The 57,671-nt window shown below is 27.4% G+C and carries 53 protein-coding genes, 1 tRNA gene and 1 pseudogene (2 of these 55 cut by a window edge); 30 read left to right on the top strand and 25 right to left on the bottom strand.

What is annotated here, in order from left to right; genetic code table 11:
- Positions 1–419, bottom strand: partial view of a homoserine O-acetyltransferase MetA gene (metA, locus tag ACQY5W_RS03155; RefSeq protein WP_428023490.1) — the beginning only. It extends 490 nt beyond the left edge of the window; 419 of the gene's 909 nt are visible here — the first part of the coding sequence; it begins with the start codon at positions 417–419; its stop codon lies beyond the left edge, outside the window.
- Positions 420–570: 151 nt separating this feature from the next.
- Here metA and ACQY5W_RS03160 point away from each other — a divergent pair, with 151 nt between their 5' ends.
- On the top strand, positions 571–1,344 hold the full coding sequence (locus ACQY5W_RS03160; protein WP_428023491.1) for a hypothetical protein: 774 nt from the start codon (positions 571–573) through the stop codon (positions 1,342–1,344).
- Between the two features lie 2 nt (positions 1,345–1,346).
- On the opposite strand, the gene ACQY5W_RS03165 is transcribed toward ACQY5W_RS03160, so the two are convergent.
- The 4 genes from ACQY5W_RS03165 to ACQY5W_RS03180 form a co-directional block, all read right to left on the bottom strand.
- On the bottom strand, positions 1,347–4,436 hold the full coding sequence (locus tag ACQY5W_RS03165) for an efflux RND transporter permease subunit (RefSeq protein ID WP_428023492.1): 3,090 nt from the start codon (positions 4,434–4,436) through the stop codon (positions 1,347–1,349).
- A gap of 83 nt (positions 4,437–4,519) precedes the next feature.
- On the bottom strand, positions 4,520–6,745 hold the full coding sequence (locus ACQY5W_RS03170; protein ID WP_428023493.1) for a bifunctional diguanylate cyclase/phosphodiesterase: 2,226 nt from the start codon (positions 6,743–6,745) through the stop codon (positions 4,520–4,522).
- 11 nt (positions 6,746–6,756) lie between these two features.
- Positions 6,757–7,401 carry a transglutaminase-like cysteine peptidase gene (locus tag ACQY5W_RS03175; protein ID WP_428023494.1) on the bottom strand — a complete coding sequence of 215 codons (645 nt, stop codon included), beginning with the start codon at positions 7,399–7,401 and terminating at the stop codon, positions 6,757–6,759.
- Positions 7,398–8,717, bottom strand: a complete 1,320-nt coding sequence (locus tag ACQY5W_RS03180) for an MFS transporter (protein ID WP_428023495.1) — start codon at positions 8,715–8,717, stop codon at positions 7,398–7,400. The genes ACQY5W_RS03175 and ACQY5W_RS03180 overlap by 4 nt, the downstream gene beginning before the upstream one ends.
- A 77-nt stretch (positions 8,718–8,794) precedes the next feature.
- Here ACQY5W_RS03180 and rdgB point away from each other — a divergent pair, with 77 nt between their 5' ends.
- The gene (gene rdgB, locus ACQY5W_RS03185; RefSeq protein WP_428023496.1) at positions 8,795–9,388 is read left to right on the top strand and encodes an RdgB/HAM1 family non-canonical purine NTP pyrophosphatase; all 594 of its coding nucleotides are present in this window, start codon (positions 8,795–8,797) and stop codon (positions 9,386–9,388) included.
- Positions 9,389–9,401: 13 nt separating this feature from the next.
- Here the strand turns inward: rdgB and ACQY5W_RS03190 are convergent, their stop codons facing one another.
- The 5 genes from ACQY5W_RS03190 to ACQY5W_RS03210 form a co-directional block, all read right to left on the bottom strand.
- Positions 9,402–10,022, bottom strand: coding sequence for a MarC family protein (locus ACQY5W_RS03190; RefSeq protein WP_428023497.1), 621 nt, complete (start codon positions 10,020–10,022; stop codon positions 9,402–9,404).
- 72 nt (positions 10,023–10,094) lie between these two features.
- The gene (locus tag ACQY5W_RS03195; RefSeq protein WP_428023498.1) at positions 10,095–10,460 is read right to left on the bottom strand and encodes a hypothetical protein; all 366 of its coding nucleotides are present in this window, start codon (positions 10,458–10,460) and stop codon (positions 10,095–10,097) included.
- Positions 10,457–10,834 carry a prepilin-type N-terminal cleavage/methylation domain-containing protein gene (locus ACQY5W_RS03200; RefSeq protein ID WP_428023499.1) on the bottom strand — a complete coding sequence of 126 codons (378 nt, stop codon included), beginning with the start codon at positions 10,832–10,834 and terminating at the stop codon, positions 10,457–10,459. Before ACQY5W_RS03200 ends, ACQY5W_RS03195 begins: the two co-directional genes overlap by 4 nt.
- Complete coding sequence (locus tag ACQY5W_RS03205; RefSeq protein WP_428023500.1) at positions 10,791–11,084, bottom strand: hypothetical protein; 294 nt, start codon at positions 11,082–11,084, stop codon at positions 10,791–10,793. Before ACQY5W_RS03205 ends, ACQY5W_RS03200 begins: the two co-directional genes overlap by 44 nt.
- The gene (locus ACQY5W_RS03210) at positions 11,065–11,832 is read right to left on the bottom strand and encodes a pyrroline-5-carboxylate reductase (protein ID WP_428023501.1); all 768 of its coding nucleotides are present in this window, start codon (positions 11,830–11,832) and stop codon (positions 11,065–11,067) included. Before ACQY5W_RS03210 ends, ACQY5W_RS03205 begins: the two co-directional genes overlap by 20 nt.
- A gap of 91 nt (positions 11,833–11,923) precedes the next feature.
- Here ACQY5W_RS03210 and bamD point away from each other — a divergent pair, with 91 nt between their 5' ends.
- From bamD to ACQY5W_RS03255, 9 genes and pseudogenes are all read left to right on the top strand, one after another.
- On the top strand, positions 11,924–12,592 hold the full coding sequence (gene bamD, locus ACQY5W_RS03215) for an outer membrane protein assembly factor BamD (RefSeq protein WP_428023502.1): 669 nt from the start codon (positions 11,924–11,926) through the stop codon (positions 12,590–12,592).
- A gap of 29 nt (positions 12,593–12,621) precedes the next feature.
- Entirely contained in the window at positions 12,622–15,039 is a 2,418-nt protein-coding gene (gene lon / locus ACQY5W_RS03220) for an endopeptidase La (RefSeq protein WP_428023503.1), read from the top strand.
- A gap of 4 nt (positions 15,040–15,043) precedes the next feature.
- Complete coding sequence (locus ACQY5W_RS03225; protein WP_428023504.1) at positions 15,044–15,625, top strand: hypothetical protein; 582 nt, start codon at positions 15,044–15,046, stop codon at positions 15,623–15,625.
- Positions 15,615–16,145, top strand: a complete 531-nt coding sequence (locus ACQY5W_RS03230; protein ID WP_428023505.1) for a rhomboid family intramembrane serine protease — start codon at positions 15,615–15,617, stop codon at positions 16,143–16,145. The genes ACQY5W_RS03225 and ACQY5W_RS03230 overlap by 11 nt, the downstream gene beginning before the upstream one ends.
- 266 nt (positions 16,146–16,411) lie before the next feature.
- Positions 16,412–17,677 (top strand): DNA polymerase IV, encoded by a 1,266-nt coding sequence (locus ACQY5W_RS03235; protein ID WP_428023506.1) that lies wholly within the window; start codon positions 16,412–16,414, stop codon positions 17,675–17,677.
- Between the two features lie 739 nt (positions 17,678–18,416).
- Positions 18,417–19,163 (top strand): annotated as a pseudogene (locus tag ACQY5W_RS03240) (methyl-accepting chemotaxis protein); the annotation flags it as partial.
- A gap of 11 nt (positions 19,164–19,174) precedes the next feature.
- Positions 19,175–19,573, top strand: a complete 399-nt coding sequence (locus tag ACQY5W_RS03245) for a PAS domain-containing protein (RefSeq protein ID WP_428023507.1) — start codon at positions 19,175–19,177, stop codon at positions 19,571–19,573.
- Positions 19,574–19,621: 48 nt separating this feature from the next.
- Positions 19,622–20,023, top strand: coding sequence for an ester cyclase (locus tag ACQY5W_RS03250; protein WP_428023508.1), 402 nt, complete (start codon positions 19,622–19,624; stop codon positions 20,021–20,023).
- Positions 20,023–20,799, top strand: coding sequence for a CorA family divalent cation transporter (locus ACQY5W_RS03255; protein ID WP_428023509.1), 777 nt, complete (start codon positions 20,023–20,025; stop codon positions 20,797–20,799). Before ACQY5W_RS03250 ends, ACQY5W_RS03255 begins: the two co-directional genes overlap by 1 nt.
- Before the next feature lie 3 nt (positions 20,800–20,802).
- On the opposite strand, the gene ACQY5W_RS03260 is transcribed toward ACQY5W_RS03255, so the two are convergent.
- From ACQY5W_RS03260 to ACQY5W_RS03285, 6 genes are all read right to left on the bottom strand, one after another.
- On the bottom strand, positions 20,803–21,846 hold the full coding sequence (locus tag ACQY5W_RS03260) for a peptidase M42 (protein WP_428023510.1): 1,044 nt from the start codon (positions 21,844–21,846) through the stop codon (positions 20,803–20,805).
- Positions 21,846–22,892, bottom strand: coding sequence for a succinylglutamate desuccinylase/aspartoacylase family protein (locus ACQY5W_RS03265; protein ID WP_428023511.1), 1,047 nt, complete (start codon positions 22,890–22,892; stop codon positions 21,846–21,848). Before ACQY5W_RS03265 ends, ACQY5W_RS03260 begins: the two co-directional genes overlap by 1 nt.
- 5 nt (positions 22,893–22,897) lie before the next feature.
- Positions 22,898–23,830, bottom strand: coding sequence for a 30S ribosomal protein S6--L-glutamate ligase (gene rimK / locus ACQY5W_RS03270; RefSeq protein ID WP_428023512.1), 933 nt, complete (start codon positions 23,828–23,830; stop codon positions 22,898–22,900).
- Entirely contained in the window at positions 23,827–24,258 is a 432-nt protein-coding gene (locus ACQY5W_RS03275) for an ATP-dependent zinc protease family protein (protein ID WP_428023611.1), read from the bottom strand. The genes rimK and ACQY5W_RS03275 overlap by 4 nt, the downstream gene beginning before the upstream one ends.
- A gap of 164 nt (positions 24,259–24,422) precedes the next feature.
- Positions 24,423–26,984, bottom strand: a complete 2,562-nt coding sequence (locus tag ACQY5W_RS03280) for a methyl-accepting chemotaxis protein (protein WP_428023513.1) — start codon at positions 26,982–26,984, stop codon at positions 24,423–24,425.
- A 135-nt stretch (positions 26,985–27,119) separates the two neighbouring features.
- Positions 27,120–27,203: transfer RNA gene (locus tag ACQY5W_RS03285), tRNA-Leu, on the bottom strand.
- 282 nt (positions 27,204–27,485) lie between these two features.
- Between ACQY5W_RS03285 and ACQY5W_RS03290 the strand changes: the two genes are divergently transcribed.
- The 14 genes from ACQY5W_RS03290 (at position 27,486) to ACQY5W_RS03355 (ending at position 45,187) form a co-directional block, all read left to right on the top strand.
- A complete protein-coding gene (locus ACQY5W_RS03290) occupies positions 27,486–28,262 on the top strand; it encodes an ROK family protein (RefSeq protein WP_428023514.1) in 777 nt (258 codons plus the stop codon).
- Positions 28,263–28,538: 276 nt separating this feature from the next.
- On the top strand, positions 28,539–29,588 hold the full coding sequence (locus ACQY5W_RS03295; protein ID WP_428023515.1) for an Opr family porin: 1,050 nt from the start codon (positions 28,539–28,541) through the stop codon (positions 29,586–29,588).
- A gap of 104 nt (positions 29,589–29,692) precedes the next feature.
- Positions 29,693–30,937 carry an ABC transporter substrate-binding protein gene (locus tag ACQY5W_RS03300; RefSeq protein WP_428023516.1) on the top strand — a complete coding sequence of 415 codons (1,245 nt, stop codon included), beginning with the start codon at positions 29,693–29,695 and terminating at the stop codon, positions 30,935–30,937.
- Positions 30,938–30,943: 6 nt separating this feature from the next.
- Entirely contained in the window at positions 30,944–31,882 is a 939-nt protein-coding gene (locus ACQY5W_RS03305) for a carbohydrate ABC transporter permease (RefSeq protein WP_428023517.1), read from the top strand.
- Complete coding sequence (locus ACQY5W_RS03310; protein ID WP_428023518.1) at positions 31,879–32,724, top strand: carbohydrate ABC transporter permease; 846 nt, start codon at positions 31,879–31,881, stop codon at positions 32,722–32,724. The genes ACQY5W_RS03305 and ACQY5W_RS03310 overlap by 4 nt, the downstream gene beginning before the upstream one ends.
- Positions 32,725–32,732: 8 nt before the next feature.
- Entirely contained in the window at positions 32,733–34,400 is a 1,668-nt protein-coding gene (locus ACQY5W_RS03315) for an alpha-amylase family glycosyl hydrolase (protein ID WP_428023519.1), read from the top strand.
- Between the two features lie 3 nt (positions 34,401–34,403).
- Positions 34,404–35,534 carry an ABC transporter ATP-binding protein gene (locus ACQY5W_RS03320; RefSeq protein ID WP_428023520.1) on the top strand — a complete coding sequence of 377 codons (1,131 nt, stop codon included), beginning with the start codon at positions 34,404–34,406 and terminating at the stop codon, positions 35,532–35,534.
- Between the two features lie 195 nt (positions 35,535–35,729).
- Entirely contained in the window at positions 35,730–37,178 is a 1,449-nt protein-coding gene (gene zwf / locus ACQY5W_RS03325; protein ID WP_428023521.1) for a glucose-6-phosphate dehydrogenase, read from the top strand.
- On the top strand, positions 37,168–37,866 hold the full coding sequence (pgl, locus tag ACQY5W_RS03330) for a 6-phosphogluconolactonase (RefSeq protein ID WP_428023522.1): 699 nt from the start codon (positions 37,168–37,170) through the stop codon (positions 37,864–37,866). Before zwf ends, pgl begins: the two co-directional genes overlap by 11 nt.
- A complete protein-coding gene (edd, locus tag ACQY5W_RS03335; protein WP_428023523.1) occupies positions 37,859–39,679 on the top strand; it encodes a phosphogluconate dehydratase in 1,821 nt (606 codons plus the stop codon). The genes pgl and edd overlap by 8 nt, the downstream gene beginning before the upstream one ends.
- Entirely contained in the window at positions 39,680–40,315 is a 636-nt protein-coding gene (gene eda / locus ACQY5W_RS03340; RefSeq protein ID WP_428023524.1) for a bifunctional 4-hydroxy-2-oxoglutarate aldolase/2-dehydro-3-deoxy-phosphogluconate aldolase, read from the top strand.
- 2 nt (positions 40,316–40,317) lie between these two features.
- Positions 40,318–41,979 (top strand): glucose-6-phosphate isomerase, encoded by a 1,662-nt coding sequence (gene pgi, locus ACQY5W_RS03345; RefSeq protein ID WP_428023525.1) that lies wholly within the window; start codon positions 40,318–40,320, stop codon positions 41,977–41,979.
- Between the two features lie 185 nt (positions 41,980–42,164).
- Positions 42,165–43,385 (top strand): ROK family protein, encoded by a 1,221-nt coding sequence (locus ACQY5W_RS03350; protein ID WP_428023526.1) that lies wholly within the window; start codon positions 42,165–42,167, stop codon positions 43,383–43,385.
- A 902-nt stretch (positions 43,386–44,287) separates the two neighbouring features.
- Complete coding sequence (locus ACQY5W_RS03355) at positions 44,288–45,187, top strand: PfkB family carbohydrate kinase (RefSeq protein ID WP_428023527.1); 900 nt, start codon at positions 44,288–44,290, stop codon at positions 45,185–45,187.
- On the opposite strand, the gene ACQY5W_RS03360 is transcribed toward ACQY5W_RS03355, so the two are convergent.
- Complete coding sequence (locus ACQY5W_RS03360; protein WP_428023528.1) at positions 45,184–45,912, bottom strand: GntR family transcriptional regulator; 729 nt, start codon at positions 45,910–45,912, stop codon at positions 45,184–45,186. The genes ACQY5W_RS03355 and ACQY5W_RS03360 overlap by 4 nt on opposite strands.
- A 158-nt stretch (positions 45,913–46,070) precedes the next feature.
- On the opposite strand from ACQY5W_RS03360, the gene ACQY5W_RS03365 reads away from it, so the two are divergent.
- Both ACQY5W_RS03365 and pyk read left to right on the top strand, forming a co-directional pair.
- Complete coding sequence (locus ACQY5W_RS03365; protein ID WP_428023529.1) at positions 46,071–47,693, top strand: NADP-dependent glyceraldehyde-3-phosphate dehydrogenase; 1,623 nt, start codon at positions 46,071–46,073, stop codon at positions 47,691–47,693.
- Between the two features lie 14 nt (positions 47,694–47,707).
- Positions 47,708–49,153: a pyruvate kinase gene (gene pyk, locus ACQY5W_RS03370; RefSeq protein WP_428023530.1), complete on the top strand. Its 1,446-nt coding sequence runs from the start codon at positions 47,708–47,710 to the stop codon at positions 49,151–49,153.
- Positions 49,154–49,259: 106 nt separating this feature from the next.
- Here the strand turns inward: pyk and ACQY5W_RS03375 are convergent, their stop codons facing one another.
- On the bottom strand, positions 49,260–49,574 hold the full coding sequence (locus ACQY5W_RS03375) for a F0F1 ATP synthase subunit C (RefSeq protein ID WP_004509928.1): 315 nt from the start codon (positions 49,572–49,574) through the stop codon (positions 49,260–49,262).
- A 277-nt stretch (positions 49,575–49,851) separates the two neighbouring features.
- Here ACQY5W_RS03375 and ACQY5W_RS03380 point away from each other — a divergent pair, with 277 nt between their 5' ends.
- On the top strand, positions 49,852–51,363 hold the full coding sequence (locus ACQY5W_RS03380; protein ID WP_428023531.1) for a hypothetical protein: 1,512 nt from the start codon (positions 49,852–49,854) through the stop codon (positions 51,361–51,363).
- Between the two features lie 4 nt (positions 51,364–51,367).
- On the opposite strand, the gene ACQY5W_RS03385 is transcribed toward ACQY5W_RS03380, so the two are convergent.
- The gene (locus ACQY5W_RS03385; protein WP_428023532.1) at positions 51,368–51,652 is read right to left on the bottom strand and encodes a hypothetical protein; all 285 of its coding nucleotides are present in this window, start codon (positions 51,650–51,652) and stop codon (positions 51,368–51,370) included.
- A gap of 97 nt (positions 51,653–51,749) precedes the next feature.
- On the opposite strand from ACQY5W_RS03385, the gene ACQY5W_RS03390 reads away from it, so the two are divergent.
- Both ACQY5W_RS03390 and ACQY5W_RS03395 read left to right on the top strand, forming a co-directional pair.
- Positions 51,750–52,460 (top strand): SDR family NAD(P)-dependent oxidoreductase, encoded by a 711-nt coding sequence (locus tag ACQY5W_RS03390; protein ID WP_428023533.1) that lies wholly within the window; start codon positions 51,750–51,752, stop codon positions 52,458–52,460.
- Positions 52,461–52,565: 105 nt separating this feature from the next.
- Positions 52,566–53,894, top strand: a complete 1,329-nt coding sequence (locus ACQY5W_RS03395; protein ID WP_428023534.1) for a patatin-like phospholipase family protein — start codon at positions 52,566–52,568, stop codon at positions 53,892–53,894.
- Positions 53,895–53,901: 7 nt separating this feature from the next.
- On the opposite strand, the gene ACQY5W_RS03400 is transcribed toward ACQY5W_RS03395, so the two are convergent.
- The 6 genes in view from ACQY5W_RS03400 to nhaA are tightly spaced (at most 51 nt apart) and all read right to left on the bottom strand, a layout consistent with a single transcriptional unit that may run on beyond the window.
- Complete coding sequence (locus ACQY5W_RS03400; protein ID WP_428023535.1) at positions 53,902–54,789, bottom strand: DMT family transporter; 888 nt, start codon at positions 54,787–54,789, stop codon at positions 53,902–53,904.
- 51 nt (positions 54,790–54,840) lie between these two features.
- On the bottom strand, positions 54,841–55,632 hold the full coding sequence (locus ACQY5W_RS03405) for an AraC family transcriptional regulator (RefSeq protein WP_428023536.1): 792 nt from the start codon (positions 55,630–55,632) through the stop codon (positions 54,841–54,843).
- A gap of 45 nt (positions 55,633–55,677) precedes the next feature.
- Complete coding sequence (locus ACQY5W_RS03410) at positions 55,678–56,250, bottom strand: SCO family protein (protein WP_428023537.1); 573 nt, start codon at positions 56,248–56,250, stop codon at positions 55,678–55,680.
- Positions 56,250–56,741, bottom strand: coding sequence for a hypothetical protein (locus ACQY5W_RS03415; protein ID WP_428023538.1), 492 nt, complete (start codon positions 56,739–56,741; stop codon positions 56,250–56,252). The genes ACQY5W_RS03410 and ACQY5W_RS03415 overlap by 1 nt, the downstream gene beginning before the upstream one ends.
- 3 nt (positions 56,742–56,744) lie before the next feature.
- Positions 56,745–57,278 carry a copper chaperone PCu(A)C gene (locus tag ACQY5W_RS03420; RefSeq protein WP_428023539.1) on the bottom strand — a complete coding sequence of 178 codons (534 nt, stop codon included), beginning with the start codon at positions 57,276–57,278 and terminating at the stop codon, positions 56,745–56,747.
- A 42-nt stretch (positions 57,279–57,320) separates the two neighbouring features.
- Positions 57,321–57,671: the final stretch of a Na+/H+ antiporter NhaA gene (nhaA, locus tag ACQY5W_RS03425; protein WP_428023540.1), read on the bottom strand. The gene runs 939 nt beyond the window's last position; 351 of the gene's 1,290 nt are visible here — the last part of the coding sequence; the start codon falls outside the window, past its right edge — the gene reads right to left on this strand; the stop codon is at positions 57,321–57,323.

Genomic DNA, 57,671 nt, shown 5'->3' on the forward strand with positions numbered 1-57,671 from the left:
TGCAAAGTAGAAGTAATATTTGTCTTTGAATATTCCATGATTTGTGTTAATTCTTCCCAATATGAAACTTCTTCAAAAGGCATAGTTTCTATTGGAGCACCAGTAATAATTAATCCATCGTAAGTATGTTCTTTTATCTCATCAAAGGTTTTATAAAAACTTTCTAAATGATCTTCTGAAGTATTTTTAGACTGATAAGTTGCAGTTTTTAAAAGTGTAATTTCAGTTTGTAATGGGGTATTTCCTAAAAGTCTTAATAATTGAGTTTCAGTTTCTACTTTATTTGGCATTAAATTAAGTATTAGAATTTTTAGAGGTCGGATGTCTTGTTTCATCGCTTTTTTATCATTCATAATAAAAATATTCTCTTTTTGTAAAATCTTAACAGCTGGGAGTTTTTTTGGAATAACAATAGGCATATTAACCTCCTTAATAATTTTTGCTGATTATATCATTAAAGTAATAAAAACTACTGCCATTTAAGTAAATAAATAATGAGTTTATAAAATAGATTTTATGTATGTATATGATAGAATAGAAATCAACTATTATCACAATAAAGGACAATGTGTGTTATATGTAAGAAATATTGTATTAACAATAATTACTTTATGTTTTTTTACAGGATGTATATCCATTAAAAAAGAGAACCTTCAAGAAGTATTTCAATCAAACAATGCAGTTGAGATAAAAAAAGATTATAAAAAAATCAGTAAGTTGGTTTTAAATTTAAAAGAAAAACTTGATAAACGAAATCCACGTGCCTATGACAAATCATTGGCATCAAAGATTTATAGTGAAGTTGATAATTTAGAAAATAATATAAACCTAAATTTTAAAAAAAGTTCTTTAGATTCTTATACAAGTTATTTGCAAATAGCTTTTAGTAAAGATGATATACAAAATAGAAATGATTATTTAATTCTTGGCTTATATAAAAATGTTTATGATGCCTATGATATAAAAAGTAGTTATAAAATTACTGCTTTTTCTTATGACAAAGAGAAGCTTAGAAAGTTATATGCAAATCTTCAAATCTTAGCATGGAAAATCAAAGTTGAAAAAGATTTGAGTGATAATTATCTATTTTTAACTTGGCAAAATAATTGGCAAATAGAGATGGAAAAAAGAGTTAAAAATGGTTTAAAACCTTCTTGGAAAGATTTTGAAAAATTAGCATATATAAAAAGTGGAGAAGAGAGTATTTTTGGATACTCAAATTTCTCATTTGAACATATTATTTTACAAATGAAAAATAGAGTTGAGATGACTTTAGAAAGACTTGGAGATGAGCCAACTCAAATGAGTATAAATACTATAAAATCACTTTTTATCTTTTTATAGGATTAAAAACTCTTTCTTAATTTATGGGTAATTGTATATAAAACTGGTAAATATATTAGATTTAAAACAGTTCCCCATGCAAGTCCAAATCCTAAAGCTATTGCTATTGGTTGGAATATTACAGCTTCCCCACTTGGAAATAAAATCAATGATAACATACCAATCAATGTAGTAACTGTTGTAATTATAATTGGTCTAAATCTTTTTGTTGCTCGCCAAAAAATATCATTTAAAGTTTTTGCTTTTTTCAAATAAGTCATCATAATAATACCATCATTTATAACAACCCCTGAAAGCCCCAATGCACCTATTAGTGATGGCATTGAAAGGTTTAATCCCATGATTTGGTGACCAATTAAAACACCTAAAATAGAAAATGGTATAACACTCATTACAATAAGTGTTTCCCTAAATGAATTAAATAAATAAAGCATAGAAATCATAATTAAAATTAGTGCCAATGCAGTTGCTAAAAGCATATCTCTTTTTAGTTCTGCTTTTTTTTCAGCTTCACCTTTAAAGACTAACTTAACACCATCTTCTCTTATTTTATCTAGTGTAGGTTTGATTTTATCTATGGCTTCTGTAGCAGTTATAATATCAGGATTTACATTTGCAAAAACATAGAAGTTTTTAATAGCATCATCTTTTAAAAGTTGCTCAAAAGCTCTTATGGTATTAAACTCTACAATTTCATTTAAAGCAATAAAAGTACCATCATCAAGTGGGATTTGAGTATTTTTAAATTTTTCTATATCATCTTTGTTGGTTGATTGTATTTTAATATCAAGCATCTCTTTTTCATCAAAAGACACAGATTTTTTCTTTAATAAATATAAATTAGATAAATAGTTTCCTATAAATGATTCAGTAATACCTAGTTGTTCTCCATAAGAGTTTACTTTGATTTTGATTTCATCAATACCAAATTTCAAAGAGTTTGATACAGATTTCATACCATTTAGTTTTCTTAATTCTTTATCTAGTAGTTCAACTGTATGTATTGCTTTTTGATTGTCTGGTGTTATTACACCAATTTTAATATCAGCTTTTATTGGACCTACTTTTTTCTCTAATACGGCTATCTCATCTAAGTTGTATTTATCTTTGTAGTTTTTACTTTGAATATATTTTTTTAGTCTTTTTGCAATTTTATCAGAAGTCTCTTCTCTTGTTCTCCCTGTTTCATCATAATAAAAACTTAAATTTGGAGTAATGTATTTATCTAAAAAATTACTTGGTTTAAGTTTTTTAAGCTCTACAGTCATATACATAGCATAAGGAAAGTTTTCAGTGTTGTTCCCTACATCTTTTCTATATCCTGCAACAGAGTTGATATTTCTAATATAGAATTCATCTTTTTTCTTTATCAAATCAGCTTCTATTTGGCTAACAATTTTAAAAGCTTCTTCTAAAGTAGTATTTGCATTTGCTTTAAGGGTTATTTTTATATCTGTAGAATCAAACTTTGGAAACATCTGAAACTTTGAACTACTTATGAATTCAAAAGTAAGTAGTGGGACCAGTATAATAAAAATTGTTATAAAAGTTTTTTTCCAGTTCATAAAAAAATGAATTATCTTACTATAAATAGTATTTGCTTTTTCCCATGAAGTAACTTTTGAGCCATTTTTAAGCGTATGGGCAGCATGTATAGGTAAGAAAATAAAAGATTCAATTAATGAGGCAATAACTAAAGCACTTAAGGCAATAGGGATTAGTTTCATAACTTGTCCCATAGTTCCACTTATCATTAATATTGGAAGAAAAGAAAAAAGTGTAGTAATTGAAGCAATAGTTACAGGTTCAACCATCTCCTTTGCACCCATTATTGCTGCTGTTTTAGGGTCATAGCCTTCTTCAATATGTTGTTGTATATTTTCACTAACAACAATGGCATCATCCACAACAATTCCAATGGCGATTAATACACCTACAAGGGAAATCATGTTTATTGTATATCCAGAAAAATAAAAATACACAGCTGCTATTACAAAAGAAGTTGGAATACCAATTGCTATGATAAAAGACATTCTAGCATTTATTAAAAGGGCTACAATTATGGTAATAAGTATTACTCCAAACAAAATATTTGATGATACTATATTTAATCTATCAACAATTCTTTCACTATTATCATCTGAAATTTCAATATTTATATTTGGATTTCTTTTTGAGATATTTGGAAGTAGTTTTTTTATCTCTTTTACAATTTGAATTGCATCAGCTGTATTTGCTTGAACAATTTGAAGTGAAAGTGCACTTTGACCATTTAGTGAATAAAGCGTTGATGAGTCTTCATATTTTTTAGCTATGCTTGCTATATCCCTTACATATACTGCTTTATTTGATAATTTTAATAAAATGTTTCCAAACTCTTTGGCATTTTTGGCACCATTGTATGTTGAGATATAAAAATGCTTTTTAGGGTCTTCTATTTTTCCTATAGGAAAGATATATGAAATAGTTGAAATGGCATTAAATACTTCATTTTTATTTAACCCAAGTGCTTCAATTTTATTTTCATCAATTAATACTTCAAAAAATTTATCCGAATCACCATAAATATTAATTTCACTAATACCATTTATATTTAATATTTGACTTTTTAAACTATCAGCAAAGGGTTTTAACTCATCAGTTGAAAGTTTTTTTGATGTAATTGTAACATCTGCTAATGTTCTTGTTCTATCTAAAACATTTACACTTGGTTCATCCATATCAGAGGGTAGATTTGTTTTTATAAGTGTGATAACATCTTTTATTTTGTCAGCTTCTCTAAATCTATCTTCACCTTTTTTAAGCTCTAAAATAATAGTAAATTTTCCAGGACTTATAACAGTAGAAATTGTATCAATAGAGTCTATATTTTTTATGTTATCTTCTATCTCTGTTACAGCCATCTTATCTAAAATGTCAACAGAAGTTCCAGTATATGAACCTTTTATTGATATCATATCTAAATCAAAACTTGGGAAAATCTCTTTTGGGGTTTTTGTATATGACCAAATACCAATGGCAAAAATTAGTATAAAAAGGGTGTAATTCATCCTAGAGTTTTCTACAAAAAATTTCAAAAATTTTTCAAACATATTTTGCCTAATATTAAGATAAGTGGAGAAATTATAAGTAAAAAATATTAATCAAAAATTAATATTTTTTACAATTATAGCATTTATCTGCTAGCTGCGTATAAATCTAACTCTTTAACTTTTTCTAAATCATCATCTGCTTTAACATTTTCTGCAAGTACTTTTATATTAATTAAGTTACATAAGTCTTGAATTGATTCAACAAAGGCATGTTTTCCTGAATCACTTGATATACCATTTGTATAATCTCTAGCAAGTCTAATAAAGTCAAGATTTAAGTCTTTTATACTCTCTAAAGGAATAAATTTTGATTCAAATCTTTTTACAATAATTTTAGCTCCCCAAAGATTTATAGCTTTAGCAAAAATTTTAAACTTCTCAATATCTTTTGCAACTCCATATGCAGTAACTGAAAATACTAATTTATGTGCAATTGCAGCATTAACTTCAAGGGTAAATTTTAACCAGTTAATAAAACTTAAATCTACAATTGAATCAAGTGATAGATTTATAGAAATATTGTTTTCTATATTTTTTTCTTGGATATGTTTTATTACATTTGTTACAACTGCTTTATCAAAATCTACAACTTTTTCATATTTTTCAGCAATAGAAATAAATGTTCCAATTGGAATAGGATTTCCATTTTTATCATTTGCAGAAGTAAAAGCTTCTTGCATAATAAGTTTTCCTTCATCTTTGCCATTTAAAAGGTACTCATTATTTATGAATCCAACATTGAATTTAGAGTTATCTATAATATCAAAAATTAATTCTTTCCATGATTCCATATCTCTTGCTAAATCATTTGCATCTCTTACAACAAATTCATTTGGTCCAACTTGTTTTGCCAATTCTCGTGCTTCTATTGCTGCACTTAACATTTCTGGTGTTGTTCCTATTTGGTTAAACATAGTAACCCCAATATTTGATAGGTTTGCTATTTTTATCTCTTTTGAGATTTCATCAAATTTTGATTTTAAATATACAACTAACTTTTTAATATCATCTTGTGAACAATTTTTTACAATCATTGCAAATTCTGAACCAAAAAATCTATATGCTTTTATATCGAAATTAAATACTTCATTTGAATTTTTTAAGATATTTGCAAAATCTTTTATAAGTTTATCCACAGCACTGTTTGAGTTATTTCTTGCAAATTCACCTAATGATTCAATTTTAAGGCTCATTACATATCCATCCGTTTTACTAATAAACATATTTTTCATATCAGTTTCAAATGTTTGTCTCATTTCAAGTTTTGTAAGACCATCTTGTGAGATTTTTTTAGTTACATTTTCAATATTTGAATTAAGTTTTTTAATTATTCCTTCAATTTTTCTAGACATATCATTCATAGCAATTGCAACGTTTTTTATTTCAGTTGTTAGTGGAAGTTTTTCAATTCTACCAAATTTACCAACAGCTATATTCATCGCAAGTTTTTCTATATTTTTTAGAGGTTTTAAAATAAGTTGTAAGAAGATTACTAAAATGCTTAAAGAGATAAAAAATGCGATAAGTGAGTATGCAATTGCACCTCTTGCTTGTTCATAAAGTTTTGCATAAGCATCACCTGCATTTGCACTTACATAAATTGTTGCAACATTATTCCATCCATCACTAATTTCGCTAGATTTTTCTTTCATATGTAGTTGAATAAGATTTATAAACCATTGGGGAACAAAATCAAATTTTTCTTCTCTATACTCTTTTACTAAGATTTTATTTAAGTTTAATTGTGCTGTGGCATCAATTGTTTTTTTATTAATTGTAAGTTTAAATTCAACATCAAATATTCCACCATTTTGGTACTCTTTAGTTGGTATAAATAGATATTTAGAACTTGTTTTGGTATCTTCTGTGATTACTTCATCTTTTGATACTGACTCTAAGGAATCAAGTGCATTTTCAAAAAGTTCACCACTTTTTTGAAGTTCTATTTTCCCATATTTTGGATCGATTTTTACATCAGAAATTGATGTATAGTTATTGATATTTAAATCTTTTATATTTTTTATTAACTCATCATTGGTAAAAGAAATTTCAATATCTTCCAATCTTAGTTCTTTATAAAATCCTCTGTTTGCAATGGCTTTAATGATACTTTCAATTTCAGGGTCTTTTTTATCACCAATCAGAGGTTTTAAACTAAGACCTATAGAAGTAGCAGTATCTTGCGCTTTTGTTGCTGATTCTATTTCCAAATACTCTTTGGTATTTTTAACACTAATAATAAAATTACCTGCAAATATTGCAAAAAATATTACAGATATTATTATGTAAAGTTGTTTTGATAAAGACATGTTTTTCCTTTTTAAATTCTACTCATTAAATCTTTCCAAGATTTTAGATTGTTTTGTCCTACAAGTTCTGAAGTTTTACCTTTGTTTTTTGCTTGCCATAGTCCTTGTGCATTGAAACTATAAACTGGTTTTAAATCAGGTCTTTTAGTGGCAAGTTTTAAAGTTTTATTAACATTATCTAAAACAACTGGAGTAGAAGTTGGTGTGTGATAATATGTTAGTACCATGTGAGCTTGTTCATATTGTGTTCCACGTCGAAGTAACTTAACATATGTAATTCTTAGTTTATCTTCTGGCACACCTAATTGTCTAAGTGTAAAATATTTTGCAATTGCATAATCTTCACAATCACCTGCACCTGTCCCCATAAATTCAAAGGGTGCAGCCCAATAATCTTTTTTACCCCAGTGTTGTATATCAGTTGAATATTTTATTTTATTAAAAAAATCGTTGACATCTTTAAGTTTATGTAGTATATCTTTTGATTTAGCATTTTCGACCATTTTATCCCAAATTAATACTCTTGTTTCAGCTTCTTCACCATACTTTGCAGTAAATTCATTCAATTTTTCTTGGGAAATATTAAATGTTTTTACTGCAAAGCTAAGAGTTAAAAGAGTAATAAGAAGAGAACAAACGATTAAATATTTTCTCATGTTATTTTTAAAGAGCCTTTTAATTCATCTTCACTAATTTTTTCTATATCATACTTTATGATTAACAAATTCTCTGTATCATTTACATACCATTCATCAATTATACCATTATTATCATATTTTGAAATATTTGTTTTATCGTATTCATTCAAATTTAAATATGCGGTTTGTTTTTTTAGTGGATTTGGTAAAGTAAAAATCATAATTGCCCAAGCAACACAAATTGCAGCAATTGCGATAACTATATCAAATAGAGTTACTTTTTCAAAAAATACACCACCTAATAATCCACCTAAAAATGTACCAAAATAACCATATGAATTAAAAATACCTAAAACAAAACCTCTTTGGTGAACCTTTGCATATTTTGAAGCAAGTGATTGCATAATTGGTTCATGTACATTAAAACCAATAAAAAATAGAACAACACCAATCACAAAAATAACAGGACTAGATGAAGTTCCAATTATCAAATATGACACTCCAAAAAATATAATACCTGCAATAAGTACCTCTTTAAATTTTCCTTTTTTTTCAGCTAATATAGCTGCAGGAGCCATAGCAAAAACTCCAAAAATAGTAGCTGGTAAATAAACTTTCCATAAATCAGCCATTACCCATTCGTAATGTTTTATTAATACCATAGGGATAATCATAAATGCAAAAGTCATAAACCCTTTTTGTAAAAAGTTAGTGATATTCATTTTGATAAGATTTTTATTAAAAAGTACAGAAGTAACAGCACCTTTTTTATTGTATGTATGTGTTATTTTAGGAGGATTTGGAACAGCTTTTAATAAAATTATAATAGATGAAAATGCAATTGCAGCTGTAAGAACAAATAGAGATTCAACCCCTAACCATGAACCAAGTGTAGGTCCTAAAATCATAGCAAATGCAAATGCCATTGCAATACTTCCACCCATCATTGCCATAGCTTTTGGTCGTTGTTCTTCTTTTACAAGGTCACTAATCATTGCAGTTACAACAGCACCAATAGCACCAGCTCCTTGCATAAGTCTTCCAAGAAGTAAAGTTAAAACATCGGTTGATACAGAACAAAGTATTGAACCTAAACCAAATAAAATAAGTCCAACAATAATTGTTCCTTTTCTTCCAAGTTTATCACTCATAATTCCAAATGGAACTTGAAATATCATCTGTGTAAGCGCATATCCACCAACTATAATTCCAACAATACTCGTTGTTGCACCTTGTAAATTCATTGCGTAAACAGAGATAACTGGTAGTACAATAAAAAGACCAAAAAATCTAAGTGAAATAATTGCGCTTAATGGCATAATCGATTTAATCATTTATAATCCTGAAGTTTGATAAAATAAGCAAAAATTATATAGTAAATAGATTAATATAATCATAAATAAGGAAAGTAATGAAAATAGTTTTGGCAACTTCAAATAAAGGCAAAATTTCAGAGTTTAAGAAGCTTCTTCCAAATGAAGAGATTTATACTTTTAAAGAGTTAATTGGTGATATGGAAATAATTGAAGATGCAAATAGCTTTAAAGGAAATGCAATTATAAAAGCAAAGGCAATTTATGAAAAACTAAATAATGAAGATTATATCGTAGTATCAGATGATAGTGGTATTACAGTTCCTGCACTAAATAATGAACCTGGTATTTACTCTGCAAGATATGCAGGTGAGGGCTCAAGTGATAAAGAAAACAATGCAAAATTAATTTCAAAATTACTTGAAAAAAATCTTCAAATCACACCAGCATATTATACAGCTTGTATATGTATTATTTATAAAGGTGAAGTTTATACTGTGCATGGTTGGATGTATGGAAGTGTTATTTCTAAAGAGATTGGAAATGAAGGCTTTGGTTATGACCCTATGTTTATACCTAAAGGTTTTGATAAAACTTTAGGTGAATTAAATCATGAGATAAAAAAAGAGTTTTCCCACAGAAGTAAGGCCTTGAAACTAGCAAAAAAAGTATTAGAAGTAGTTTTATCTTAAAATTTAGGAAAAGTTAGAGATAACTTTTCGCTAAATGAACAACACCTGAAACTATAAATTGTATAGCAATTGCACCTACAACTAATCCCATTAATTTTGTAATAATACTTTGCCCCATAGCTCCTAAATATTTTTTAATATAAATAGAGTTTTTTAAAACAAAATAGAAAATTAAAGCATTTATACTAAATGCCAAAGCAATTGAAATAATATCCGTAAAATTTTCAGCTTGGCTTTTGAAAATAATTATAGTGGTAAAAAGTCCTGTCCCAAAAGCAATAGGAATTCCTATGGGAATAATAGCTTTTTCTTCATCCATTTTAGAATCACTAGGTGTTTTTTCTTTACTACTTCCATTTACCATTGTAATAGCTGTCATTATAAGTATAATTCCACCCATAACTTTCAATGAATTTTCACTAATACTAAATATTTTAAGAACTAAATCTCCTGTAATAAGAACAACAAAAAAAGCAATAACTATTGTCAAAGATGATTTTTTTGCGATTGTACTTATTTGAATTTTTGTTATATTTTCACTTAATAATGATAAGGCTATGGCACTAACACCTATTGGATCCATGATAGCGAAGAAGGTTATTGAATGTTGTAAAAAATTTTGAATAAAATCCATTTGCTACCTTTATACTAAACTAAAGCTAGAATACTACAATAAGCACAATTAAATCTACAATAATCTCCTAAATTAGTTTATATGTTTGATAATTCTTTCGTGTAGATTTATTTCATTATTCAAACTCTTTGAACTTGCAAAAATATCTATTGTAACATCTTGTGGTAAGTTACTTGTACAACTATTTTGAAATGTTATATTTGCATATATTTTATAAATATCTTCATTATAAGATAAAGTATCAAGGCATTTGGTTTTTAAATCTAAACTATTTATGTATTGTTTAAAAAAATCCAAATGAAATTTTGTTTGCATTTGCAAATAAGTGTTTGTAGTATTTGAAATAGACAAAGCCCTTGTTTGAATTATAAAAATTGTAAAAAATGAAAATATTGTAATTAGTATTAAGGTAATTAATAGTGAAAATGATTTTTTCATTTTGCTATAACCACTTCTTGGCAAACTCTACTTTGTAAACAAAGATTTATTGAAATATAGTCATTTTTTGATATAAATTCATATTTATTTACCTCTTTTAATAATAAAGCATCGTCATAATAAAGTTTTTGATTTGAGAATGAGAGTTTATCAAAGTTTTTATTTTTTTGTAAAAATAGTTTGAAATTAAGAAGTTCAAGTTTTGTTTTTTCATCTAAAAAAAGTTGTTCATTTTTGAAAAAAATCTCTTTGTAAAAATATATTGAATATATGGAAATAAGTGAAATAATAAAAATCGATACAATTAATTCTATAAGAGAAAATGATTTTTTATTTAATAAGTTCATATTTATATAGTGAGATTTCATTTTCATTGGAAGTAATTTTATTTACAAGAAGTTTATTTTCAATACCATTTTCTAAAAGAGTTAGTTCTTTTTGTGAGATTTGCATATTTTGATAGTCAGATTTTATAAGTTTGTTTGATATGTTATTTAGATTTTGGAATTTTATGTTGGCACTATTATCGTAATTTAATTTAAAAAATATGCTTACGATAATAGATATAACAACTAAAGAAATAATAGTTTCAAGAAAGATAAAACTATTTTTTAGAGATTTCAACTGCTTTGTTGTGTGCATCTTCAATAGCTTTTATCATTGCACTTCTTACTCCACCTTCTTCTAACGTAGAAACACCAGCAATAGTTGTACCTCCTGGGCTTGTAACAGAGTCTTTTATTACAGCAGGATGAGTTTTTTCTAATAATGCTGCAAAACCTTCAAAAAGACCTTGTACTAAATATGAACTATATTCTCGCTCAAGTCCCGCTTTAACTGCACCATCAGCTATTCCTTCAGCAACTAATGCTAAAAATGCAGGACCACTTCCAGCAACTGCTGTTGCAATATCAAGTTGTGTTTCAGTATTTACCCATAAAGTTTTTCCAATAGAATTAAATAGTTCAATTGCCAAGTTTTTAACTTCTCTATCACCTGTAATTGTAGTCATAGATTTTCTAAGTGATGAAGCAACGTTAGGCATTACTCTTATATAGTATTTAGAAGAGATATGTTTTTTAAGGCTCTCAATTTTAGTACCTGCTAAAATTGAAATAAATAAGTTTGCTTTTCCTTCAAGTCTAACTGCAACACTTTGTAAAGCATATGGTTTTACACAAAAAATGATATTTTTGTCTGTAATATCTTCTTTATCATCATCAAGAACTTTTACTTCTATTTCTGGTATTAGTTTTTTTAGTTTTAATAATTTATCTTCATCTCTACCCAAAATTTCTACACTATAGTTCTTAACTAAACCATTAGCTAAAGCTTTTGCCATCATTCCGTTACCAATTAATGTAATTTTCATATTATGCCTTGAATTTGTTTTTAAAATTATATCAAATATTTCCTAAGGTAGGATTAGTTAAAATACTTCTTTTTACAAAAGGATAGTAATAATGCTTAAATTAAACACATTGATAAAGAAGAGTTTGAGTTTAGTAATGATTGGCGGATTAGCTTTCACTCTTACATCTTGTTCTTCTAAAAAAGGTCCAAAAGAGTATGGGCAACCAGCTATTTACTGGTACAACAAAATTGCAAGTGAAATTGCAAATGCAGATTTAGAAGGTGCAGATGATTCATATATTTCTTTAGAGAGTGAACATAAAAATTCACCTTTACTTGCAACAGCATTACAAATATTAGTAAATGCTCATATTGAAAAAGAGGAGTATGAATTAGCAAATTTCTATATTGATGAATATACTAAAAAATTTGCTGTTAGTAAAAGTATTGATTATTTTAGATATTTAAAAATAAAAGCAAACTTTTTAGCTTTTTCTTCTCAATTTAGAGAACAAAACCTAATTACACAAACACAAAAAGATATTGATGAGTTTATGGTTAAGTTTCCAAATTCACCATATATGCCACTTGTAGGAACAATAAATGCACGTTTAGCGATGGCAAAAGCTTCTTTTGATAAAGAAATAGCAGACTTGTATAAGAGAATTGACAAGCCAAAAGCTGCAGAATATTATGAAGAAAAAGTAGCAAAAAATTGGGTTGATCCAAAAGAAATAAAAGAAGTAAATGTTCCATGGTATAGATATATATTTGAATAATAAAAAATATTTTAGGAGTTATAAATTTAATGGATTTAACAAGTTATGATGAATTCCCACAGGAATTACCGTTAATTATTGAAGATGAGGTATTTTTATACCCATTTATGATTGCACCACTTTTTTTAAATAATAAAACAAATATTAGTGCAGTTGAAAAAGCAATAAATGAAAATAAATTAGTAATAGTAGCAGTTAGTAAAGATGGTCAAGAGAGTAAAGATAGATTTGATGGTCAATTTTATGATGTAGGTGTAATAGGTAATATTATGAGAAAAGTATCTTTACCTGATGGTAAAATAAAAGTACTTTTCCAAGGTTTAGCAAAAGGAAGAATTAGTCAATTTAAAATTGACAATCCTGAAGTTTGTGAAGTGGAAATAATAGAGACAAAACCTTATTCACTAGAAAGTGTTACTTCTGTATTAAATATACTTAGAGATAATGTATCAAAATTATCAAAAATAAATACAAAGTTTCCAGTTGATTTGATAAAAACAATTGATGAAAATAATGATGCAGTTAGAATTGCTGATTTAATATCTTCTGTTTTAAAAGTAACAAAATCACAAGCTTATAAACTTTTTTCTCAAACAGATATTGAGACAAGATTAATTTCAATTATTGAGATAATCCAAAAAGAAATAGAAAATTTTAAAATACAAAAAGATATTACTCAAAAAGTAAATTCTAAAATCGAAAAAACACATAAAGACTATTTCCTAAAAGAACAAATTAAAGCTATACAGCAAGAACTTGGAACTGGAAATAAAAAAGATGAAGAGATAAAATCTTATAAAAAAAGATTAAAAAAACTTAAACCTTTTATGGGGAAAGATGCTTTTAAAGAGACCAAAAAACAAGTTGAAAAATTATCTCGTATGCACCAAGACTCACCTGATGCTTCACTTCTTCAGTCATATGTGGAGCAGGTTTTAGATATACCATTTGGAGAATATTCTGATGAAAAGATATCTGTTGATGCGGTGGAAAAACAGCTAAATAAAGACCATTATTCTTTAGAAAAAGCAAAAGAAAGGATATCAGAGTATTTTGCAGTAAAACAACTTTTAGAACAAAGAGAAGTTGAAAGTGAAAAAGCTAGAGGAACTGTTTTATGTTTTGTAGGACCTCCAGGTGTTGGTAAAACTTCTTTGGCTAATTCTATTTCTCAAGCGTTAAAAAGACCACTTGTAAGGGTTGCTTTAGGTGGTATGGAAGATGTAAACGAGCTTAGAGGTCATAGAAGAACTTATGTTGGTGCTATGCCAGGAAGACTTGTAAAGGGATTAATTGATGCAAAAAAAATGAATCCAGTAATGGTTTTAGATGAGATAGATAAACTAGGAGCAAATCACAGAGGTGATCCAACTGCTGTTATGCTTGAAGTTTTAGACCCTGAACAAAATCATGAATTTAGAGATTTATATTTAAATTTTGCAATTGATTTATCGCAAGTAATATTTGTATCTACTGCAAATGATGCAAGAAGAATACCAGCACCACTTAGAGATAGAATGGAATTTATTGAAATCTCATCTTATACTCCAAATGAGAAATATCATATTGCAAAAGATTATTTAATACCTCAAGAGTTGGAAAAACATGGGCTTAAAAAAAGTGAAGTAAGTTTAAGTAAACCTACAATTGAAACAATTATTTCTTCATATACAAGAGAAGCAGGAGTAAGAAATTTAAGACGTGTTTTTGCTAAACTTTTTAGAAAATCTGCTAAAAAGATTTTATCTGAAGGTGTTGAAAAAGTTTCAATTAATACACAAAATTTAAAACATTATTTAGATAACCCTGTATTTGAAATTGACCCTGCAGATAAAAAAAATATGGTAGGTGTAGCAAATGGTCTTGCTTGGACAGCAGTTGGTGGAGATGTTTTAAAATCTGAAGCAATAAAACTAAAAGGAAAAGGTAATTTAGTTGTTACTGGAAACTTAGGTGAAGTTATGAAAGAGTCTTCAAGAATTTCATACTCTGTCGTTAAGCTTTTAATTGATGAAGGTAAATTAAAAATTGATCAAAATCTTATTCCAATGTCTGTAAAAGAAAAAGAAGAAAATATCGAGTTAGAAGCTAGTGAAGTTTATAAAAGATATGATATTCACTTACATATTCCAGAAGGTGCAACTCCTAAAGATGGCCCAAGTGCTGGTATTACTATGGCTTTAACTATTGCTTCAATATTAAGTAATAGAGAGATTAAATCTGATGTTTGTATGACAGGAGAATTAACTCTTACTGGAAAAGTGCTACCAATTGGTGGACTAAAAGAGAAACTAATTGCAGGGTTTAAAGCTAAGATGAAAAAAGCATTAATTCCAAGAAAAAATTATGAAAGAGACTTAGAGGATATTCCTGCTGAAGTTAAAAAATATATGGAAATCAAACCTGTAGATAGAATTGAAGATGTTCTAAAAGAAGGATTAATATAATTTTATGACAGGAGAGCATAGAAGAGTTAGCCAAGTTGTAAATAATTTCTTTACCTTGGTTTCTATTGTAATAATTTCAATAGTGATGACTCTTTATGCTAAGTTTGGTCCAAAAGAAAAAATTCCCCCAAGAATCAACTCAAATTTAGAGTGTCAAAAACAAACTTTTACTTTTGATGCTATTACTAATCCAACTTTGTTAAAAGATGGAAAATATTATTTAGAAAGTGGTTTATATGTTTTAAATGGAGGTTTTATTAAACCTAAATTTGGGAAGTTTTATTTAAAAGATAAAATTTCTATTGAAGAAGCAAATGAGTTTTTCAAATCATCTATTTCAATTACTCAAAAACAAAACCCAGTAAAATATTTAAATATAAAATATGAAATTATAGAAAATGATAAAAATGACCCTAGAATAAAAGATGAAAAAAGAAAATCATATGCTGGAAAAATCTTAAGCTCTTTTAGAATAAATGGCAAAGAACTTTTTATGGTGGAAACAGAGTTTTTACAGTATGATAAAAATGAAATTAAAGATAGAATAGATTGTATTATAAAGGCTTTTAAACACAATGCAAGATAATAAGTTAATTACAGTTTCAAACTTTATTATATTAGTTACTATATTGATGTATATTTTTCAAACTAATATGGAAAATGGCTCTTTATTTTTGGGATTAAATGTTTTTTTTCTTGAAGCTAACCTTTGGTATCAACCCCTTTCAAGTATGTTTGCCCATGGTGGAGTAGGGCATATTTTAATGAACATGTTTGTACTTTTTCAATTTGGTAATTTAATTGAAAAATATAGGGGTGTAAAAACCTTACTTATTCTTTATTTTATTGGTGGTGTTTTAACTTCATTATTAAGTTTTGCATTTATGCAATTGATGGGAATGAATCATAACCTTGTTGGTGCATCAGGCGCACTATGTGTACTTTTAGGTTATGTTGCTCTTGTTGATACTTATCAAAGAAAGGGTATAATAACTTGGGTTGTAATAATCTCAATTGCACCAGTATTGATTGGATTGCCAGTAGCTTGGTATGCTCACTTAATAGGCTTAGCAGTTGGATATTTTATGGGAAAATTTTTAAGATAATTAACTCATAAAATAAGTAACTACACTCATAACTGCTAAAACAACAAAAATACCAATAAATATCTCTTTTAATTTTATAGTTGGATTAAGTATTCCACAATATGGGCATTGTCTTAGTTTTGGTTCTATTTCACTTTTACAATTTCTACAAGGTTCTATTTTTTATCCTTTAAAAGATAAAAATATACAAGAAATAAATTTTAAAGTCAAATATTTCATTTTGCAATTTTATTTCATTTTGTAATAAAATATTGTATAATTCTTTTATGATTATTCATTTAGATATTGATTCATTTTTTGTATCAGCACATAGAACCATAAATAAAAACTTAATAGGAAAAGCTGTTGCAGTTGGAGGACGAAGCAACCTTTCAATATTTGATAATAAATCAAATATAAAAAAAGTAATAAGTGAAAATAATGGTGCCTTTGTAAGTTCTATTTTAAGTAAAAATAGTGGCACTTTTGAAGAGTATTATAAAGATGCAAACGGACGAATTAGAGGGATAATCACCACATCTTCTTATGAAGCAAGAAGATATGGAGTAAAGACTGCTATGAGTGTAAGTGAAGCATTGATGCTTTGTCCTCATCTTATAATGATACCTCCTGATTATACTTTGTACCATGATTTATCTCAAAAACTTAATAAATATTTATATACAAAAACTCCCCATGTGGAGCAGTTTAGTATAGATGAATTTTTTATTGATTTAAGTGGTTATATTGCTGATAAAGAGATATTGGACTTTGCAAAAGAGTTAAAAGAAGAGGTTTATAATAATTTTAAACTACCAATTTCAATTGGTATTGCAAATACAAAATGGATAGCAAAACTTGCAACAAATGATGCAAAACCTGATGGTATAAAAATTATATATCAAAATGAAGTGTATGAGTATATAAAGGATAAACCAATTTCTGCATTTCCAGGTATTGGAAAAGGATATGAAAAAAGATTATTAGTAAATGGAATAAGAAGATTAGGACAAGTAAGAGATAAAAAAGAGCTTTTTTATTCTTGGAAAAAGCCAGGAATCCAGCTTTATAATAGAATTTTAGGTTTAGATAAGGAACGAACACTTACAAGAAATTCTAAAAAGTCTATTGGAATAGGGCGTACTTTTGACCCAGTTCAAGATAGAAATGAGATAAAAAGAAGAATAGTTATTTTGTGTAGATATCTTAGTTTTTTGGTATTTAAAGAAAAAGTTACTCCCCAAACATTTTTTCTAAAAATAAGATATGACTATAAAAGTAAATCAAAAGATTATATAAATACAAATAGGTTATTCAATGAAAAATATTTTAAAGATGCTATTTTATTACTTTTTAAAAAAATCGATATTCATCCAACACATTATATTATTCAGTTAAATCTAACAGTATCTAATTTTGTAGAAAATAATAATCATAGTTTTAATATTTTTGAATATGAGAATGATAAAAAAAATTTGGAATTAGCAAGTAAAATAAATGATTTAAGGGACAAATATGGTATTAATATTATTAAAAATGCTATAGAACTTTAAATAATATTAATAAAAAGAATTAAAAAAATAATTTATTTGAAGCAAATAATGTTATAATAAAATTTCAAAAAAATTATGAAGGAATAAATTGTTCACTAATATAAATACAAAAAAAAGAATGATTATCAATATGTTGATTTCTCAAATTGGTTTTGCCACTATATCAATTACTACAATTTTAGCAGCTTCTGATTTGGTAGCAATAATAGCTGTAAATATCATATTTGCTTTAGTTGTTGCTTATACAAATTTAGCAGTGATGAAAAGAATAGTTGGTGGTGTAGAAAGACTTGATAAATATTTTATGGATATTATGGATTTTATGTTTTATCGAACTAATAGGGTTCAAAAAGCAGAATATATAAAAAAAGATGAAATTGGTTTTGTCTTAGCACAAATGAATTCTCACTTTGAACATATAGATGAAACACGAAAAAAAGATATGAAAGTACTGGGTGAAATTATTTTGTCACTTGACAAAATACAAAAAGGAATTTTTCACTGTAAAGTAAAATCAACTACTGAAAATTTTATGATTAGAACTTTGGCTAAAACTGTAAACACTATGATAGATAGTTTAGAAAAAAATATGACAGATGTTAAAGATAGATTAAAAGAATATACAGATGATAATTATAAAAATAGTGTAACAATTGATAAAAAAATAACGCATGAGTTAAGAGAAGTAATGGAGTCTGTTAATATATTAAGAAATACTTTATCTACAAATGCTCAAAATAATTTAGAAAATGGTGAACTTCTTTCTCGAAACTCTGATTATATGACATCTTCTATGGATATATTAGCTAAAAAAGCAAATCAACAAGCTGCTTCATTGGAAGAAACAGCTGCTGCATTAGAAGAGATAACTTCACTTACTAGAAATAATGCTGAAAATGCAAATAAAATGGCAGATTTAGGAGAAACAGTAAAAAAATCAGTAAAAAATGGACAGGTATTAGCTTCTCAAACAGCAACTTCAATGGATGAGATAAATGAACATGTAAATGCAATAAATGAAGCAATAACAATAATTGACCAAATAGCCTTCCAAACAAATATTCTTTCACTAAATGCAGCCGTTGAAGCAGCAACAGCAGGAGAAGCTGGAAAAGGATTTGCTGTTGTTGCACAAGAGGTGCGAAATCTAGCTTCTAGAAGTGCAGAAGCTGCAAAAGAGATAAAAAATTTAGTTGAAAATGCAACTACAAAAGCAAATGACGGGAAAATTATTTCTGATAATATGATAAAAGGTTATGATGAATTAAATACTCATATCTCTGGAACTATAGATATTATAGATGATGTTAGTAGTGCATCAAAAGAACAAATGAGTGGAATAGAACAGATAAATTTTACTGTGACTTCTTTAGATAAAGCAACGCAAGAAAATGCTAGTGAAGCAGGAAATGTTTCTGAACTTTCAAAAGAGATACAAGAGTTAGCAACAAAATTGGTAATAGAAGCTAAAATGAAGCAATTTTAAGGAATATATTAATGGCAAATGAAAAAGAAACAGTATTAGATGAATATGCTTTTTTAGTAAGTGAAACAGACAAAAAAGGAATAATAACTTTTGCAAATGATGATTTTTGTAGTATTGCAGAGTACTCATTAGAAGAATTAATCGGACAACCACATAATTTAGTAAGACATAAAGATATGCCAAAGGCTGCTTTTAAAGACCTATGGGATACTGTCAACAGAGGAGAAATTTGGACTGGATATGTTAAAAATGCGACTAAGTCAGGTGGATTTTATTGGGTATTTGCAACTGTTTACCCTTTTATTGGGTGTGATGGTTCAGATGGTTTTCTAAGTTGTAGGAGAAAAGCAAGTACAGAAGAGATTGAAGAGTATAAAGAACTTTATAAACAGATGATTTCTCAGGAGTAAAAAAAGAAAAAAAGTAGTATAATTTTTCAAATTACTTAAAGAGAGAAAATGAATAGAAATAAAGAAATTGTAAAATCTTATTATGAGAATCTTTGGAATAAAAAAGATAAATCATATATTGATAAACTGTTTGATGATAACATACTTTTTAGAGGTACATTAGATATCGAAACAAATGGTAAAAAAGAGTTTGAAGAGTACTTTGATATGATTTTAAGTGCTATTCCTAATCTATACCATGGTGTTGAACTTATGATTGCTGAAAATAATTTAGTAAGTGCAAGAGCCATATATAACGGAACTCATATGGGAAAACTTTTTGATATAGAAGCCACAAATAGAAGAATCCGATATAACGGTGCTTCATTTTTTAGAATAGAGAATGATAAGATTAAAGAAATTTGGGTTTTAGGTGATTTAAACTCTTTATACAAACAATTAACCAAATAATGAAACATAGTGATATCAATGATTTTCATCTTTTAGATATAGAAAATGAAATACATCCTTCTGTATTTTTTAAAGATGAAAATTATGATTTATTTATTTTTAGAATCCCCCAATTAGTAGATAAAAAAGTAGTTCCACTTAGTAAAGCTTTTATTATTACAGATAGTTCATATTTTTATTATGATAAAAAAAATAAAGAGTTTTTGAACTTAAAAAATGTTGATGGTTTTTATCAATATTTAAATAAAGATGTTGATTCTATATTAAAAATGATTAATGAGTATATAGAAGAAATAGAAGTTATAGAAGATAGTTTTTATGAAAATAAAATTGATAAAAACTTCAATAAAAAATGGTTTTCTTACAAAAATAACTTTATAAAAATCAATAGAGTTTTATTTAAGTGTGTAGAGGTAATATCAAGTTTAATCAATCATTATAAAAAAGATGAAGATTATTTGGAACGTAACTTTGAGGATATATTGGAGCATTTACAAAGAGCTTATAGAAACTCAGGTATGCTTTTAGAAAAACTTGATACCTTACATAACTCTTATCTTGTAGAAAATAATGAACAGATGAATAGAACAGTTTATATTCTAACTTTATTATCAGGGATATTTTTACCTTTGAATTTGATTGTTGGATTTTTTGGTATGAATACAACTTCTTTACCTTTTACACAAGGAGAAGGAGGAACTTATTTAGTTTTAAATACTCTTTTTATCTCTGCAGTTATATCTACGCTTTTAGTCTATTTTATTAAAAAAAGGTAATTTTTAATTACCTTCTTCTAAATAAAGTTTTGATAACACTAAAATCATAGTATCAATAGCTTTTTTTGTAGTTGTTTCTTCTACTGTATGATAGCCAATAGTTGGAACTTGCAAAGTTGCACCTTGAATTTCACCCTTAGTTGCATCAATTATTCTTCCAAGTTCTGTAACACCAATTGAACCTTTAGTGCCAGCACTTGTCATTAGATTTTCTAAATAGGCATCTTTGTAATGATAATTTATATTGTTCTCTAATACAATTTTTTTAATTTTTGTTTCTAAAGGTGATCTAAAATAAGCATTTTCATCTCTATTTCTTAAAACAATATCTAAATGATTGATATCATCTACACTTTTATATGGACTTGTGTCTAATACAAGTAGTTCATTTGTATTTATATCAAATCTTCTAAAATATTCAAGTAAAAATCTCCAGCTTTTTCCAGCCTCTTCACTTGCAGTGAAAAATGCAGTTCCTTGATAACCTAGCTGATATAAATATATTATTATGGCAATAGAAATAACATTATCAAGTTGTGCAGAAACTAAACCATTTTCATCTATTTCTAGACTATCCATAAAAGCAATAGCAGTTCCAGGTAAAAGGTGTTCTAAACCATCAATTTTAAAGATAATATTTTTTCTTCTATTACAAAGAAAAGCATCTTTTATTATACCCATTCCTAAATAACTTCCAGACCAAGGTTCATAAGCTTGAACTTTTTGATCAATAAATCTCATTTCAAAGTTTTTTAAAAGCTTTTCAGAGTTTGAATTTCCCCTTAAGTCAGCCTGATTTTTTGCAATAAAAGCAGCATATTGAAACTCATTATGTCCAGTACAAATTAGTCCATGTCTATCTGCATGTCCTGATATATAACCGCTGTCAGGATTATTACCCTTAGCAACTAAAACTCCATCATAATATTCAACATTTAAATCCAATTCCTCAAGTTCTCTTTTTACTCTCATAAAAAAAGGATGTTCCGCCCCAACAACACTTGGTGTTCTAATTAACTGTTTTAAAATATCGTAAAACTTTTCCATTACTCAATGATCTCTTCGTTATTTAATTCGTAAAATTCACTTTGTTTTATTGCATCTTCGTTAAAATATTCTATTTTATCTTCCGCTACATTTAGATTTCTGAATTTTGCTATATGAAAAATCGCATCTCCTTCTTGTACAAGGGGAATTTGAGATTTACCAATAATTATACCATCAAAAGGGGATAATATTTCAAAACTATTATCATCTAAAGGTTCATCAATATAAGCTATAACTTCATTTTCTTTTACTGTGTCACCCAAGGCTTTTATGGTTCTAACCATACCACTTTCATTTGCTCTAATCCATTTACTTACCCTTGAAGTAATTGGTGTTTTGGTAGTTTTTCTTATGACTTTGGGAAGCATCCCATTTTCTCTTAGGACATTTATTATACCTTTTACACCAATTCTTATACAAGTTTCATCAAATCTTAAAGCCTCACCTGCTTCATACAAAAGAATTGGTGTTCCCATCTCTTGAGCCTCAGCTCTTAGTGAACCATCCCTTAATTCAGAGTGTAAAATAACAGGTGCTTCAAAAGCACGAGCCAATTTTAGAGTATATTCATTATCCATATTTGTTCTAATTTGTGGCAAATTAGATTTATGTATTGAACCTGTATGTAAATCTATTCCTAAATCACATTTAGAAACTATTTCATCAAAAAATATTTTAGCAATTCTACTGGCAATGGAGCCTTTTATACTTCCTGGAAAACTTCTATTTAAATCTCTTCTATCTGGTAAATACCTAGATAATGTCATAACTCCATAAACATTTACTATTGGTGCAAATATTATAGTTCCATGTAGTTTTTTTAAAATATCAAGTTTTCTTAGTCGTCTAATTATTTCAATACCATTTAATTCATCACCATGTATAGCTGCACTAATAAAAACTGTTGGTCCAGTTTTTCTACCTCTTATTACTCTAATTGGTAGATGAGTAGGGGTATTATAAAGCTTTGGTAATTCAAGTTGAATCTTTACTTCTTTGCCCTTTGGTATTGCTACATTGCCAATAACTAAATCGTTATTTTGCATATATGTTAAGCTCCAATATTATCTTTTTTAATTTTTCTTTTTTTAGGGTTTATTTCACATCTAGGAGTTACACTTTTTTCAATATACTCCATAATCTTACCAGCAATATTTATACCAGTTGATTTTTCAATTCCTTCTAATCCTGGGCTTGAGTTTACTTCCATTACAAGAGGTCCTCTTGAAGAAGGTATCATATCAACACCACAAACACCAAGTCCCATAGCTTTGGCTGCAGCAATTGCTGTTGATTTTTCTTTTCTTGTTAGTTTATGGGCTGTTGCACTTCCACCTTGATGAAGATTAGATCTAAAGTCACCTTCAGCACCTTGTCTTTTCATTGCTCCAACAACTTCACCATTTACAACTAATGCTCTAATATCAGCTCCTCCTGCTTCTTCAATATATTCTTGAACAAGTAAGTTTACATCCATGCCGTAAAAAGCGTCAAGAACTGACTTTGCGGCTTTTTCACTATCTACTAAAACAACACCAACACCTTGTGTTCCTTCTAAGATTTTTAAAACTAAGGGTGCTCCACCAGATAATTCAATAACATCTTTTGCACTAGATTTATTAGAAGCAAAAACTGTTCTTGGCATATCAACACCTTTTTTTGATAAAACTTGTAAGCTTCTTAGTTTATCTCTACTTCTAGCAATTGCTAAATTTCCTGAAGTACTAAATACTTCCATCATTTCAAAGTGTCGCACCATAGCAGTACCATAAAAGGTTCTACTTGCTCCAATTCTTGGAATAATTGCATCTGGAGTTGGTAATACTTGTCCTAAATAGTTAATTACAAGTTCACCTTTCATTATTTCAATAGTACATTTTAAATAATCTATAACTTTTACTTCCCAGCCTTTTGCGGTAGCTTCTTCAACTAATCTTTTAGTTGAATATAGGTTTTTATCCCTTGATAATACATATACTCTCAAATTATTTCTCCATTTTGTTTATTACATAAATATTCTTGTGCAACATCTACTAAAAATCTATCTTTTAAAAATCGTCTCCCTATTAACATAGGAAATTTCATATCAGCTCTATTTGTAAGGGATATAACACTTTTATAATTTTTACCAAAAAATTTCACAACTACTTTTATTGATGGTCTTGCTTGAACAGTACCATTAGAACTCTTTACGTGTTTTATTTTGTATAAAGGTAAAGTAATTCTTTTACCATGATATGAAGGATGAATCTCATCCAATAATGTAAAACTAACTTTGTCATCTTTAATAACAATATCATCACAATGAAGTGCGTTTGAATCAGCACCCGTATCAACTTTTGCATCCAAATCAAATAACTCTAAGTCAAGTATTGAAATGCTCTCTTTTCTTCCAACTATTTTTTTATTGATTGGATATCCTTTCGGGTTTTTAAAAATTATAGCATAGTTTATAATAAATAATAGGAGTTTAAATAAAAAGTTTTAGATGCAAATATTTACTATTTTAGTAAATATTTGCATCTTAGAATAAAGTGAATTAAAAAGTTTTAGATTTAACTATTGGCATATTTTTTTTAATTATTAATAAAAGGTTTTAAATCATTATCTAATTTTTTTGCTTCAACTGTATCTTTCCCTACAAACTCTTTTTCGTTTGCATTTTCAATTACAATTTTTGCAATATTTTGCGTATTTCTTGCGATACTTGCCGTTTGACTTGCCACATGAGCATTTTGTTGTGTTTGTTGGTCAAGTTCTGAGACAGCATCATTAATTTGTTCAATTCCTGCTTTTTGTTCTTTTGATGAAGATTCTACTTGAGAAATAAGTTCTATTGTTTTAGAAATATTTTCATTTAATCCATTATAACCTTCAATCATTTTGTTAGCTATTACTTTTCCGTTATTTGCTTTAGATGTTGCATTTTCAACTAAATCTTTTATCTCTTTTGCAGCTTCAGCTGAACGCGATGCAAGATTTCTAACTTCAGCTGCAACAACTGCAAAACCTTTTCCAGCTTCTCCAGCAGTAGCTGCTTCAACTGCTGCATTTAGTGAAAGTATATTTGTTTGAAATGCTATTTGATCAATTACGGTAATGGCATCATTTATAGCATTAACTTGTTCATTTATATCATCCATAGATACATTTGTTTCGTTTGCTAGGGCTTGTCCATCATTTGCTGATTTTATCAATTCATTTGCATATTGAGACATCACTATTACATTTTCTGTATTACTAACTATTGTACTTGTTATTTCTTCTAATGCTGCCGCTGTTTCCTCTAATGAAGCTGCCGCTTGATTAGAACTAGCACTTAAAGTTTCTACATTAGACATCAATATATTTGCACTATTATTTAATGTTAGTCCATTTGCTTTATTTTCAATTAACATTTCTGTAATAAGATTTGTTACATTATTTAAAGCAACTGGAATTTTTCCATTATCATCTTTTATAGTGTTTGTAAAATCTAATTTTGCAAAACTTTCTAATACATCTAAAACTTTATTTGTACTTCCTACAACAATATTATTTAGGTTCTCTAACATTTTATTCATATTTAATCTTAATTTTTCAAGATTTTCTGATTCTATTTTATTTTCAAATCTTTTATACAAATAACCTTTATTTATCTCTTCAACCATTAAGATTACTTCTTGAATAAATTTTTCATCACTTTCAATAAGTTTTTTTGTTTTCAAAATATTTTCATTTATTACTTTTGACATTTCACCTATTTCATCATTTGAAGATACAGGAAGTTCTTTTACTTCAGAAGATTCTTTATTTAAATATTTAAAAAATCCTAATAATCCATTTTTAAAATTATTTATTGGATTTACAATTATTTTAGTTACAAAAAATAAATTAATTGCAATAAACAAAATTATTAATATGCAAGAAATTATCATAATTTCATTTCTTAACTCATGTGCATTAGTTAAAGCTTCTTCTTCATCAATCTCTGCTACTATAGCCCAAGTTCCTTCTCCATCAAATATGTCTATTTTTTTGAATACACTTAATACAGGAACATCTCTATAATCATTGATTATCCATTGTCCATCATTTTGTTTTTTCTCAAAAACTGCTTTTGTAGAGTCCGTTTTTATTTTCCATATACCAATAGTAGAATTAAGTTTTTTTACAAATGGATCATTAATATCTTTAGTAAATCTTGAGTCATTTCTCATTGCATAATCACTACCAACTAAATAACATTCTCCACTTTCTCCCAGTCCTGCTTCTTTATACTTTTTATCAAAACTCATAATTTTGTTTATCATATCAATTGGTAATTGAAATATTAAAACACCTTTTTTTATATCATTTATAAATATTGGTGTTGCAATAAATGAAGCAGCTCCATTGTAGCTAGGTTCATATGGTTTAAAATCATCAAATGCTATTTCACCCTCATTTTTATTTAAAGCTTTTTCATAAGCTTTTGCAAGACCTGAATCTTTATATGGACCATTTTTTAAATTAGTAGCAAAATCTTTTTCTTTAAAGTCTGTATAGATTACATTACCTTTTAAGTCAACCATAAAGATGTCGTAAAGTTGAAAATTTGTCAAATAATTATTAAATGTTGGATGAAAAGTTTGATGTGCATTCATATATGTTGAATCATATTTTGGATTGTAAGTTAATCCATTTTTTTCACCTATTGGTTTATCATTGTCAGTTATAAAAATATATTGTGCGATTTTGGCATTTATATCTTCAGGAATATAACTACTAACAGCTTTTTTTTGTGGAGAGTTTGGAATACCATAATTCACAGAATTTAAATAATTAGTTTCAAAATCTTTTTCCAAAGATGATTTTACATTATTAGTGTCCATATTGATTTCATCTGATAATTTATAAAAACCATCTTCCAAAGCACTAAAGGCATCTTTTGTTGATTTTGTATTTGATAGAGAAATTAATAATGATTTTAAACTTGTAAAATAATTTTTTATTTCATCACTTTTCGCTACTTTTATAGCTATTAGTTTGTTCATTTCTGATTCTTTTAATGATTTTGTTGAATCAACTACAGCAATCACTGTTATAATTACACCTAAAAATAAAAGACATAAAGTTATTATTGATAGTAACTTAGTTTTTATCGACTTGTTTGACATTTTGCTTTCTCCTTAAATAAATAATAAAATTATTTTTTTTGTTATTTTAGCATACGAATGGTCACATATGCATAGAATTTATAAAAATTATAATTTAATGTAATAGATAGCAGAATTTAATGGAAGTTTTAAAAGTGGTGCGCCTGACTAGACTTGAACTAGCACGGGTTGCCCCATACGCCCCTCAAGCGTACGTGTCTACCATTCCACCACAAGCGCACTTCAAAATTTAAGGAAGAAATTATATATTAGAGTAGCTTAAAAAAGGCTCTAGTAGTCTATGCCGAGAAATATTCAGGCTGAAAAGTTAAGTTAATTTTGATAGTACCAAGGTAAAAAAGGTTTATCAAAAAGTTTGAAGATAAAATTAATAGATGAATTTCTATCTTCTTTGATGAATTCGACTTAATGAAATTCTTATTATATGATTGCTATTATAACAATTAATTAAAGTTAATTTAATTAATTAACTAATATAATTGAATTAATAGGAGATAAATAATGTATTTATATATAGATAAAGGTGGCACATATACAAGATATCAAATTGATAATGGTGAGATTTTAATCTCAGAAGAAAAAAATTTTATATCTTTTTTAAAACAAATACTTCAAGTACATAAGGATATTACTCATGTAAATATTTCTTTTGCAGGTCAAGTAAATAATAATATCATTCACTCTGCACCAAATATAGGGATTGAAAATTTTGATTTTAATGAAGCTTTTCCAAATCATAAAATAAAAATAGATAATGATCTTAATTGTGCGGTATTAGCAGAATCAAAATATTTTAATGAAAAAAATATTGTTGCACTTTATGTTGGCACAGGAATAGGTGCAGGGATAGTTACTGGTGGTAATCTTGTTCATGGTGTTGCAAATTGTGCTGGTGAAATAGGGCATATACCTTTTAAAGCTACTCCATTTTTATGTGGATGTGGAAAAAATAATTGTGTAGAACTACATACTAGTGGCATAGCTTTAAGCAAATGGTCTAAACACTTAGGTAAAGAAATTAAAAGTTTAGACGAATTTCCTGAAACTCTATACAAAGAGTTTTTAGAGGGCTTAATGTTTAGTGTAAGTATTTTAGTAAATATTTTTAATCCTAAAGTTTTGGTTATGGGAGGAGGCGTGATATCTAATAATCCATTTTTGGTAGATTATATAAAAGATAATATTTCAAAATATGCATTCCAAAATAACTTAAAAGAACTTCTTATTGAAATGACTTCTCTTGAAAATGCACCTTTAGATGGTGCGAAACTATTATAAATCCTTAAAAAAGGTTTGAAAAGTAATAATCAAAAAATCAGCGGATTTAAACTTTTCAAACCAAGTTAAAAACTATTAGATAAAAGATTAAACTACTTTAATAAACATAAAATACTATCAAAAATATAAAATATTTTTATAATTTATTAATTAAATAAAGTAAATTTAATATTTATTAAAGTTTACTAATGATAAATTTCTTCTGTTTGTTCTCCCAAACAAAAAAATTTTAAATCACTAAAATGTTAAGAAGGGGTTAATATGAAAGGAGTTAAGATGAAGAAGGTGGCTTTTAGCCTGGTGGCAATTGTTACAATGGGGGCATCTGCTTATGCAGATACTAGCGATAAAATAAGTGGAGAGGTTTCAGCATTCTCTAAAAAAGTAACTCAAGATGGTCAAAGAGATACTGGATATACAAATAGTTCAGTTTCTATTAATTATCAAAGAAGTTTAACAAATGAAATAAAACTAAATCTAGGTTTTATAGGAAATAATGTTTTAAACGAAAAAAATAATGGGGACTTTGGTAAAAGTAGTGCACAATTAAGAGTATCAAATCTTGCTTATGAAAATAGTGATTTTGGTTTATCTATTGGTAGGCAAGCAATTGGACATGATTGGTTCGGAGATTACTTTGAAGCAGCAGTTGCTACATACAATGGTATAGAAAATACCGCTATAAAAGTTGCATATGCAAATAAAAGAAATGGTGGTGGAAATGATGGAGCATTATCAGATTTTACTAATAGAGATGCTGGAAAAGCTACGTTAATTGATGGTGTTTATACTATTAATGATACTAACAAAATCCAACTTTATTATTTTGGTGGTAGTAAGTTTTTTACAGCAATAGGTGGAAAATATAGTACAAGTATTCAAGGTGTTGGTTTAAGTGCAAGATATGTAGCAACAAACGAAGATAGTAGAAGCGGTAAAGAAAATGGCTCAATTTTAAATATTGATGGAACTTATACAATGGATAATTTCAATTTCAAAGCTGGATATGCTCAAACTGGCAAAAAAAGTGGTGTTGGTAGTTTGATTGTATATGGTGATAGTGGAAATCCATTTGATGAAAATGATCAATTTTTTGGTATTGATACATCTACATTATATGTTGGAGCTGGTGTAACTGTTTCTAAGATTAATTTGAGTGGACTTTATGGGACTACTAGTTATGGTAGCAGTGATAGAAGTGAATTCGATATTGCAATTAGTACAAAAATCATTGATAATTTAGAGCTTAAAGCTTCTTATGCAGATATTTCTGATGATGCTGGAGATAAGAGTTTTACAAAACTTAGAGTTATTTATACGTTTTAAAAAATTGTATTTATATATATTAAGGTTATTTTAGGTGTCAAGGTATTACCTTGACAATATCAAGGTTATTTTACGAATAGCTTTTTTTATAATGGGGATTATTTATGAAATTAATTAAATCATTTGTTATATGTAGTTTAATGATAGGTTCATTATTAGCAGGAGAGTTAAATATTGTTACTGGTTCTGTTGGAGCCGATGTTGAATTTACTAAGAAATTACTTAAAGACTATGAAAAAATGTATGGACAAAAAGTTAATGTTGTCGCAATGCCTACTTCAAGCTCGGATCAGTTTAGTCAGTATAAATTATGGTTAGCTGCAAAAAATTCTGATATAGATGTATATCAAACAGATATAATTTGGGCGCCACAAATAGCAAACCACTTAGTTGATTTAACACCTTATGTTCAAGATGTTATTAATGACCATTTTCCAAGTATTGTTGAATCTCAAACGGTAAATGGAAAACTTGTTGCAATGCCATTTTTTACAGATGCACCTGCACTTTATTACAGAAAAGATTTACTTTCAAAGTATTCACTTAATGTTCCAACTACTTGGGAAGAGCTAACACAAACAGCTAAAATTGTTTTAGAAAAAGAGAATGACCCAAAACTTCAAGGATTTGTTTGGCAAGGAAATGCATATGAGGGTCTTACTTGTGATGCCCTTGAATGGATTAAATCTTATAATGGTGGACAAATTATTGAACCTAATGGAGACATCTCAATTAATAATAAAAATGCGGCAAAAGCACTTGATTTAGCAAAAACATGGCCAAGTACTATTTCGCCTGCAGGTGTATTAACTTATCAAGAAGAACAAGCTAGAGGAGTATGGCAAACAGGTAATGCTGTATTTATGAGAAATTGGCCTTATGCATACTCTTTAGGAAATTCTAATGATAGTAATGTAAAAGGGAAATTTGATATAGCACCACTTCCTAAAGGTGGTAAAAATGGTAAAAGTGCAGCTACTTTAGGTGGATGGAACTTGGCAGTTTCAAAATACTCAAAAAATCGAAATGATGCAATTAGACTTGTAAAATTCTTAACTGATAAAAAACAACAAAAATTAGCAGCTTTAGAACTTACAAAACTTCCAACAATTAAATCTTTATATACAGATAAAGATATTGTTACAAAAGCTCCAATGATTCCTGCTTGGAAAGATATATTTTTAAATGCAGTACCACGTCCATCTGCACCTACAAAAAAAGCTTATAATGAAGTTTCAAAAGAGTTTTATACAGCTGTAAATAATATATTATCTGGAAATGTAAGCACTAAACAAGGACTTAGTGATTTAGAGAAAAAGCTAAAAAGAATTAAAAGAAATAACTGGTAATTTTTAATGAATACTAAATCAAAACTTCAGAAACAAAGAATCAAAAATGCTTGGCTATTTTTGATCCCAACAATGGCAATTTTAATTGCTGTTGCTGGTTGGCCATTGATCACTACTATTTATTTTGGATTTACTAATGCAACTTTAGACACTATAAATGAAAGTCGATTTATTGGATTTGAAAACTTTATTGCATATGTTGATTATGGTGATGGAGATACAGAATGGATTGGTGTACTTGTTGATCCTTTATGGTGGAAAGCAGTATATAATACTTTAAAATTCTCTATTGTTTCTGTAATTTTAGAAACCATTTTAGGTTTAATTGTTGCTTTAATTTTACATAAAGAGTTTATAGGAAGAACAATTGTAAGAACTGCTGTATTAGTTCCTTGGGCTATTCCTACTATCGTATCTGCAAAAATGTGGGCTTGGATGTTAAATGATCAATTTGGTGTTATTAATGAGCTTTTTTTATCAATAGGACTGATTAATGAACCTGTTGCTTGGCTTGCTGACATAAACACAGCAATGGCAGCTGTAATTATGGTTGATGTATGGAAAACTACACCTTTTATGGCTTTATTGATATTAGCAGCTTTGCAAACTTTACCAAAAGATATATATGAAGTAGCGAAAATTGATAAAATTCATCCCATTAAACAATTTTTTTACATAACTTTACCTTTAATAAAACCAGCACTTTCTGTTGCGATAATTTTTAGAACACTAGATGCTTTAAGAGTGTTTGATTTAATTTATGTTTTAACACCAGGAAATGAGCAAACTATAACAATGAGTATTTATGCAAAACAGTATCAATTTGATTTTGACAAATTCTCTTATGGTGCTGCTAGTTCAACGGTTTTATTCTTAATCATTATGGGTATAACATTTTTATATATAAAATATGGAAAACTAAATTTAGGAGGAGAAAAAAGATGACAAATCGCTTAACTTCTTTGGAAATTTTAGGAAAAATAGGATTTTGGATTCTTGTTGTAAGTGTAGTAGTAGTATCAATTTTTCCTTTTTATTATGCTATTTTAACTAGTTTAAAAACTGGAACAGAACTTTTTGAGTCTAGTTTATGGCTTGATAAACTTGATTTTTCAAATTATGTATCGATGCTTACAAGTGGTGATTTTAGTAAAAATATTTTTAACAGTTTTATTGTATCGCTTAGTGTTGTTATAGTTTCACTTTTTGTATCAATTACAGCATCTTTTGCACTTTCTCGTATAACGTTTAAAGGAAGAGCTTTATTTTTAATAACTATTCTTTCTGTATCAATGTTTCCTCAAGTAGCAATTTTAGCTGGACTTTTTCAGTTAATAATGTCGTTGGGACTTTATAATACAATCCTTTCTTTAGTCATTACATATATGATTTTTACGTTGCCATTTACTATATGGGTACTTACTACATATATGAAAGAAATGCCAATTGAATTAGAAGAAGCTGCAATTATGGATGGGGCAACACCTATTCAAATTATTGTAAAAGTATTTTTGCCTTTAATGTGGCCTGCTTTGGTTACGACAGGTATTCTAGCATTTATTGCTGCATGGAATGAATTTATATTTGCATTAACATTTATTTCCGAAGGAGAACTAAGAACCATTCCTGTTGCAATTGCTATGATTTCAGGAGCATCTTCTCAAGAAATACCTTGGGGTAATATTATGGCAGCATCTGTAATTGTAACAATACCGCTTATTGTTTTAGTATTAATATTTCAAAAAAAGATAGTCTCAGGTTTAACAGCTGGGGCAGTAAAAGGATAATGATGGGTATGAATCTCACACAAAAATTAAGTAAAAATTTGGTTAAAAAGGGAAATCCTAGTGAACTATGGTGGAAAGGTGCTGTTATCTATCAAATCTATCCTCGTTCATTTAATGATAGTAACAATGATGGAGTAGGAGACATCAATGGAATTACTGAAAAGTTAGATTATCTTGAAACTTTAGGGGTTGAGGCTATTTGGTTATCACCTTTTTTTAAATCACCTATGAAAGATTTTGGATATGATGTAAGTGATTATAAAGATGTTGATCCTATTTTTGGTACTCTTGAAGATTTTAAAATAATGATTGAAAAAGCCCATAATTGTGGAATTCGTATTATAATTGATCAAGTATTAAGTCATACTTCAAATGAACATCCATGGTTTAAAGAGAGTAGAAAAGATAAAACAAATCCTAAAAGTGATTGGTATGTTTGGGCTGATGCAAAAGCTGATGGAACACCTCCAAATAACTGGTTAAGTATTTTTGGTGGAAGTGCGTGGCATTGGGATACAACAAGAAAACAATATTATATGAAAAATTTTTTAGTTGAACAACCTGATTTAAATTTCCATTGTGAAGAAGTACAAGATGCTATTTTAGATACAGTACGTTTTTGGCTTAATTTAGGTGTTGATGGATTTAGACTTGATACTGTTAATTTTTATTTTTGTGATAAACTTTTAAGAGATAATCCTCCAAGAGATGCTTTGGCTGAGTCTTATGCAGATATTAGTGAATTTAATCCTTATTCAATGCAAGAACATGTTTATGATAAAACACAAATTGAAAATATTGATTTTTTAAAAAAATTTAGAAAACTTCTTGATGAATATCCAGGTTCAACTTCTGTTGGAGAAGTAGGAGCTGCACATCATTCATTAAAAGTAATTTCTGATTACACAAAAGACAATGATAAAGTACATATGTGTTATTCATTTGATTTCTTATCAGAAAACTTTTCAACAAAATATTTTGAAAATACTATCAGCAAATTTGAAAATATTGTAACTGATGGTTGGGCTTGCTGGAGTTTATCAAATCATGACATTACCAGACATATTACAAGATGGCTTAAAAGTAAAGATATAACTAAAGATTTTGCTTTATTTTGTATATCATTTTTAATTTCAACTAGAGGAACAATTTGTTTATATCAAGGTGAAGAATTAGGTTTTAATGAAAGTGAACTTGAATATAAAGATATTATTGATCCACTTGGACTTACTTTCTGGCCTGAAATAAAAGGAAGAGATGGTTGTAGAACTCCATTTGCTTGGGATGAAACTGAAAATGGTGGATTTAGTGAAGTACGACCATGGTTACCAGTAGATAGTAATCATATTAAGAATGCAGCATCAAAACAAATAAATGATTTAAATAGTATTTTTAATGCTTATAAAAAGATATTAGAGTTTAGAAAAAACAGTGATACTTTAAAACTAGGAACAATTAAGGCTAAAGCTATTGATGAAAATGTTTTAGAAATTACAAGAACATATGAAAAAAATACAATTATTTTATATTTAAACTTTACGAATAATAGTGTAACTCTACCTTATGATGAATCGAAATATAGTTTAGTTGAAACTATTTCTAACAACGTAAAAGTAGAAAATAACACAATTTTTTTAGGAAGTTTTGCTACATGTTTTATGGAAAATAGGAGTTAATATATGGCTGATTTAGTATTAAAGAATATAGTCAAAAAATATTCACAAGGGAGTAGTGTAAATACAATTGATAACATTGATTTATCTATTAAATCTGGTGAATTTATTGTTTTTGTTGGACCATCTGGATGTGGAAAATCTACATTACTTAGAATGATTGCAGGATTAGAAAGTGTTACAAGTGGTACTATTAGTATAGATGGAAAAGATTTAACTTATGCAAATCCTAGTGATAGAAATGTATCTATGGTTTTCCAAAGTTATGCTTTATATCCACATATGACAGTATTTGAAAATATTGCATTTGGTTTAAAACTTAGTAAAGAAGATAAAAGTACGATTGAAGAAAAAGTAAATAAAGTAGCAGAGATTCTTAAGCTTGATATTTTACTTGACCGTTTACCAAAAGAACTTTCAGGTGGACAAAGACAAAGGGTTGCTATTGGACGTTCTATGGTTAGAAACCCGAAAGTATTTTTATTTGATGAGCCATTATCAAATCTTGATGCGGCACTTAGAATTAAAACACGTTTAGAAATAGCACAAATGCACCAAAACATTGATTCTACAATGGTTTATGTAACACATGATCAAGTTGAAGCTATGACCTTAGCAGATAGATTAGTTATTTTAAATAAGGGAAAAGTACAACAATTTGCAACACCAAAAGATGCCTATGATAATCCTAAAAATAAATTTGTTGCAGGATTTATTGGTTCTCCTGCTATGAATTTTATTGATGTAGTAATTCAAAAAGATTATGAAAATAATCAGTATTATATATCTTTAAATAATAGTCATGGGAAAAGCAATGATATTTATTTAGAGAATCACTATGAAAATATTGAAAAATATTTAGGTAAAACAGTAACTGCAGGAATTCGTCCTGAACATATGCAAAATGGTTTTAGGGATTCTCAAATTTCTAATGAACTTCAAAGTTTGGAAACAGTTGTTGATTATTATGAATATGTTGGTGCTGATGGTTTTTTATTTTTTGATTTAAACAACACAACAGTTCTTTCAAGAATTTCACCAAGTGGATTCAAAGGTATCAATAATGTTATTGAACTTAAAGTATGGGCAAAGAAGATTCTATTTTTTGATAAAGATACAGAAGAAAGAATCTACTAAATAAAAGTTACTAAAGGTTTTAACTTAAAGTTAAAACCTAGTTAATACAAACCTTTAGTAAATGAACTAAAAATATATCTTCACTATCAGATATTTTGAATAATTATCATAATAATATAACATTATAATGAATAAGTTAAATTTAAGACTCTAATCATTATAATGTCATTATGATTATAACAAATGGAGTAAATAATGTTTGAAAATTTATATAAAAGTGATATTGTGATTTTTGGAGGGCATGGTGATTTATCTTTTAGAAAACTTATACCTGCACTTTATCATTTAGCAAATGATGGATATATTGATTTAAATAGTAGAATTATTTTAATTTCTAGAACTAAAATGAATGATGATAAGAATAAAGCTTTAGTAAAAGAAAAATTAAAATTCTTTTTAAATAAAGATTTCTGTGAAGAAAAATATTCTAAGTTTGAGAATTTGATAAATTATTGTTATATAAATTTTACAGAAAATGATACTTTTGTTAATTTAAAAAATATTTTAGATAATAGTTTAAATGAAGATAGAGTTTTCTATCTTTCTACTTCATCTGATTTTTATGGTGATATTTGTAAATTATTAACTACACATAATCTTATAAAAGTTAGTAGTAGAGTGGTTTTAGAAAAACCTATTGGAAAAGATTTAAAATCTTCAAAATTAATCAATAATAAAGTTTTAGAATACTTTAACGAAGATAAAATATATAGAATTGATCATTACTTAGGTAAAGATACAGTTCAAAATCTTTTGGCTCTTAGATTTTCTAATCAAATGTTTGTACCTTTATGGGATGCAAACAACATTGACCATATACAAATAACTTTAAGTGAAAGTGTTGGTGTTGAAAGCAGATGGGAATTTTATAATGAATATGGTGCAATGAGGGATATGGTACAAAACCATTTAATGCAACTTGTTTGTCTTCTTGCAATGGAAAGACCATATTCTTTAGATGCAAATGCTGTAAGAGATGAAAAAGTAAAAGTTTTAAATTCTTTAAGAAATATAGATGAAAAAGATATCGCTAATCATACTATTAGGGCACAATACACTAAGGGATATATTGATGGTAAAGAAGTATCTGGTTATTTGGAAGATGGTGGAAATCAAAGTGATACTGAAACCTTTGTATCATTAAAACTTTTTATAGATAATTTTAGATGGAGTAACACTCCTTTTTATATTAGAACAGGAAAAAGAATGGCAAATAAGAACTCTGAAATTGTTATACAGTTTAAGTCAGTTCCTCATTCTATTTTTGATAGTTATATTATGCCAAATAAATTGATAATATCTTTTTCTCCTGATGAAAGTATTACTTTAAATTTAATGCACAAAATTCCGGGATTAGATGAAAAAATGAAATTACAAGAAGTTAATTTAGAATTAAATCCACCAAGAAATGTTATTAGAAAAAATGAAGCTTATGAAAGATTACTTTTAGATGTTATTAGAGCAAATCCAACTCTTTTTATGAGATTAGATGAGGTTGAAAGAGCATGGAAATGGACTGACAATATTATTAATGCTTGGAAAAATAATATGACACCTATGCAAGATTATAAAGCGGGTAGTATGGGACCATCTAGTATTTATGCAATGATGGCTAAAGATGGAAGGAACTGGCATGAGTGCTAATTTTTTTCATTTTAGTTCTCAAGATTCTCTAATTGAGTTTTTTTCAAAAGAAATTTGTAAACGACTTGAAATAGCAATTTGCAAAAAAGGAGAAGCTTCATTGCTAGTGTCAGGAGGAAATACTCCTAAAGCATTGTTTGTAAAACTAAGTCAAATTGATTTAGATTGGGAAAAAGTAAAAATAGGTTTAGTGGATGAAAGATGGATTAATGAAGATAGCAAGGATAGTAATTCTTACCTCGTTAGGGAGTTCTTATTAAAAGATAAAGCAGCAAAAGCAACTTTTATACCTTTGTACAAAAAGGAAATTAATGCAGCAGATGCTGAAGAATTATGTTCATCTTTAGTAAAAGAGAAACTTTATCCTTGTGATGTATTAATCTTAGGTATGGGTAATGATGCACATACAGCGTCACTTTTCCCCAATAATGATAAATTAATAGATGCATTAAATTTAGAAAATCAAAATTATTGTATATCTATGAACCCTCAAACTGCTCCTTATTCAAGAATGAGTTTAACTTTAAGTGCTATTTTAGAGGCTGAAAAAATATATTTACACATTGAGGGTAAAAATAAAAAAGAAGTTTATGATAAAGCCTTGATAGAAAATGATTATTATATATCTCCTATAAGTGCTGTACTAAAAAATAATAGAAAACAAATTGAGGTTTATTACAATGAATGAGATTATACAAAACGTTACAAATAATATAATAAAAAGATCTAAAGAAACAAGAAAAGCTTATCTTTTAATGATTGAAGAATCAAAACAAAAAGGTAGAAGTAAAAAAGCAATGGGTTGTAGTAATCTAGCCCATACAATTGCACCAATGAGTGAAAGTGAAAAAGAACTTTTAATGGATATGGAAGTTCCAAATATAGGAATAATAAGTGCTTATAATGATATGTTATCTGCCCATGAACCATATAAAGAATATCCTGATATTATAAAAACTGAACTTTTGAAAAATAAAGCTACTGCACAAGTTGCAGGAGGAGTTCCTGCAATGTGTGATGGAGTAACTCAAGGTAAAGAAGGGATGGAATTAAGTCTATTTTCTAGAGATAATATTGCTATGGGTACTGCAATAGGATTATCTCACAATGCATATGATGGTGCTATATATCTTGGAGTTTGTGATAAAATTGTTCCAGGTCTTTTAATGGGTGCACTTAGTTTTGGTCATTTACCTGCAGTTTTTGTTCCAAGTGGTCCTATGTCCTCAGGTATATCAAATAGTGATAAAGCAAAAAAAAGAGAAGAGTTCGAAAAAGGTAAAATAGATAAAAATGAATTGCTAAAAGTTGAAGCACAATCATATCATTCATGTGGAACTTGTACTTTTTTTGGTACAGCAAATTCAAATCAAATGCTTTTAGAAATGATGGGATTACAATTACCAAATAGTTCTTTTGTAAATACTAATACACCTCTTAGAGAAAAGTTAACAAAAAAAGCTACTAATGTTTTATTAGATTTAATTAAAAAAGATGGATATTCATTATCAGAGATTATTGATGAAAGAAGTTTTGTTAACGCGATTGTTGGACTTATGGCTACAGGTGGTTCAACAAATCATACTATTCATCTGATTGCTATGGCTAAGGTTGCGGGTATAAAATTAACTTGGGATGATTTTGATGCTATATCAAAAGTTACTCCTCTTTTATGTAAAATGTATCCAAATGGAAGTTTAGATGTAAATCACTTTAGAGATGCTGGTGGTATGGGTGTAGTTATAAGTGAGTTATTAAAAGCAGGTTTAGTTCATAATGATGTAAAAACAATTATGGGTATAGGTCTTGACGCATATTGTGTTGAACCAAAATTAATTGATGATGAACTTGTTTTTGAAAAAGATTGTAAAGTATCAAGAAATAATGAAGTTATATCATCTATTGAAACCCCATATTCTTTAGAGGGTGGTCTTAAACTTTTAACAGGAAATATTGGAAGATCAATTATAAAAACATCAGCATTAAAAGAAGAACAATTATATGTTAAAGCACCAGCAATGGTTTTTTCATCTCAAGAAGAATTAAAAGATGCTTTTAAAGAAGGTAAATTATATAAAGATTTTATAGCTGTTGTTAAAAATCAAGGTCCAAAAGCTAATGGAATGCCTGAATTACATGGATTACTTCCTATTATGGGGCTTATACAAAATATGGGATACAAAGTTGCAATTGTAACAGATGGAAGAATGTCAGGGGCTTCTGGAAAAGTACCAAGTGCTATTCATTTAGTGGATGAATCAGTAAGCGGTGGAAAAATAAATAATATTCAAGATGGTGATATGATTTGCTTAGATGTAAAAAATGGAAAGCTAAGTTTAGAAATAGATGCTGGTGAGTTAATACAAAGAATAAATATAAATAAAAATAATGAAAATAAAAATCTAACTTATGGAAGATTTTTATTTGAAACAATTAGAGAGAATGTTAGTGATGCAGAAGATGGGGCAACAATTTTTAAAGATTATAAAGAGGATAAATAAATGATTTTAGATGCAAATGGTGTAATGAGAACTTCTCCTATAGTTCCTGTGGTTGTTGTTGATAATGTAAGTGAAGCCTTGGATTTAGCTAAAGCTTTACATAATGGAGGTATTTCTATTATGGAAATTACATTAAGAACTAAAGCAGGACTTGAAGCAATAGAAAAAATTTCAAAAGAGTTCCCTGAGATGTTAGTTGGTGCAGGAACTGTATGTACTAAACAAGATTATATAAATGCAGTTAATGCTGGATCAAATTTTGTTTTTTCACCAGGTATTACAGATACACTAATTAATGAAAGTAAAAAACATACAATTCCATTTATTCCAGGAGTTTCAAGTGCATCAGAAATAATGATAGCAAGAGAAAATGATTTAATTCATTGTAAACTTTTTCCTGCTACAAGTGTTGGTGGGGCTTCTATTTTAAAAGCATTTGCTGGACCATTTCCAGATATTAAATTCTGTCCAACAGGTGGAATAAACTTAGATAATATAAATGATTTTCTAAGTTTAAATAATGTTTTATGTGTTGGTGGAAGTTGGATGGTTTCAAAAAAACTCATAAAAGAAAAAAAATTTAATGAAATTACAGAAATAGTAAATTCTTCTTTAAAAATAGCATTAAAGGATTAATTATGAATAAGCAAAGAGATATAGTTTTTAGTCATTTAAGACATCTTAAAAATAGATTAGATAGATTGACTATGAGTGAATTATTTGCATTAAATCCAAATAGATTTGAAGAATTTAGCATAAGATATGATGATTTACTTTTAGATTATTCAAAAAATCATATTGATAAAGATGTTATTAATACTTTTAATGATTTATGTGAATCGATAAATTTAAAAGAAAAAATTAAAGATATGTTTACGGGTAAGAAAATCAATATTACTGAAAATAGGGCAGTGCTTCATATAGCACTTAGAAATAAATTTGATAAACTTATTTTTGTTGATGGAAAAGATATTATGCATGATGTAAAAGAGAGTTTAGAACGAATGGAAGCTTTTGCAGATGGTATAAGAAATGGTAAAATTTTATCTTCTAGTGGAGAAAAATTTACAGATGTTATTAATATAGGTATTGGAGGTTCTCATTTAGGACCTGAAATGGTTACAAAAGCCTTAAAACCTTATCATGATGGACCAAAAATACATTTTGTATCAAATATAGACCCTTCACATATATATGATGTAATAAATGAATTAGATCCTAAAAAAACTTTAATATTAATCGCTTCAAAAACCTTTGTAACTATAGAAACTATGACAAACGCAAAAACTGCATCAAAATGGATAAATGAAGCAGTTGGAGAAGAAAATGCTAGCAAGCATCTTGTTGCAATATCAACAGCTTTAGATAAAACAAAAGAGTTTGGTATCAGTGATGATAGAGTATTTGGTTATTGGGATTGGGTAGGAGGAAGATACTCGATTTGGAGTTCAATTGGATTGTGTGTAATTTTAGCAATTGGTATGAATAATTTTAGGGAGTTTTTGGAAGGTGCTCATGAAATGGATGAACACTTTTTAAATGAACCTGTAAAAAATAATATGCCAATAATTTTAGGATTTTTAGGTGTTTGGCATTTAAATATTTGTAATTATGCAACAAGAGCAATTTTGCCTTATGATCAAAGATTAAGTACATTTCCAAATTATATTCAACAGCTTGATATGGAAAGTAATGGAAAAAGCATTACGAGTGATGGTGAAAATGTAAATGAAAGAACAGGAGTTATTGTTTGGGGAGATGCAGGAACAAATTCTCAACATTCGTTTTTTCAATTACTTCATCAAGGATATGAAATGGTTCCATGTGAATTTATGCTTGCTGCTAATGAGCATGAAGATGGAATGGAAGAACATAAAGATTTATTGGTTGCAAACTGTTTAGCACAAAGTCAAGCTTTGATGGTTGGAAGAAGTATTCAAGAAGTTATTAGGATTCTTAGAAAAAGAGGTATTTCATATGAAGAAGCAATAAGATTAGCACCTCATAGAAAATTTATGGGGAATAGACCATCAACAACCATTTTATATAAAAAACTTAATCCTAAAACTTTAGGTAAAATAATTGCTTTGTATGAACATAGAGTTTTTGTTGAGGGAGTTACTTGGAATTTAGACTCTTTTGATCAATGGGGTGTTGAATTAGGAAAAGAGTTAGCTTTAGATATGTTAGGTTGTCTAAATGGAACTTCTAAAGGCAAGAATAAAGAAAATAATTATGGTGAACAAGATTCTTCAACTGTAGGTTTATTAAATACTATAAAACAGTGGAGAGAAAACTAATTAAATTATTTTAAGATTTATGGTACATTTTCTGTTAGAAAATGATTTTTAAAAAGAATTAGTACTCTAAATTTTCTTAAAAAATAAGGAATCTAAAATTAAGTTTATTTTAACTATTCATTTGTTAAATTAGCTTAATAAAACGGATTTGTAATATATAATAAAAAATAGTATAAGGATAAAAATTGCTTAATGATCTTAAAAATAAAAGAGCAAAAAAATCAATACACTTAAGACAGTATAATGAAAGAAGAGTTCTTCAAACATTAAGAAGATTTGGTCCTTCTACAAAAGCTGAGATTTCTAGAGAATTAAACCTAACAAACGCTGCAATGGGTAGTATTGTGAATTCCTTAGAGGAAAGCAAATTAGTCTATTTTGGTGAAAAAATTTATGAAGGTGGAAGAGGACAACCTGCAACTATGATACACTTGAATGGTTCTGGTGTTTTTAGTATAGGTATTCAAATAGATAGAAGTAAAATTGAGACTATATTAATTGATTTTGATGGAAATATGACTTCAAGATTAAAGCATGAGATGGTATTACCAAAACCAGAAGAGGCACTTGATATTGTAGTTAAAGATTTAAATTCTATTTTAGAATTACTTGATGATAATAAAAAAGAAAAATTAGCAGGAATTGGGATTGCTATTCCATTTAGTTTAGATAGTTGGACAGAAGTTTTAAATTTACCTAAAGATACTTTTTCACTATGGAAAGATTTTAATTTCGGAAAAGAGTTAGAAAAAAAAGTAAATATTCCAGTATATAGTGAAAATGATGGTACAAGTGCCGCAATTTCTGCTTTATATTTTGGAGTTGGAAAAGATATAAATGACTTTTTATATTTATATATTGGAGCTGCTATTGGAGGTGGTTTAGTTTTAAATGGTGAAATTGTTAAAGGTGAGAATAATAATGCAGCAGATGTTGGGTCTATGCCTGTGCCACCTTCTAAATTAAACTCAGCAAAAAAACCAAATAGTATGTTTGATATTATGTTAAATCGTGCCTCAATAAATGTTTTGAAAAAGCATTTAAAACACAATGGTGTAGAAGTTGATTCAAAATTAGCTTTAGAAAATATTATAATGTCAAATAATCTTTATTTTACTCAATGGCTTGAAGATTGTGTTGAAGCACTTACTCATCTTATTTGGACGACAACAACACTTTTAGATATCTCAACTATAGTTATATCTTCTCCTGTAGATGGAGGTTTTGTTGATATCTTAAAAAGAAAATTAGATTTTTCATTAAGTGCAAATGCACCAGAATCATGTATAGTGCCAAATGTTATTAAAGCTAAATTTGCTAGTAATGCAGCTTCAATAGGTGCAGCTTCATTACCAATCTTTTATAGTTTTTCTCCCTCAACAGAAATATTAACTAATGGGGTTTAACTACTTTAAAAATGGCAATGAAAATAAAATAAGATAAATTTTGTAATTTCATCGCCATTTTATTTCTATCTATTTTTTTAAACTTGTAATTTATAAATATATTTTTTATTTTAAATTAATTAAATAAAATGTTGTATTTTAAATATAAAATATTAATATAGCAAATTAGATGTATTAATTTTTTATTTCTAGTAAAATTGTTTATAAATATTAATATATTTTTAAAATTAGTTGTATTGAATTTTATATCAAATAAATACCATTTTAAGGCTTTATTTATAAATACAAGATATTGATAAGTATTATTTTTACATCCATTATCAATATTTTTATTAAAAATTATTTTAAATGAATAAATTTAAGTAAATTTTAAAATTTTATTTGTTAAAGTAACTTAAATTAATTAAGTTTAATTATTGTAGCTACTACTAAGTTCAGTTATCAGATACTTAATCAATTAGAGAACAAGATATTGACAATTCTGCACCATTACTTATATTTTTTTGAACAAAGTGTAAAAAAATAGGTGTCTAAAACCAAAAATTTTCTAGGTTTAGTTATTTTGATTGTAAATGGAAATCCTTCTATTTCTTCGGAAAAAGGTTTATATAAGTTTCGGGGGGTGATAAGCTAAATAAGTTTATAAAAGATGAAAAAATAAAAGTAAAAAAAGGAATAAGACTTCTTTTGTATAGAAAAGAATCTTTAAAACCGTTATTGTCTAAAAAATTGAAGTTGGAGATAAATTTCATTTTACTCCTATGCTTGAACATTGCATTCTTACTTTAGAAAATTTAGTAGTTTATGAAGAATCAATTGAGCTTAAAGGTATGGATAATGACTTAATATATATTTTTAATGGAAAATAATTAAAAAAGAATTTGTAATAAAGGAATTTAATAATGAGTAAAAAATTTAATGATATTTATATATACGGAGAGATACTATTTGATTGTTTTGAAAATGGTGATGATAAATTAGGAGGAGCATCATTTAATGTAGCCTGGAATCTAAAGGGTTTTGGTTTAAATCCTAAAATGGTATCTTCAATTAGTAATGATGAGCTTGGTAAAAAAGTATTAAATAGAATGATAAATTGGAATATGGATATCTCTTATATAAATATAATCCCTGATAAAAAAACAGGAAAAGTTAATGTAAAACTTAATGATGAAGGTATTCCAACATATACTTTTGAAGAAGATTGTGCATATGACTATATTGATGTTCCAAAAGATATAACTGAAAATTCTTTAGTTTATCATGGTTCATTTGCTTTAAGAAATAAATATAACCAAAAGAATTGTATATTATTTAAAAATAAATTAAATTCAAATAGTTTTGTAGATGTAAATTTAAGGGAACCTTGGTGGGATAACTCTTTACTTCAAACAATTTTAACTGATTTAAAATGGTTAAAAATGAATGATGAAGAATTACCTTTTATTTGTTCTTTATTGGGATTAAATAGTATTGATGAAGATGAACAAATAGAGTTTGTTTTAGAAAAGTTAAATTTAGAATTGTTAGTTTTAACAAAAGGTGCAGAGGGAGCTGTTTTATTAGATAAAAATAAATCTAAAGTTTCATCATCAGTTGTAAAAATAGATAAAATAGCTGATACAGTAGGTGCTGGAGATGCATTTGTATCTGTAGTTATTTTGGGTTTATATAATTCTTGGGATAATGTTACTATTTTAAAAAGAGCTGTTTCTTTTGCTTCAAAAGTTTGTGGCTTAAATGGTGCTATTATAGAAGATAAGAACTTCTATAATAATTTTTTAAAAGAATGGAACATTTAATTATTAGATATCACATCATTATGAAGATTAATTTTATGTTGATACATATCTGCTTTAATTCTTACATTTGAGTATTCAAGAGGATTGTCATTTTTATCAAAAGAGAGTCTATTTAAAGATAATAATGGTGTGTCATCTTTAATATTTAAAAGTTCACGTTCTTCTTTAGAAGCGGCTTTAGCTTCTATAGTTTCTTGAGCATTGTAAAATTCTATATCAAATGTATCTTGTAAATAACTATAAAGTGATTCTATCTTAAAATCTTTTTCTATATTTGGAACTTTATCATAATCTAAATAATTTGACATAAGTGCAAAGGGAATACCATTTAGAGTACGTAGTCTTTTTATAAGAATTAATTTTTTGCATTGTAATAAATCTTTTACATAGTGATTAACATCATCAATAATTTGAAATTCTAAAGATTTAGTTTCTAATTTATGATTTTGTTTTGAAAGTCTTTGTGTTAAAGAACCTATAGAATTGGCATCATATAATATTTTTTGTTCTAAAACAAAAGTACCTTTGCCTTGTTTTTTTTCAACAATATGCTCTTTTTCTAATTCTTCGATAGCTTTTCTTACAGTAATTCTACTAACATTGTAAATTTCTTCAAGTTTTGATTCTGCATGAATAATATCGCCTGGTTGATACTTTTTTTTAATATCTTTTAAAAGTAAATCTTTTAATTGAATATATAGAGGTATCCCTTTTCTATTAAACAAAAAAAATCCTTTTTTAATAATTTCTTAATATATTCTATTTAAATAATTATTAAATAAATATTATAAGATAATAATATAATAACATAACATTATAATGTATAAGAATTATTTAATGTTACTATCATTATAATGTTATTATGATTTTGCAAGGAGAAAAGATGGCAGTGAATAAAAAATTTGATACTATATTTACTAGTATAAATAATATAGCTAAAGAGTATAGACTTCAAGGAGAAATACTTCAAGATGAGTATTTAATCGATGGATCTATAAAGCATTGGAATGGTCCTTATAGAGATGTATATTCTCCTATATGCTTAAAAGAAAATGATGGTAAACAAGTAAAATTAGGTTCATATCCAATGTTAACTCAAAATGAAGCACAACAAGCTTTAGAATCTGCAGTAGCTGCTTATAATTCAGGTATGGGTGAATGGCCACAGATGAAAGTATCTCAAAGAATTAAAGCAATTGAAAACTTTACTTTTAAAATGATTGAAAAAAGAGATGAAGTGGTTAATCTTTTAATGTGGGAGATTGGAAAATCATTAAAAGATTCTCAAAAAGAGTTTGATAGAACGGTTGATTATATAAAAGATACTATTAATAGTTTAAAAGATTTAGATAGAAAAAATTCTCAATTGGAGATTGAATCTGGACTTTATGCACAAATAAAAAGGTCTCCTTTAGGTGTTACTTTATGTATGGGACCTTTTAATTATCCATTAAATGAAACATTTACAACTCTTATTCCTGCTCTTATTATGGGTAATGCAGTTATATTTAAACCTCCAAAATTTGGAGTTTTATTACATAGACCTTTACTTGAAGCTTTTAGAGATTCATTTCCAAAGGGAATTGTAAATACCTTGTATGGTAGTGGAGAAGAGTTATTAACTCCTCTTATGAAAAGTGGAAAAATTGATGTTTTAGCATTTATTGGTAGTTCAAAAGTTGCAAGTAGTTTAGAACATCATCATCCAAAACCAAACAGATTAAGATCAGTACTAAGTTTGGAAGCTAAAAATGCAGGAATTATTATGCCTGATGCAAATTTGGATTTGGCAGTAAATGAATGTGTTACTGGTTGCTTATCTTTTAATGGTCAAAGATGTACAGCTTTAAAAATACTTTTTGTTCATGAAAATATAGTTGGAAGTTTCTTAGAACAATTTAATAAAAAAATTGATGAAATTAAATTTGGAATGCCTTGGGATAAAGATGTTCAAATTACCCCTTTACCAGAACATAATAAAACGTTTTATTTAAAAGATTTAATTGATGATGCAGTTAAAAAGGGTGCTAATATAGTGAATAAAAATGGTGGAACTATTAAAAATACATTTATGTTCCCAGCAGTTTTATATCCAGTTAATAAAAATATGAGAGTTTATCATGAAGAACAGTTTGGTCCAGTAGTTCCAATACTTACATATAAGGATATTGAAGAACCAATGCAATATCTAATGGAGTCAAATTATGGTCAACAAGTTAGTATTTTTGGAAATAATTCAGATGAAATTGCAAAAATGATAGATAGCTTTGTAAATCAAGTAAGTAGAGTAAATATTAATGCTCAATGTCAAAGAGGACCAGATATTTTTCCATTTACAGGAAGAAAAGATTCAGCACAAAGTACTTTATCTGTAAGTGATGCTCTAAGAGCTTTTAGTATAAGATCAATGGTTGCAATAAAAGAAAATAGTGAGAACAAAGAAATTGTTACTTCTATTTTAAGAGATCATAAATCAAATTTCTTATCTACAGATTTTCTTCTATAAAAAAGGTTAAAATAATGAAAAAAAGAACAAAAATATTAGCAACACTAGGTCCAGCCAGTGATAGTGTAGAAATGATTGAAAAATTAATTTTAGCTGGTGCAAATATGTTTAGATTAAATTTCTCACATGGTGATCATGATTACCATTTAAGTACATTAACAAATATTAGAACAGCTATGAAAAATACGGGAATTACAGTTGGTGTACTTCAAGATATTTCTGGACCTAAAGTTAGAATTGGTAATTTAAAAGAACCTTTTGAACTTTTTAGAGGTGATGAAATTAAATTTCTTAAAGAAGATATTGAAGGGTATAAAGAAGCTGATAAAAAATATGTTGTTTCTCTAAACTATCCAGATTTACTTGATAAAGTAAAAGTTGGTGAATATATATATTTATATGATGGAATAATTAGAGCTAAAGTAGTCCAAACTAAAGATAATATCGTAGCAATGGTTGAAAATCATGGAATTTTATCTTCAAGAAAAGGTGTAAATTTTCCAAACACAGTAATTAATATTAATGTAATTACTAAAAAAGATGAAAAAGATATTGAATGGGGTGTAAAAAATCAAGTTGATTACTTCGCAATCTCTTTTGTGCAAAATGCTGCAGATATGAAAAGAGCAAAAGAATTAATAGGTAATTATCATGGTAAATTAATCGCTAAAATTGAAAAATTTGATGCTATTGAAAATATTGATGAAATTATTGAACACTCAGATGGACTAATGGTAGCAAGGGGTGACTTAGGTATTGAAGTTCCATACTATGATGTACCAACAATTCAAAAAATGCTTATTAAAAAAGCAAATGCTAAAGGAATGCCAGTAATTACTGCAACTCAAATGCTTCTATCTATGACTCATAATGAAAGAGCAACAAGAGCAGAAATCTCAGATGTTGCAAATGCTGTATTAGATGGAACTGATGTTGTTATGCTTTCTGAAGAAAGTGCTGTTGGTGAAGATCCAGAAAATGTAGTAAATACTATGAGTAATATTATTGCAAAAACAGAAGATATCTATTCTTACCAAAAACATGATAAATTTGAATTTACTGATAAATTTGATGTAATTCAATCTTCAGTTACAAAATTAGCAGATGATATAAAAGCAAAAGGAATCTTAGCTCTAACTAGCTCAGGAAAATCAGCAGTTAAAATGTCTAAATATAGACCAAAAACACCAATTTTTGCATTTACACATAAGAAAAAAGTATTAAATGGACTTACTGCAATTTGGGGTGTAGAACCGATTGATACAATTAAAGAATCACAAGCATCGAAAATGTTCAAAAAAATGTTAGTAAAATTGGATGAAAAAGGTTTACTAGATCAAACTGCAACATATATAGCAACTGTAGGATATCCAGTTGGAATGCCAGGAAGTACAAACACAATTAAGATTTTAACTCCTACGGAGATAAAGTATTATTTGAATTATGGGATTGAAATATAAGATCTATTTTTTTCTTAGATTTAAAGGGTAAATTTTTTTGTCATAAAAAAAGGGTCAAGAGAAAAACTCTTGACCCTTTTTATCTATTAAATCTGTAGATTTAAAATTATCCTAAGAATGGGTTTGCATATAATGCAATCATTGCAACAACAAGTGCATAAATAACTTGTGCTTCGATCATAGCTAATGCGATGAACATTGTTGTCATTAATTTTCCACCTAAACCTGGGTTTCTAGCAGTACCAGCAATAGTTGCAGCAGCAGTATTACCCATACCAATAGCACCACCAAGTGCAGCAAGACCTAAACCAATTCCAGCAGCTACTACAGAGTAAGCTTTTAAAGTTTCATTAACAACTGCTTCATCAGCAGCGAAAGCGATACCAGCGATTGCTAGCATTAAAAGAACGATTTTTTTCATTCTATATTCCTTATAAAATATTTTGTTTCCAAAGTCTGTTCGGCTTGCGTATCCCTACTTAACACTTTGTTGGGTGACATTATACATCTTGAAAGGTTAAATCTTCTTTATTTAATAAATTAAAATTATTTCACTATTACTTTATGTAACATTATAATTATATTAGATGAGTAACTAATAAGCTTGAGAGTAAATAATCTTTAAAAAATAATTTTTTATTTGATTATAGTTTAATTATTGTTTAGTATAATTATGTATATTTTTTTGAGGTTAAATTATGAAAAAACTTTTTTTTGGATTGACATTTTTGATTATTATTTTAATTGGTGCAGTTTATGCCTTATTATTTACAACAACTGGAAATGGAATAGTTTCTTCTGTAGTTGAAAGTAAGGTCAATGAGCAAAAGAATCTAAACTTTAAGATAAATAAGTTTTTGCTAACTTTAGAAAAAATTGAGTTTGATTCAACTATTGATGAAAATTCAAATATAAAAATTGCTGGTGATTTATCTATATTTTCTAAAACAATTGATATCAAGTATGACATTAACATTAAGGATTTATCTAAATTAGAAAGATTTACAAATCAAAAACTTAATGGTAGTTTTAGTACAAATGGAAGTTTAAAAGGTGATAGTACACTAGCAAAACTTCAAGGTATAAGTAATATTTTTAAAAGTGATACAAAGTATGATATTAGTTTAACTGATTTTGAACCTTCAAATATTTTAGTTGATATTAAAAGTGCTAAAATTGATGAAATATTACATTTAATCAATAAACCTAGATATGCAATGGGAAATATTGATATTAATGCAAACATAAAAAATGCTAAGCTAGATAAACTTGATGGAAAAGTTATTACAAAAATAGAAAAGGGAGTTGTTTCTAACGTTTTAGTTAATAAGGATTTTAATACTAAACTTGTAAATAAATTAGAGTTTAAAGGTGCAGTAAATACTGACTTACAACCTTTTAAAGCTTTATCAAAAGTTGATTTTTATACTACTATGGCAAATCTTTTTATAAAAAAAGCAGATGTTGATTTAAAAGATATGATTATTAAAAGTGACTACTTTTTAAATTTAGAAGATTTATCTAAGTTATTTGATGTAACTCAAACAAAAATGAGAGGGAAAGTTGGTATTGCAGGTGATATCAAAAAAGATAGTAACTTACTTGTAAATGGTTACTCTGAAGTTTTAGATGGAAAGGTTAAATTTAAACTTTTAAATGATGATTTTAGTGCAAACATAGATAATGTAGAGATATTAAAAGTATTGCATATGCTTTATTATCCAGAAATATTTACATCGAAAACAAAATTAAAACTTGATTATAATATTGCAAAACAAAATGGAGACTTGATTGGAAGTTTAATTAATGGTCAATTTAAGAAAAATGAGTACTCATCTATTATAAGTGCTTTTGCAAAATTTGATCTAACAAAAGAAGTTTATGAAAATATTGATTTAAAAAGTAATATCAACAAAAATATAATTAAATCAACTATAAATATGAAAAGTAAATTAACTCAAATAGATGTTAACCCTTCAACAATAGATACTAAAAATAGCTTAATTGATGCCTTGGTTAAAACTGACATTAAAGGTATTAAATTTGATACAAAGATATCAGGAAATCTAGAAAATCCTAAAGTAAAAGTTGATACAAATAAACTATTAGAAAGTGGTGCAACACAAAAAGTTAAAGATAAAATTCAAAATAGTATTGAGAAAAAACTTGGTAATGGTGCAGGAGATTTATTAAAAGGCTTTTTTAACTAAATAATTAGTGAGATAATATTAGATTTATTATCTCATTACTATCTTTAGCATTTGATAATGCAATTTGAATTATCGTTTGCTCTTTATTTAAAATTTTTATATTATTATCAGATAGTTTTTTTATGATACTATTTGTATCAATTTTAAATAGACCTGATAAATTTTCAATGGATGTATTAATTATAGTTGAATATAGTTTCTCATCTATTTTTTTATCTTGTAATAAAAATGAAGACGATGCAAAAGTAATAATTGTAGCAATACTTATAAGTAAAATTTTTATTTTCATATTAAATCCTAATTTAAAGAGGTATTATAAAGTATGAAGATTAATAGAAAATATTTGATAGTTAATGAAAAGTTAATTATAAATACAAAGGAAAAAAATGGAACAATTAAAAAGAGTACTAATCACAGGTGGAAATAAAGGTATAGGTTTAGCTGTTGTAAAAAGATTTTTAGATCTTGATTATGAAGTTATTGTTGTTGCAAGAGATTTTTCAAAATTTGAATTTAAAGAAAATCCAAAAATTAAATGTATAGAATATGATTTATCAAATATGGATGGGCTAAAAGAGTTAGTAAAAGAAGTTGGAGAAATAGATACTTTAATTAACAATGCAGGATATATGCAGCCAAAATATTCATATGATAATTATCCATCTGATGCAAAAGAACATATTATGAATGTAGATTTATATGCTCCAGTTGAACTTATTACACTTTTTAGTGAGGGCATGAAAAAAAGAAACTACGGGAGAATTGTAAATACAGCTTCAATTGCAGGACAAATTGGTCATCCTGATATTTGGTATGGTATAGCAAAAGCAGGACTTATAAATGCCACTAAAATATTTGCAAAACTTTTAGGAAGTTATAATATTGTTGTAAATTGTATAGCACCAAGTCCAGTTGAAACTGATATGCAAAAAGATAATTCCCAAGAGAGAAAAGCTGAGTTTAAAAAAGCAGTTCCTTGTGGTAGATTTGCAGAGCCTGAAGAAGCAGCTGAAGTTATAGTTTGGTTAGCTACATCTTGTCCAGAGTATGTAAATGGAACGACTGTTGATTTTAACAATAGTTCTTATGTAAGATAAAAAAGTCAAAATATTATGAAGTCAATAAAATGTCATAAAATAAAGCAATTTATCACTGAATATATTATTATGCAATATTTTATAAAACGGAGAAATTAGTTTAAGATGGTGATAAATAGGATAAGAAATATTGTTTTAATTTTTATAGGTGCTGTATTTTTCTCTGCTTGTGCCTCAAAAACACCTATATATAATGTTCCAATACAAAGTGATAAAGTAGAAGAAGTGAAAGTAAAAAATAGTTTTAAAAATAATGATGAATTATCTTTGATTCTTACTTTTTCAGGTGGAGGAACAAGAGCCGCAGCATTTTCTTATGGAGTGCTAAAAGAATTAAGACATCAAAAACTTTTAAATGAAATAGATGTAATATCTTCTGTATCAGGAGGAAGTTTTACATCTGCTTATTATGGTCTTTATGGAGAAAAGATATTTGATGATTTTGAAGAGAAGTTTTTAAAAAAACCAATACAATCAAGACTTGTTGATACTTTTTTAAATCCTTTTAATTGGTTCAATTTATCTTTTTCTAATCGAAGTGATTATGTGGCAAATTATTATGAAAAAGAGATTTTTGGCAAGAAAACTTTTGCTGATTTAAGAGTTGATGCACCTAAAATTATTATAAATGCCACAGATATTTCTACTGGAAATTCATTTTCATTTACCCCTGAAAATTTTCGTAAAATTTGTTCAGATTTGGATTCTTTCCCAATAGGAAGAGCTGTTACTGCATCTTCAGCGATTCCTGTAGTTTTTTCTCCTCTTACTCTTAAAAATTATGATAATTGTAAAGCTTTTATAACTAATCAAAATAGCAAACCAAAAAGTTTATTGACTCAAAATGAACTTCAAAATTTGGAGATAAAAAAATATCAAGATAAGAAGCAATATCCTTATATCCATCTTGTAGATGGTGGTATCTCTGATAATTTAGGAGTTCGTTCTTTACTTCATATTGTTACAGAATATGATAATGATTTTCTTGAAGTTATGAAAGTACTTGGTATCCAAAATAGTAAAAAAGTTGCAATAATAATTGTAAATGCAGCTGATGCTTTAAGTCCAAAAATTGCACAACAAAACACTCCTCCTGATATAGAAACAACGGTTGGTGCTGTAAGTACGATACAACTTAAAAGATATAATAGTGATACTTTAGATTTTATGGGACATGAGTTTAATATATGGCAAAAGCAAGTACAAAATGTTAGATGTAAAAAAAAGGAAAGAAATTGCAAAGGTATAGAGTTTTATGTAATTGAACTAAATTTTAATAAACTACCAGAAAAAAGGGCAAAAAAATTTACATTAACAGAAACTTCACTTGAACTTCCAGCAAAAAAAGTAGATGAACTAATAGAAGCGGGGCAAGTTTTACTTAGAAATTCAAAAGAGTTTAATAGATTTTTAATTGATATAAAAACTAATTAGTCGATATTTATCTTCTTTTGAATTTTATATTATTAAGAATTTTTACTGCTATAAGTGTTAGAATTGTTCCAATTACTATAGATAAACTAATATGTTCTTTTAAAAAAATAATACTTAAAATAATTGCAAATAATGGAACTAAAAATATAAAAGAACTAACTTCATTTGTTCCAAGTTTTTCTATCCCTACAAAATAAATTGTAGTTGCAAATGTTGTTGAAACAATAGCTAAACTTAAAATATTTAACCAAAAAATTGAATCAAAAGTTTGATAATTTATCTTAGGAATATCAACAAAAAATACCATGACCAAGATAGTTGTTATAATGTACATATAAAATGTAAAAACCATAGGTGAAATTTTTGTAGCTTTTGAGCTAACAATTGTAAGTACAGGCCAAAGAATTGATGCTAATACAAAGTAAATATTTTTTTGCGAAAAAACCTCTTCTATTGAAAAAGACCAAATATTAAGCATAGTTAATACTCCAATAGCACCAAGAATTAATGCAAAAATATCTTTTTTGCCTGTTTTTTTATCAAAAAATAAAGCCATTATTAAAAAAGTATTTATAGGAATCATTGTAGTAACTAAGGCTCCACCAAGACTTGCTGTTCCAAATTTTGTTCCTAAAAAGTAGCATTTCATATAAGCTATCATTACTATAGAAGCTATTATTACCAAAATAAAACTTTTTAAATTTATATAAAAACTTTTTTTAAAAAATAATAGTACTGGAAGTAAAGTAATTAGAGTAAATACATTTCTAAAAAAGATTAGTTCGTATTCATTTATATATGCACTTAAAACTTTTGCATTCACCCAAGAACCTCCCCATCCAGCCATAGCTAAGAACATAAGAGCATAGAAAATATTTTTGTTTTGTTCTGTCATTTTTAGTCTTTCAAATTTAATATGGGAATATTACAAAAAATAATTAATTATTTATAGAATAAAATTGCTATTTTTTTGTAAAGTAGAAGGAGTATATCCAAAGTATTTTCTAAAATTACGTGTAAAATGGGATTGGTCATTAAATCCCACTTGAATACTTGCTTCACTAATAGATAAGCCATTTTGAATTAGACAATTTGCTCTATTAAGTCTTTCATTAACAATAAAAGCATGGGGAGTAAGTCCAAAATCTTTTTTAAATAATCTTAAAAAATGAAATTTACTAAGATTTACATTTTTTGCTAGCATTTCAAGGGTAAAGTTAGTTTCTATTGAATCATTTATAAATTCATAGGTTTGTTTTATTATTTTTTTATCTTCAAAAATTTCTTTATAATTTTTTGTATATAAAGTTGAATCTAAAATCAAACTTGATAGAGCTTCTATTAAATATGCTTCAACTAATATTTCATCTTCATTTTTAAAATAAGAATCAAAGAAGTTGTGAATTTTTAAGAATAACATTTTATTATCAACTATATGTCTTTGGAAATAGGGTATTTTTTTTTCATGAAATATTTGTTCATAAATATTTGAAATTATTTCAATAGTTGGATAAAAATTTGCATGAGACCACTCTTTAGCTTTCCCACAATGTACCTCTCCTGGATTATTTATTCTTATTGAATATTCATAAGAATAATAACTTTGGTTCACGTTGAAAGTTTTTAAAAAACCTTTATATGTTAATCCTATAGTATATGTATCATGGTAATGTTTTGTAAAGTCTTCATTGGAATGGCTTACATTTTCAAATAGAATATTATTTAGTATTTTAGACATGCTCAAATTATATCTAAAATATAAAAGAAATATAGAAGAAAATTGCTATTTTAGTATTTCTTCTAATGTTTCTTTTATTTTAGCTGGATCTGAAAAATGGTCAACTTTTGCTCTAAATTTACCACTTTTATCAAAAAGATATATATAAGAAGTGTGTGAAACTGAGTAACCCATAGCAGAGTTTTCTAGTTCTATTTTTTTGTAATAACTTTTATATCTAGCAGTTATATCATCAATATTATCTTTAGTTGATGTTGCACCAATAAAATTTGGATGGAAATAGCTTGCATACTCTTTTAGATTTTTAAGGGTATCTCTATCAGGATCCACACTTATAAAAAGTCCTATAAAATCTTTAGTTTTTTCTTTTGGAAAGCTATTTAATGCTTGTGCCAGTGAACTTAAACTTGTAGGGCATACATCAGGACAAAATGTATAACCAAAGTATATGGCTAAGTATTTGTCTTTGAAACTATCTTTTGTGATTTCACCATCTATTGTATTTACTTTGAAATCATATTGTTTTTGCTCATTATAATCATCAACATAAGGTTTTATAAAAGTGATTAAAATAACTGCAACAATAAATGAAAGTCCAAACTTAAAAAATTTATTCATTATTTATCCGTTTTAAATTGGAACCTAGCTCCAATAGTTTTATTTATTTTTTCAATTCTTATATCTGCATTCCATTGCATATCGCCTACTGGACAAGTAGGAAGAGTCCCATTTGCTTCATAATTTCCATTTCCAAGATTTTTAATAGGAAGATTAAAATCACCCATAAACATATTTGTTGCATAAATATTTAAATATAGATTTTTTAAATCCTTATTATCACTCTTAATTGAAAATTTTAAATTTTGCATAAGTGGAATTGATTTTGGATTTATTTCAAATTCAAAAGTTGTACCATCTTGAATTTTTACACTACAAGAACTTTTGTGTAAATCACAAGTAGAATTTTGTGTGACAAATTCTGCTTTACCCTTTAAAGATTGATAAAGGGAAGAAAAATCTATTAGAAAGTATCCTATCACAATAAAAAGTACTACTGCTAGTTGCAGTATAATACTTTTTATATTATTAGTTTTTTTTTCTGGAGACATTTATTAGTTGTTACCGCATTTTCCAGTGCCACAGCTCATGTTCTTTTTCATGCTAGAACCACATTTACCTGTACCACAACTCATACCTTTTTTATCATTCATATTTTTTTTCATCATTCCATTCATTACAGATTTAATTGGAGCGGTTATTGTTTTACTTTGACCATTAGAGAATTCTAAAGTAAAAGTTACATTTTCTCCCTCTTTTAGTGGATTGTGTAAACCTATAAGCATAACATGAAATCCACCTGGCTTTAGTTCTGTTTTTCCATGGGCTGGAACATCTATTTTTGGTACTTGATACATTTTCATAACACCATCTTTCATACTATGAGTATGAAGTTCAACTACTTTTGAAACTTCAGAAGAAGCTTTTACAATAGCAATATTTTTATCTGTTTCATTTTCTACAATCATAAATGCAGCAGAATTTGGAAGTCCAGGAGGTGTAGCTCTTACATAAGCATCTTTAACTTCAATATTTGAAGCAAGAAGTGTTGATACACTAATAAGTGCGAAAAGAAAAATTTTTTTCATACAATACCTTTTTTTTATTTTCAAAATTCTATAATTGGTGTGTTAATTATTTGTTAAATCTTTTTTTAACATTATTAATAGCACACCAATAATTGCTGCAATAAATGATGCTGCAAATACTCCAAGTTTAACTGCTGAAATAATACTTTCATCTAAAAAGGCAAGGTGTGTTATAAATATAGACATTGTAAATCCAATTCCACCTAAAAATCCAACTGCAAGTATCTCATACCAAGATATATTTTCTGGTTTTTTTATAATTTTTAATTTTGTAGCTAAATATGTAAATCCGAAAATTCCAATTGGTTTTCCAATAATTAGCCCTAAAACTACACCTAAGACAATCATTAAATTTGCATTTATACCTGAAAAATCAATCAGAACACCTGCATT

Origin of the sequence: Arcobacter sp., assembly GCF_050300555.1 — a bacterium.
Lineage (GTDB): Bacteria > Campylobacterota > Campylobacteria > Campylobacterales > Arcobacteraceae > Arcobacter.

Coding starts and splice junctions, on each gene's coding strand:
- ACQY5W_RS03165 (WP_428023492.1), bottom strand. CDS start 4,436: ATGTTTGAAAAATTTTTGAAATTTTTTGTAGAAAACTCTAGGATGAAT.
- ACQY5W_RS03170 (WP_428023493.1), bottom strand. CDS start 6,745: ATGTCTTTATCAAAACAACTTTACATAATAATATCTGTAATATTTTTT.
- ACQY5W_RS03175 (WP_428023494.1), bottom strand. CDS start 7,401: ATGAGAAAATATTTAATCGTTTGTTCTCTTCTTATTACTCTTTTAACT.
- ACQY5W_RS03180 (WP_428023495.1), bottom strand. CDS start 8,717: ATGATTAAATCGATTATGCCATTAAGCGCAATTATTTCACTTAGATTT.
- rdgB (WP_428023496.1), top strand. CDS start 8,795: ATGAAAATAGTTTTGGCAACTTCAAATAAAGGCAAAATTTCAGAGTTT.
- ACQY5W_RS03190 (WP_428023497.1), bottom strand. CDS start 10,022: ATGGATTTTATTCAAAATTTTTTACAACATTCAATAACCTTCTTCGCT.
- ACQY5W_RS03195 (WP_428023498.1), bottom strand. CDS start 10,460: ATGAAAAAATCATTTTCACTATTAATTACCTTAATACTAATTACAATA.
- ACQY5W_RS03200 (WP_428023499.1), bottom strand. CDS start 10,834: ATGAAAATGAAATCTCACTATATAAATATGAACTTATTAAATAAAAAA.
- ACQY5W_RS03210 (WP_428023501.1), bottom strand. CDS start 11,832: ATGAAAATTACATTAATTGGTAACGGAATGATGGCAAAAGCTTTAGCT.
- bamD (WP_428023502.1), top strand. CDS start 11,924: ATGCTTAAATTAAACACATTGATAAAGAAGAGTTTGAGTTTAGTAATG.
- lon (WP_428023503.1), top strand. CDS start 12,622: ATGGATTTAACAAGTTATGATGAATTCCCACAGGAATTACCGTTAATT.
- ACQY5W_RS03225 (WP_428023504.1), top strand. CDS start 15,044: ATGACAGGAGAGCATAGAAGAGTTAGCCAAGTTGTAAATAATTTCTTT.
- ACQY5W_RS03230 (WP_428023505.1), top strand. CDS start 15,615: ATGCAAGATAATAAGTTAATTACAGTTTCAAACTTTATTATATTAGTT.
- ACQY5W_RS03235 (WP_428023506.1), top strand. CDS start 16,412: ATGATTATTCATTTAGATATTGATTCATTTTTTGTATCAGCACATAGA.
- ACQY5W_RS03245 (WP_428023507.1), top strand. CDS start 19,175: ATGGCAAATGAAAAAGAAACAGTATTAGATGAATATGCTTTTTTAGTA.
- ACQY5W_RS03250 (WP_428023508.1), top strand. CDS start 19,622: ATGAATAGAAATAAAGAAATTGTAAAATCTTATTATGAGAATCTTTGG.
- ACQY5W_RS03255 (WP_428023509.1), top strand. CDS start 20,023: ATGAAACATAGTGATATCAATGATTTTCATCTTTTAGATATAGAAAAT.
- ACQY5W_RS03260 (WP_428023510.1), bottom strand. CDS start 21,846: ATGGAAAAGTTTTACGATATTTTAAAACAGTTAATTAGAACACCAAGT.
- ACQY5W_RS03265 (WP_428023511.1), bottom strand. CDS start 22,892: ATGCAAAATAACGATTTAGTTATTGGCAATGTAGCAATACCAAAGGGC.
- ACQY5W_RS03280 (WP_428023513.1), bottom strand. CDS start 26,984: ATGTCAAACAAGTCGATAAAAACTAAGTTACTATCAATAATAACTTTA.
- ACQY5W_RS03290 (WP_428023514.1), top strand. CDS start 27,486: ATGTATTTATATATAGATAAAGGTGGCACATATACAAGATATCAAATT.
- ACQY5W_RS03295 (WP_428023515.1), top strand. CDS start 28,539: ATGAAGAAGGTGGCTTTTAGCCTGGTGGCAATTGTTACAATGGGGGCA.
- ACQY5W_RS03300 (WP_428023516.1), top strand. CDS start 29,693: ATGAAATTAATTAAATCATTTGTTATATGTAGTTTAATGATAGGTTCA.
- ACQY5W_RS03305 (WP_428023517.1), top strand. CDS start 30,944: ATGAATACTAAATCAAAACTTCAGAAACAAAGAATCAAAAATGCTTGG.
- ACQY5W_RS03310 (WP_428023518.1), top strand. CDS start 31,879: ATGACAAATCGCTTAACTTCTTTGGAAATTTTAGGAAAAATAGGATTT.
- ACQY5W_RS03315 (WP_428023519.1), top strand. CDS start 32,733: ATGAATCTCACACAAAAATTAAGTAAAAATTTGGTTAAAAAGGGAAAT.
- ACQY5W_RS03320 (WP_428023520.1), top strand. CDS start 34,404: ATGGCTGATTTAGTATTAAAGAATATAGTCAAAAAATATTCACAAGGG.
- zwf (WP_428023521.1), top strand. CDS start 35,730: ATGTTTGAAAATTTATATAAAAGTGATATTGTGATTTTTGGAGGGCAT.
- pgl (WP_428023522.1), top strand. CDS start 37,168: ATGAGTGCTAATTTTTTTCATTTTAGTTCTCAAGATTCTCTAATTGAG.
- edd (WP_428023523.1), top strand. CDS start 37,859: ATGAATGAGATTATACAAAACGTTACAAATAATATAATAAAAAGATCT.
- eda (WP_428023524.1), top strand. CDS start 39,680: ATGATTTTAGATGCAAATGGTGTAATGAGAACTTCTCCTATAGTTCCT.
- pgi (WP_428023525.1), top strand. CDS start 40,318: ATGAATAAGCAAAGAGATATAGTTTTTAGTCATTTAAGACATCTTAAA.
- ACQY5W_RS03355 (WP_428023527.1), top strand. CDS start 44,288: ATGAGTAAAAAATTTAATGATATTTATATATACGGAGAGATACTATTT.
- ACQY5W_RS03365 (WP_428023529.1), top strand. CDS start 46,071: ATGGCAGTGAATAAAAAATTTGATACTATATTTACTAGTATAAATAAT.
- pyk (WP_428023530.1), top strand. CDS start 47,708: ATGAAAAAAAGAACAAAAATATTAGCAACACTAGGTCCAGCCAGTGAT.
- ACQY5W_RS03375 (WP_004509928.1), bottom strand. CDS start 49,574: ATGAAAAAAATCGTTCTTTTAATGCTAGCAATCGCTGGTATCGCTTTC.
- ACQY5W_RS03380 (WP_428023531.1), top strand. CDS start 49,852: ATGAAAAAACTTTTTTTTGGATTGACATTTTTGATTATTATTTTAATT.
- ACQY5W_RS03385 (WP_428023532.1), bottom strand. CDS start 51,652: ATGAAAATAAAAATTTTACTTATAAGTATTGCTACAATTATTACTTTT.
- ACQY5W_RS03390 (WP_428023533.1), top strand. CDS start 51,750: ATGGAACAATTAAAAAGAGTACTAATCACAGGTGGAAATAAAGGTATA.
- ACQY5W_RS03395 (WP_428023534.1), top strand. CDS start 52,566: ATGGTGATAAATAGGATAAGAAATATTGTTTTAATTTTTATAGGTGCT.
- ACQY5W_RS03400 (WP_428023535.1), bottom strand. CDS start 54,789: ATGACAGAACAAAACAAAAATATTTTCTATGCTCTTATGTTCTTAGCT.
- ACQY5W_RS03405 (WP_428023536.1), bottom strand. CDS start 55,632: ATGTCTAAAATACTAAATAATATTCTATTTGAAAATGTAAGCCATTCC.
- ACQY5W_RS03410 (WP_428023537.1), bottom strand. CDS start 56,250: ATGAATAAATTTTTTAAGTTTGGACTTTCATTTATTGTTGCAGTTATT.
- ACQY5W_RS03415 (WP_428023538.1), bottom strand. CDS start 56,741: ATGTCTCCAGAAAAAAAAACTAATAATATAAAAAGTATTATACTGCAA.
- ACQY5W_RS03420 (WP_428023539.1), bottom strand. CDS start 57,278: ATGAAAAAAATTTTTCTTTTCGCACTTATTAGTGTATCAACACTTCTT.